The organism is Amycolatopsis tucumanensis (assembly GCF_021654135.1).
Classification (GTDB): Bacteria; Actinomycetota; Actinomycetes; order Mycobacteriales; family Pseudonocardiaceae; genus Amycolatopsis_E; species Amycolatopsis_E tucumanensis.
Window position 1 is genome coordinate 1 of sequence record NZ_JAKGSD010000037.1, and the last position, 56,465, is coordinate 56,465.

General features: G+C 73.4%; 53 protein-coding genes (1 of these 53 running past the window's edge). 23 read left to right on the plus strand and 30 right to left on the minus strand.

Annotated elements, in window-relative coordinates; all coding sequences use genetic code 11:
* A partial coding sequence (locus tag L2C96_RS29555; RefSeq protein ID WP_237338519.1) for a transposase occupies positions 1 to 326 on the plus strand: 326 nt, incomplete at its 5' end.
* Positions 327 to 604: 278 nt separating this feature from the next.
* Here L2C96_RS29555 and L2C96_RS29560 read toward each other — a convergent pair.
* Together L2C96_RS29560 and L2C96_RS29565 are read right to left on the minus strand one after the other, a co-directional pair.
* Positions 605 to 922 (minus strand): nuclear transport factor 2 family protein, encoded by a 318-nt coding sequence (locus tag L2C96_RS29560; RefSeq protein WP_237338520.1) that lies wholly within the window; start codon positions 920 to 922, stop codon positions 605 to 607.
* Between the two features lie 9 nt (positions 923 to 931).
* Entirely contained in the window at positions 932 to 2,488 is a 1,557-nt protein-coding gene (locus L2C96_RS29565; RefSeq protein ID WP_237338521.1) for a PucR family transcriptional regulator, read from the minus strand.
* 96 nt (positions 2,489 to 2,584) lie between these two features.
* Between L2C96_RS29565 and pruA the strand changes: the two genes are divergently transcribed.
* Together pruA and L2C96_RS29575 are read left to right on the plus strand one after the other, a co-directional pair.
* A complete protein-coding gene (gene pruA / locus L2C96_RS29570; protein WP_237338522.1) occupies positions 2,585 to 4,210 on the plus strand; it encodes an L-glutamate gamma-semialdehyde dehydrogenase in 1,626 nt (541 codons plus the stop codon).
* Between the two features lie 11 nt (positions 4,211 to 4,221).
* Positions 4,222 to 5,130, plus strand: a complete 909-nt coding sequence (locus tag L2C96_RS29575; protein ID WP_237338523.1) for a proline dehydrogenase family protein — start codon at positions 4,222 to 4,224, stop codon at positions 5,128 to 5,130.
* On the opposite strand, the gene L2C96_RS29580 is transcribed toward L2C96_RS29575, so the two are convergent.
* From L2C96_RS29580 to L2C96_RS29600, 5 genes are all read right to left on the minus strand, one after another.
* The gene (locus L2C96_RS29580; protein WP_372491276.1) at positions 5,120 to 6,088 is read right to left on the minus strand and encodes a serine hydrolase domain-containing protein; all 969 of its coding nucleotides are present in this window, start codon (positions 6,086 to 6,088) and stop codon (positions 5,120 to 5,122) included. The genes L2C96_RS29575 and L2C96_RS29580 overlap by 11 nt on opposite strands.
* 61 nt (positions 6,089 to 6,149) lie before the next feature.
* Positions 6,150 to 7,307, minus strand: a complete 1,158-nt coding sequence (locus L2C96_RS29585) for an LLM class flavin-dependent oxidoreductase (RefSeq protein ID WP_039791770.1) — start codon at positions 7,305 to 7,307, stop codon at positions 6,150 to 6,152.
* Positions 7,308 to 7,309: 2 nt separating this feature from the next.
* Positions 7,310 to 8,320 carry an ABC transporter substrate-binding protein gene (locus tag L2C96_RS29590; protein WP_237338525.1) on the minus strand — a complete coding sequence of 337 codons (1,011 nt, stop codon included), beginning with the start codon at positions 8,318 to 8,320 and terminating at the stop codon, positions 7,310 to 7,312.
* Positions 8,307 to 9,017 (minus strand): ABC transporter ATP-binding protein, encoded by a 711-nt coding sequence (locus tag L2C96_RS29595; protein ID WP_020420597.1) that lies wholly within the window; start codon positions 9,015 to 9,017, stop codon positions 8,307 to 8,309. Before L2C96_RS29595 ends, L2C96_RS29590 begins: the two co-directional genes overlap by 14 nt.
* Complete coding sequence (locus tag L2C96_RS29600) at positions 9,002 to 9,826, minus strand: ABC transporter permease (protein ID WP_237338526.1); 825 nt, start codon at positions 9,824 to 9,826, stop codon at positions 9,002 to 9,004. Before L2C96_RS29600 ends, L2C96_RS29595 begins: the two co-directional genes overlap by 16 nt.
* A gap of 169 nt (positions 9,827 to 9,995) precedes the next feature.
* Here L2C96_RS29600 and L2C96_RS29605 point away from each other — a divergent pair, with 169 nt between their 5' ends.
* Positions 9,996 to 10,334: a cupin domain-containing protein gene (locus tag L2C96_RS29605; protein ID WP_237338527.1), complete on the plus strand. Its 339-nt coding sequence runs from the start codon at positions 9,996 to 9,998 to the stop codon at positions 10,332 to 10,334.
* Here the strand turns inward: L2C96_RS29605 and L2C96_RS29610 are convergent.
* Positions 10,327 to 10,743, minus strand: coding sequence for a winged helix-turn-helix domain-containing protein (locus L2C96_RS29610; protein WP_237338528.1), 417 nt, complete (start codon positions 10,741 to 10,743; stop codon positions 10,327 to 10,329). The two genes, L2C96_RS29605 and L2C96_RS29610, sit on opposite strands and share 8 nt — an antisense overlap.
* Positions 10,744 to 10,830: 87 nt before the next feature.
* Here L2C96_RS29610 and L2C96_RS45210 point away from each other — a divergent pair, with 87 nt between their 5' ends.
* From L2C96_RS45210 to L2C96_RS29625, 3 genes are all read left to right on the plus strand, one after another.
* Positions 10,831 to 11,592, plus strand: coding sequence for an IclR family transcriptional regulator (locus L2C96_RS45210; protein ID WP_237338529.1), 762 nt, complete (start codon positions 10,831 to 10,833; stop codon positions 11,590 to 11,592).
* An 83-nt stretch (positions 11,593 to 11,675) separates the two neighbouring features.
* Positions 11,676 to 12,605: a PDR/VanB family oxidoreductase gene (locus tag L2C96_RS29620; RefSeq protein ID WP_237338569.1), complete on the plus strand. Its 930-nt coding sequence runs from the start codon at positions 11,676 to 11,678 to the stop codon at positions 12,603 to 12,605.
* Positions 12,606 to 12,619: 14 nt separating this feature from the next.
* Positions 12,620 to 13,807 carry a cytochrome P450 gene (locus L2C96_RS29625; protein WP_237338530.1) on the plus strand — a complete coding sequence of 396 codons (1,188 nt, stop codon included), beginning with the start codon at positions 12,620 to 12,622 and terminating at the stop codon, positions 13,805 to 13,807.
* On the opposite strand, the gene L2C96_RS29630 is transcribed toward L2C96_RS29625, so the two are convergent.
* The 3 genes from L2C96_RS29630 to L2C96_RS29640 all read right to left on the minus strand — a co-directional run bounded on the left by L2C96_RS29630 (position 13,788) and on the right by L2C96_RS29640 (position 17,486).
* Complete coding sequence (locus L2C96_RS29630) at positions 13,788 to 15,632, minus strand: FtsX-like permease family protein (RefSeq protein WP_237338531.1); 1,845 nt, start codon at positions 15,630 to 15,632, stop codon at positions 13,788 to 13,790. The two genes, L2C96_RS29625 and L2C96_RS29630, sit on opposite strands and share 20 nt — an antisense overlap.
* 2 nt (positions 15,633 to 15,634) lie before the next feature.
* Complete coding sequence (locus L2C96_RS29635; RefSeq protein ID WP_237338532.1) at positions 15,635 to 16,405, minus strand: ABC transporter ATP-binding protein; 771 nt, start codon at positions 16,403 to 16,405, stop codon at positions 15,635 to 15,637.
* Between the two features lie 226 nt (positions 16,406 to 16,631).
* Positions 16,632 to 17,486 (minus strand): universal stress protein, encoded by an 855-nt coding sequence (locus L2C96_RS29640; RefSeq protein WP_237338533.1) that lies wholly within the window; start codon positions 17,484 to 17,486, stop codon positions 16,632 to 16,634.
* Positions 17,487 to 17,543: 57 nt separating this feature from the next.
* Here L2C96_RS29640 and L2C96_RS29645 point away from each other — a divergent pair, with 57 nt between their 5' ends.
* Complete coding sequence (locus L2C96_RS29645) at positions 17,544 to 18,482, plus strand: zinc-binding dehydrogenase (protein WP_237338534.1); 939 nt, start codon at positions 17,544 to 17,546, stop codon at positions 18,480 to 18,482.
* Here L2C96_RS29645 and L2C96_RS29650 read toward each other — a convergent pair.
* On the minus strand, positions 18,388 to 19,305 hold the full coding sequence (locus tag L2C96_RS29650; protein ID WP_237338535.1) for a DMT family transporter: 918 nt from the start codon (positions 19,303 to 19,305) through the stop codon (positions 18,388 to 18,390). The two genes, L2C96_RS29645 and L2C96_RS29650, sit on opposite strands and share 95 nt — an antisense overlap.
* Positions 19,306 to 19,357: 52 nt before the next feature.
* On the opposite strand from L2C96_RS29650, the gene L2C96_RS29655 reads away from it, so the two are divergent.
* Positions 19,358 to 20,086, plus strand: coding sequence for a CGNR zinc finger domain-containing protein (locus L2C96_RS29655; RefSeq protein WP_237338536.1), 729 nt, complete (start codon positions 19,358 to 19,360; stop codon positions 20,084 to 20,086).
* A gap of 158 nt (positions 20,087 to 20,244) precedes the next feature.
* Here L2C96_RS29655 and L2C96_RS29660 read toward each other — a convergent pair whose 3' ends face one another.
* Genes L2C96_RS29660 through L2C96_RS29675 form a run of 4 tightly spaced genes read right to left on the minus strand, consistent with a single transcriptional unit; the run spans position 20,245 to position 24,173 of the window.
* A complete protein-coding gene (locus L2C96_RS29660) occupies positions 20,245 to 21,279 on the minus strand; it encodes a DNA polymerase IV (RefSeq protein WP_237338537.1) in 1,035 nt (344 codons plus the stop codon).
* Positions 21,280 to 21,289: 10 nt separating this feature from the next.
* A complete protein-coding gene (locus L2C96_RS29665; protein WP_228685280.1) occupies positions 21,290 to 21,598 on the minus strand; it encodes an AtuA-related protein in 309 nt (102 codons plus the stop codon).
* The gene (locus tag L2C96_RS29670) at positions 21,598 to 22,890 is read right to left on the minus strand and encodes an acyclic terpene utilization AtuA family protein (protein WP_237338538.1); all 1,293 of its coding nucleotides are present in this window, start codon (positions 22,888 to 22,890) and stop codon (positions 21,598 to 21,600) included. The genes L2C96_RS29665 and L2C96_RS29670 overlap by 1 nt, the downstream gene beginning before the upstream one ends.
* An 8-nt stretch (positions 22,891 to 22,898) precedes the next feature.
* Positions 22,899 to 24,173 (minus strand): CitMHS family transporter, encoded by a 1,275-nt coding sequence (locus L2C96_RS29675; protein ID WP_237338539.1) that lies wholly within the window; start codon positions 24,171 to 24,173, stop codon positions 22,899 to 22,901.
* 99 nt (positions 24,174 to 24,272) lie between these two features.
* Here L2C96_RS29675 and L2C96_RS29680 point away from each other — a divergent pair, with 99 nt between their 5' ends.
* The gene (locus L2C96_RS29680) at positions 24,273 to 25,277 is read left to right on the plus strand and encodes a LysR family transcriptional regulator (protein ID WP_020420615.1); all 1,005 of its coding nucleotides are present in this window, start codon (positions 24,273 to 24,275) and stop codon (positions 25,275 to 25,277) included.
* Here L2C96_RS29680 and L2C96_RS29685 read toward each other — a convergent pair.
* The 3 genes from L2C96_RS29685 to L2C96_RS29695 all read right to left on the minus strand — a co-directional run bounded on the left by L2C96_RS29685 (position 25,198) and on the right by L2C96_RS29695 (position 28,986).
* Positions 25,198 to 27,114, minus strand: a complete 1,917-nt coding sequence (locus L2C96_RS29685) for a primary-amine oxidase (RefSeq protein WP_237338540.1) — start codon at positions 27,112 to 27,114, stop codon at positions 25,198 to 25,200. The two genes, L2C96_RS29680 and L2C96_RS29685, sit on opposite strands and share 80 nt — an antisense overlap.
* Before the next feature lie 11 nt (positions 27,115 to 27,125).
* Positions 27,126 to 28,526: an APC family permease gene (locus L2C96_RS29690; RefSeq protein WP_237338541.1), complete on the minus strand. Its 1,401-nt coding sequence runs from the start codon at positions 28,524 to 28,526 to the stop codon at positions 27,126 to 27,128.
* Positions 28,527 to 28,740: 214 nt separating this feature from the next.
* Entirely contained in the window at positions 28,741 to 28,986 is a 246-nt protein-coding gene (locus tag L2C96_RS29695; protein ID WP_237338542.1) for a hypothetical protein, read from the minus strand.
* Between the two features lie 323 nt (positions 28,987 to 29,309).
* Between L2C96_RS29695 and L2C96_RS29700 the strand changes: the two genes are divergently transcribed.
* From L2C96_RS29700 to L2C96_RS29715, 4 genes are all read left to right on the plus strand, one after another.
* Entirely contained in the window at positions 29,310 to 30,206 is an 897-nt protein-coding gene (locus L2C96_RS29700; protein WP_237338543.1) for an APC family permease, read from the plus strand.
* The gene (locus L2C96_RS29705; RefSeq protein WP_027930622.1) at positions 30,203 to 30,949 is read left to right on the plus strand and encodes an IclR family transcriptional regulator; all 747 of its coding nucleotides are present in this window, start codon (positions 30,203 to 30,205) and stop codon (positions 30,947 to 30,949) included. The genes L2C96_RS29700 and L2C96_RS29705 overlap by 4 nt, the downstream gene beginning before the upstream one ends.
* A gap of 69 nt (positions 30,950 to 31,018) precedes the next feature.
* Positions 31,019 to 31,504, plus strand: a complete 486-nt coding sequence (locus L2C96_RS29710; protein ID WP_237338544.1) for a pyridoxamine 5'-phosphate oxidase family protein — start codon at positions 31,019 to 31,021, stop codon at positions 31,502 to 31,504.
* A gap of 9 nt (positions 31,505 to 31,513) precedes the next feature.
* Positions 31,514 to 32,434 carry an ABC transporter substrate-binding protein gene (locus tag L2C96_RS29715; RefSeq protein WP_237338545.1) on the plus strand — a complete coding sequence of 307 codons (921 nt, stop codon included), beginning with the start codon at positions 31,514 to 31,516 and terminating at the stop codon, positions 32,432 to 32,434.
* On the opposite strand, the gene L2C96_RS29720 is transcribed toward L2C96_RS29715, so the two are convergent.
* Complete coding sequence (locus tag L2C96_RS29720) at positions 32,389 to 32,892, minus strand: OsmC family protein (RefSeq protein ID WP_020420622.1); 504 nt, start codon at positions 32,890 to 32,892, stop codon at positions 32,389 to 32,391. The two genes, L2C96_RS29715 and L2C96_RS29720, sit on opposite strands and share 46 nt — an antisense overlap.
* 150 nt (positions 32,893 to 33,042) lie before the next feature.
* Between L2C96_RS29720 and lysA the strand changes: the two genes are divergently transcribed.
* From lysA to L2C96_RS29735, 3 genes are read left to right on the plus strand one after another with little or no spacing between them, the layout of a single operon-like run.
* Positions 33,043 to 34,359, plus strand: a complete 1,317-nt coding sequence (gene lysA, locus L2C96_RS29725) for a diaminopimelate decarboxylase (protein ID WP_237338546.1) — start codon at positions 33,043 to 33,045, stop codon at positions 34,357 to 34,359.
* A 23-nt stretch (positions 34,360 to 34,382) separates the two neighbouring features.
* Positions 34,383 to 34,826, plus strand: coding sequence for a GlcG/HbpS family heme-binding protein (locus L2C96_RS29730; protein ID WP_020420624.1), 444 nt, complete (start codon positions 34,383 to 34,385; stop codon positions 34,824 to 34,826).
* Between the two features lie 17 nt (positions 34,827 to 34,843).
* Positions 34,844 to 35,227: a VOC family protein gene (locus L2C96_RS29735; protein WP_237338547.1), complete on the plus strand. Its 384-nt coding sequence runs from the start codon at positions 34,844 to 34,846 to the stop codon at positions 35,225 to 35,227.
* On the opposite strand, the gene L2C96_RS29740 is transcribed toward L2C96_RS29735, so the two are convergent.
* Positions 35,122 to 36,114, minus strand: a complete 993-nt coding sequence (locus tag L2C96_RS29740) for a LysR family transcriptional regulator (RefSeq protein ID WP_237338548.1) — start codon at positions 36,112 to 36,114, stop codon at positions 35,122 to 35,124. The genes L2C96_RS29735 and L2C96_RS29740 overlap by 106 nt on opposite strands.
* 83 nt (positions 36,115 to 36,197) lie before the next feature.
* On the opposite strand from L2C96_RS29740, the gene L2C96_RS29745 reads away from it, so the two are divergent.
* The 5 genes from L2C96_RS29745 to L2C96_RS29765 all read left to right on the plus strand — a co-directional run bounded on the left by L2C96_RS29745 (position 36,198) and on the right by L2C96_RS29765 (position 43,214).
* A complete protein-coding gene (locus tag L2C96_RS29745; RefSeq protein WP_237338549.1) occupies positions 36,198 to 37,985 on the plus strand; it encodes a gamma-glutamyltransferase family protein in 1,788 nt (595 codons plus the stop codon).
* A 177-nt stretch (positions 37,986 to 38,162) separates the two neighbouring features.
* On the plus strand, positions 38,163 to 39,803 hold the full coding sequence (locus L2C96_RS29750; RefSeq protein ID WP_237338550.1) for an ABC transporter substrate-binding protein: 1,641 nt from the start codon (positions 38,163 to 38,165) through the stop codon (positions 39,801 to 39,803).
* 5 nt (positions 39,804 to 39,808) lie between these two features.
* The gene (locus tag L2C96_RS29755) at positions 39,809 to 40,765 is read left to right on the plus strand and encodes an ABC transporter permease (protein ID WP_237338551.1); all 957 of its coding nucleotides are present in this window, start codon (positions 39,809 to 39,811) and stop codon (positions 40,763 to 40,765) included.
* A complete protein-coding gene (locus tag L2C96_RS29760) occupies positions 40,762 to 41,634 on the plus strand; it encodes an ABC transporter permease (RefSeq protein ID WP_020420630.1) in 873 nt (290 codons plus the stop codon). Before L2C96_RS29755 ends, L2C96_RS29760 begins: the two co-directional genes overlap by 4 nt.
* Positions 41,631 to 43,214, plus strand: coding sequence for an ABC transporter ATP-binding protein (locus tag L2C96_RS29765; RefSeq protein ID WP_237338552.1), 1,584 nt, complete (start codon positions 41,631 to 41,633; stop codon positions 43,212 to 43,214). The genes L2C96_RS29760 and L2C96_RS29765 overlap by 4 nt, the downstream gene beginning before the upstream one ends.
* A gap of 4 nt (positions 43,215 to 43,218) precedes the next feature.
* Here L2C96_RS29765 and L2C96_RS29770 read toward each other — a convergent pair whose 3' ends face one another.
* From L2C96_RS29770 to cmk, 9 genes are all read right to left on the minus strand, one after another.
* Positions 43,219 to 44,394 carry an ROK family transcriptional regulator gene (locus L2C96_RS29770; protein ID WP_237338553.1) on the minus strand — a complete coding sequence of 392 codons (1,176 nt, stop codon included), beginning with the start codon at positions 44,392 to 44,394 and terminating at the stop codon, positions 43,219 to 43,221.
* Between the two features lie 45 nt (positions 44,395 to 44,439).
* Positions 44,440 to 45,870, minus strand: coding sequence for a sugar ABC transporter permease (locus L2C96_RS29775; RefSeq protein WP_020420633.1), 1,431 nt, complete (start codon positions 45,868 to 45,870; stop codon positions 44,440 to 44,442).
* Between the two features lie 14 nt (positions 45,871 to 45,884).
* Entirely contained in the window at positions 45,885 to 46,658 is a 774-nt protein-coding gene (locus tag L2C96_RS29780; RefSeq protein WP_017982028.1) for an ATP-binding cassette domain-containing protein, read from the minus strand.
* Between the two features lie 92 nt (positions 46,659 to 46,750).
* Positions 46,751 to 47,869 (minus strand): sugar ABC transporter substrate-binding protein, encoded by a 1,119-nt coding sequence (locus L2C96_RS29785; RefSeq protein WP_020420634.1) that lies wholly within the window; start codon positions 47,867 to 47,869, stop codon positions 46,751 to 46,753.
* 241 nt (positions 47,870 to 48,110) lie between these two features.
* Entirely contained in the window at positions 48,111 to 49,361 is a 1,251-nt protein-coding gene (locus L2C96_RS29790; protein ID WP_020420635.1) for a M1 family metallopeptidase, read from the minus strand.
* Positions 49,349 to 53,209 (minus strand): Pls/PosA family non-ribosomal peptide synthetase, encoded by a 3,861-nt coding sequence (locus L2C96_RS29795; protein ID WP_237338554.1) that lies wholly within the window; start codon positions 53,207 to 53,209, stop codon positions 49,349 to 49,351. Before L2C96_RS29795 ends, L2C96_RS29790 begins: the two co-directional genes overlap by 13 nt.
* Positions 53,210 to 53,350: 141 nt before the next feature.
* A complete protein-coding gene (gene der, locus L2C96_RS29800) occupies positions 53,351 to 54,775 on the minus strand; it encodes a ribosome biogenesis GTPase Der (RefSeq protein WP_020420640.1) in 1,425 nt (474 codons plus the stop codon).
* On the minus strand, positions 54,772 to 55,449 hold the full coding sequence (locus L2C96_RS29805) for a lysophospholipid acyltransferase family protein (RefSeq protein ID WP_020420641.1): 678 nt from the start codon (positions 55,447 to 55,449) through the stop codon (positions 54,772 to 54,774). The genes der and L2C96_RS29805 overlap by 4 nt, the downstream gene beginning before the upstream one ends.
* Positions 55,446 to 56,147, minus strand: a complete 702-nt coding sequence (gene cmk / locus L2C96_RS29810; protein ID WP_237338570.1) for a (d)CMP kinase — start codon at positions 56,145 to 56,147, stop codon at positions 55,446 to 55,448. Before cmk ends, L2C96_RS29805 begins: the two co-directional genes overlap by 4 nt.
* Positions 56,148 to 56,261: 114 nt before the next feature.
* Here cmk and L2C96_RS29815 point away from each other — a divergent pair, with 114 nt between their 5' ends.
* Positions 56,262 to 56,465, plus strand: partial view of a cation:proton antiporter regulatory subunit gene (locus L2C96_RS29815; protein WP_026153076.1) — the 5' portion only. 279 nt of this gene lie beyond the right edge of the window; only the first 204 of its 483 coding nucleotides appear in the window; its start codon is at positions 56,262 to 56,264; its stop codon lies off the right edge, out of view.

Below are 56,465 nucleotides of genomic sequence, written 5' to 3' on the forward strand. Positions count from 1 at the left end.
CCCGCCCCGACCGGGTGCGCGGGGACAAGGCCTACTCCTCCCGCGCCATCCGCACGCACCTGCGCAGGCGGGGAATCCGGGCGGTCATCCCCGAGCCCGCCGACCAGGCTGGGCACCGGAAACGCCGCGGTTCCCGCGGTGGACGCCCGCCAGCCTTCGACGCCCAGGACTACCGCGGCCGCAACGTCATCGAACGCAGCTTCAACCAGCTCAAACGATGGCGCGGCATCGCCACCCGCTACGACAAGTTGGCCACCGTCTACCGCGCCGCCATCCTCATCCACGACGTCATCACCTGGACAAAGACATTGTCAGACACGGCCTAGGCGCTTCCCGGCCGCAGCGGGCTGTTCCCCATCGCCGAGCCATGAGCGCTGTTCCGGTGCGGGCGCCGGGCGGCGCTGTCGGCTCCGCCGGGCGGCCGGTCTGCTTGAACGGCGCCCGTATAGGCCGTGCGCGGCGGCAGTACTGGAGTACATCGCCGCTGCGCGGCGCTGTCGGCACTCAACCGGGCTGCCGTCCGCTCAGAGCGGCACCGTGTTGGTCGTTATACGCCCGGCGGCAGCGGCCGGGCCGTCCCCCTCGCCCGGGCGGCCCCCCGGAGTCAGCGGATGCGCATGCGCGCCACGTGGTCGTCCCGGAGGACGAACTCGAACGTGCCGGGTCCGTTGAAGCCGTTGCCGCTCACCTGGAGCGTCACCGTCGTCGTGTCGCCGGTCGTCCGGGCCTCCCGCACCTCGAAGTGCGCCTGCACGCCGATGTTCTCGCGGTCGTTCCAGCCCGCGATCTCGGCGCGGCCGGTGAAGGTGCGGCCCCAGTCGTCGACCTGGCCGTCCTCGGTGAAGGCGTCCAGGAACGCTTCGCTGTCACCACGGTTGGTGGCGTCGAACACCTGCTGGACGGCGGGCGGCAGCTCGGTCATCACGCCAGCTTAGACACCCGGCGGCAACCGCAACTGCAACGACGCGAACAACCGCTCCAGCGGGTCCGCCAGGTCGATCCCCGCGACCTCCGCCGCTCGGCGGACCCGGTAGCGCACCGTGTTCGGGTGAACGTGCAGTGCGCGCGCCGCGGAACGGACGTCGCCCAGGGCGTCCAGGTACGCGAGCAACGACGAGGCCAGGTCCGGGTGCTCCGCGCGCAACGCCGTCAGCCTCGGGTCGCGCAGGCGCGGGTTGTCCGCCAGCACCGCGAGCGTTTCGCTGACCAGGACCTGCGACCGGACGTCCGCCAGCGTCGCCACCTCCAGGTCCAAGCCGCGCGCCATCGCGTCCAGCACCCGGTCCGCCTCCTGCCGCGACACCCCCACGTCCGCCACCGCCACCACCCGGCCGACCGCCGCCCGCACCGGCACCTCCGCCGACGCCACCATTTCCCGTGTCAGGTCCAGCAGCGACACCCCCGCGGGCAGATCGGGCAGGAACGCGTACGTCCGGTCGCCCAGCTGGGTCACCATCGCGCTGCGCCGGTACGCCGCGGCGTGCACCGAGATCACCGCCGCCAGCGCGGACCGCCGCAGCTCCAGCTCCGACCGGTCCACCGGCTCGGCCTCCCGCGGCGCGAAGGCGACCACGGCGGCCGGCTTCGCCGGGTCGGCCCCGATCTGCCGCGCCACCGACACCGGATCGCTGCGCCCCTCGAGCATCCCGGCCAGCAGGTTCTCCCGGAACCGCGTGCCCGCCGCGCTGCGCCGCCGGACCAGGTGCAGCGCGGCCACCCGAGCCGCGCCGATCAGGGCCTGCTCCGCCCTGGCGGCCAGCGGCGCGGCGCCCTCCTGCACCCAGATCGACCCGAGCGGCCGTCCGCCCGCGTGCACCCCGATCGCCAGCCGCGTGCGGATGCCCAGATCCGGCCGCTCCTCGATGCGCACGACCTCCTCCGTCGCCCGCAACCGCTGGTAGACGCCCCACTCGTGCAGCATCTTCAGGTACGGCGCCGGCCCCTGCCTGCCCAGGATCGACAGCCGCCGCAGCTCGTCCACCTCGTCGTCGGACCGCGAGTACGCCAGCACCCGGCTCGCGGTGTCCTCGATGCTGACGATCCCGCCTGTCAGCGCGGCGATCGTCTGGGCCAGCGAGAACAGGTCGCCGAGCGTCTCCCCCGCGTCCTCGTCCGCCGCGCCGCGGGCGGCCTCCAGCACCCCGCGCACCAGCGTCGCGAGCTGCTCCCACCGCACGTCGGCCGCGACGGCCAGCAACGCGACCCCGGCGTCGGTGGCCGCGGACCGCAGCAACGGCAACGCCGAATCGGACTCCACCTTGACCGCCACCGCGGCCGCGCCCCGGCGCCCGGCGGCCCGGATCAACGGCACCGCCGCCCGCCCGCGCGCCCCGATCACGAGCGCCAGGTCGCCGCGCCGCAACTCCGGGTCGTCGTCGGGCTCCAGCACCACGACGTCGCCGACCTCGCCGTCCAGGCCCTCCGGCGCGACCTCCACCTCGACCAGCGGATCGCCCAGCGCGATCAGGACCTGCCGCAGTTGTGCCACCGGACAAACAGTAGCGCCGGAACTGGCCGAACTCACAACCTTCGGAGACCTCGGCGTTCCTACCGTTGAGACATCCGACACCGAGGAGGAGCTGCCGTGGATGCCGTGACGACCGTGCCCACCCCGGCCAACGAGCCGGTCCTGCAGTACGCGCCGGGCAGCCCGGAGCGCGCCGAGGTGCAGGCGGCGCTGGCCGAGCTGACGAAGGAGCCGCTGGAGCTGACCGCGACGATCGGCGGCGAGCAGCGGATGGGCGGCGGGCCGCGGATCGACGTCGTCCAGCCGCACAACCACCGCGCCGTGCTGGGCGTCCTCGGTTCCGCGACCCAGCAGGACACCCGCGACGCGCTGGCCGCCGCCCGCGAGGCCGCCCCCGCCTGGCGGAAGCTGTCCTTCGACGACCGCGCCGCGATCCTGCTCCGCGCGGCCGACCTGCTCACCGGCCCGTGGCGCGCGAAGCTGAACGCCGCCACCATGCTCGGCCAGTCCAAGACCGTGCACCAGGCCGAGATCGACGCCGCCTGCGAGCTGGCCGACTTCTGGCGCTTCAACGTGGCCTTCGCCCGCCGCCTGCTGGCCGAGCAGCCCGCCAGCTCCCCCGGCGTCTGGAACCGCACCGACCACCGGCCGCTGGAGGGGTTCGTCTACGCGATCACCCCGTTCAACTTCACTGCGATCGCGGGCAACCTGCCCACCGCGCCCGCGCTGATGGGCAACGTCGTGCTGTGGAAGCCCTCCCCCACCCAGACCTTCGCCGCGCACCTGACGATGCGGCTGCTGGAGGAAGCCGGCCTGCCGCCGGGCGTGATCAACCTGCTGCCCGGTGACGGCCTGGCGGTCTCCGAGGTCGCGCTGGCTTCGCCCGATCTCGCCGGCATCCACTTCACCGGCTCCACCCGGACCTTCCAGCACCTGTGGTCGCAGGTCGGCGCGAACATCGCGAACTACCGCACCTACCCGCGGATCGTCGGCGAGACCGGCGGCAAGGACTTCGTGCTCGCCCACCCGTCGGCCGATACCGACGTGCTGCGCACCGCGCTGGTCCGCGGCGCGTTCGAGTACCAGGGCCAGAAGTGCTCCGCCGCCTCGCGGGCGTACGTCCCGCGGTCGCTGTGGACGCGGATGCGGGACGACTTCCTGTCCGAGGTCGAGTCGCTGCCCATGGGCGACGTCACGGACCTGCGCAACTTCCTCGGCGCGGTGATCGACCGGCGCGCGTTCGACCGGCTGGCCGGGGTGCTGGACCGCGCCCGCGCCGACGACCGGCTGGAGGTCCTCGCCGGTGGCACCGCCGACGACAGCGAGGGCTTCTTCGTGCGCCCGACCGTGCTCGCCTCGGACCACCCGGAGCACGAGGTGTTCACCACCGAGTACTTCGGGCCGGTGCTCGCGGTGCACGTCTACGACGACGCCGCCTACGACACCGTGCTGCGCCAGCTGGAAGGCGTCGCGCCGTACGGGCTGACCGGGTCGATCATCGCGACCGACCGGGCCGCGATCGCCCACGCCACCGAGGAACTGCGGTTCGCCGCGGGCAACTTCTACGTCAACGACAAGCCGACCGGCGCGGTCGTCGGGCAGCAGCCCTTCGGCGGCGGGCGGGCGTCGGGCACCAACGACAAGGCCGGGTCGATCCACAACCTGCTCCGCTGGGTGAGCCCGCGCTCGATCAAGGAGACCTTCGTGCCGCCGACCACCGTCGGCTACCCGCACCAGGGCTGAGGAGGACCGCCGTGCTGCGCACCGCACTGCTCGCCGCGGCCGGGTCGCCGGCCTGCCGGTCCCTCGTCGAGCGGACCCCGCTGACCCGCCCGGTGGTCCACCGGTTCGTCGCGGGGTCCACTGTGGACGACGCACTCGCCGTGACCGCCAACCTGATCGGCAGCGGCCGGGCGGTCACGCTCGACCACCTCGGCGAGGACACCACCGACCCGTCGATGGCCGCCGCCACGGTGAAGGCGTACGCCGAACTGCTGACGCTGCTGGCCGACCACGGTCTCGCACCGGACGCCGAGGTGTCGGTGAAGCTGTCCGCCGTCGGGCTGCGCCTGCCCGACGGCGACCGCGTCGCCCTGGACAACGCGCGCCGCATCTGTGCGGCCGCGGCCGCCGCGGGCACCACGGTCACGCTGGACATGGAGGACCACACCACGACCGACGCCGCCCTCGGCGTGCTGCGGGAGCTGCGTGCGGACTTCCCGTGGGTCGGCGCGGTCCTGCAGGCCTACCTGCGGCGCACCGAGCAGGACTGCCGGGACCTGGCGTACGCGGGCTCGCGGGTCCGGCTGTGCAAGGGCGCGTACGCCGAGCCCGCCTCCGTCGCATATCCAGACAAGTCCGAAGTGGACCGGTCCTACGTGCGCTGCCTGCGGGTGCTGATGGACGGGGCCGGGCACCCGATGGTCGCCACCCACGACCCGCGGATGATCGCGATCGCCGCGGAACTGGGGAAGGACCGCCCGGACTGGGAGTTCCAGATGCTGTACGGCGTCCGGGACGCCGAGCAGCGGCGGCTCGCGCGCGATCACGCGGTGCGCGTCTACCTGCCCTACGGCGACGAGTGGTACGGCTACTTCATGCGCCGCCTGGCGGAGCGTCCGGCGAACCTGGCGTTCTTCCTGCGGGCGCTGGTCACGCGGTGAGCTCGGCGATCCGGCGCGCGACCGGCCACGCGCCGTCGGAGGTGTTGGACAGCACCGTCCAGGTCGTCGCACCACTGTGGACGGTCCGGAACGACACGCCGGCGTCGTAGCCCTCCAGCCGGACCGCGTCGCCGTCGAGCCAGAACCCGAGCCCGTACCGCAGGCCCTCCTCCGGGACGTCGCTGCGGGGATCGGTCAGCCGGCGCACCCGCGACAGCGTCACGATCCGCCCGGCGGACAACGCCGTCCAGAACGCGTGGACGTCGGCGGCGGTGGAGTAGATCCCGCCGTCGCCGCTGCCGAGCACGGGCAGGTGGAACACGTTGGTCCGCCGCTCGCCGACGTAGCCGAGGGCGACCCCGGCCGCGGGCTCGTCGGAGCGGAGGAACGCCGTGTCCGTCATGCCGGCGGGCACGCACACCAGGTCGTGCACCAGGCCGGCGAACGGGCGGCCCGCGGCCCGCTCCGCGAGGAGGGCGAGCACCACGTAACCGCTGTTGCAGTAGGAGAACCGCTGCCCCGGCGGGAACTTCGGCGGATGCCCGTCCAGGACGCGCAGGTAGTCCTCGGTGGCGGCCAGCTCGTGCACCGGCACGGGCAGGATGTGGTCGGTGATCGGCCGGTCGACGTCCTCGTCGCAGTAGTCGCCGATGCCCGAGCGGTGGGCGAGGAGGTGTTCGACGGTGACCTCGTCGCCGATCAACGGCAGGTCGTCGCCGAGCAGCGACCGGGCCGTGGTGTCCAGGCCGAGCACACCGCGCTCGGCCAGCGCGGCGACGGTGAGCGCGGTGAGGCCCTTGGTGCCGCTGGCCAGGGCGAACCGGGTGCCGACCGTGTTGGGCACGCGTAGCCCGCGGTGGGCGAAGCCGTAGGCCTTGGCGAACGTGCGGCCACCGGAGTCCACCCGGACGACGCCGGAGAATCCGGTCTCGTCAGCGAGCGCGTCGATCCCCTCCACCCGGGCCATCCTGCCGGGTGGAGGGGATCGGCTCACCTGGTTTTACCGAGCGGCCCTGAATTCACTGAGCTGCGACGTGCCGCTCCTCCCGCAGGGTGCTCCGCTGGTCGCGGGTGCCGCGCAGCAGGCCGCGGTGCGCCAGCTCGGGCAGCACGCCCTCGGCGAACCAGTACGCCTCCTCCAGGTGCGGGTACCCGGACAACACGAACTCCTCGATGCCGAGCGAGTGGTACTCCTCGATGAGGTCGGCGACCTCGCCGTGGCTGCCCACCAGCGCCGTGCCCGCGCCGCCGCGGACCAGGCCGATGCCGGCCCACAGGTTCGGGTGGATCTCCAGCCCGCGCACGCCGCGGTCCAGGCCGCCGCCGTGCAGGGCGACCATCCGCCGCTGCCCCTCGGACTCGCTGGCGGCCAGCTGCGCCTGCGCCTTCGCCACCTGCTCCGGGCTCAGCGCGTCCAGCAGCTTCTGTGCCTCCGCCCACGCCTCGGCCGAGCTGTCCCGGGACAGGGTGTGCAGCCGGATGCCGAACCGGATCGTCCGCCCCTGCGCCTCGGCCAGCTCCCGCACGCGCCGGATCTTGTCCGCGACCTGGGCGGGCGGCTCGCCCCAGGTCAGGTAGACGTCGGCGTGCCGGGCCGCGACCGGCAGCGCGGCCGGGGACGAGCCGCCGAAGTACAGCGGCGGCACCGGGTCCGGCGGGGCGAGCACCGTCGCGCCCTCGACCGAGAGGTGCTCGCCGGTGAAGTCGAACGGCTCGCCGCTCCACACCCCGCGGGCGATCGTGAGGAACTCGTCGGTGCGGGCGTAGCGCTGGTCGTGGTCGTGGAAGTCGCCGAACCGCTTCTGCTCGATCGAATCGCCGCCGGTGACGATGTTGAGCAGCAGCCGCCCCCCGGAGATCCGCTGGTAGGTGGCGGCCATCTGGGCGGCAAGGGTCGGCGAGATGACGCCGGGGCGGAACGCGACGAGGTACTTGAGCCGCTTGGTCTCGCGGATCAGCGCCGCCGTGGTCAGCCAGGCGTCCTCGCACCAGGTGCCGGTCGGGGTGAGGACGCCCTCGAAGCCGAGCTGCTCGGCGGCGCGGGCGACCTGCGCCAGGTAGTCGATGGTGGGTTCGCGCTGCGCGACCGGCCCGAGGGACCGGTTGGCGTGGAACCGTTCCACGATGGTCCGGCCGTCGCCGGTGGTGGGCAGGAACCAGTGCGGTGTGATCGTCATCGTCATCCCCTCGCTGCGGCCAGGTCGGCGGCGAACCGGGTATCGGTGAACCCCGCGAAGTCGATCTTGCCGGGCAGCACCTTGTCGTCGGCGAACGCGTCGGCGAGCTCCTGCTCGGAGGCGATCACCTTGTCGTCCAGCGGCACGGGCAGGTCCGGGCCGTTCTCCACGGCGGCGAGCGTGACCTCCGGCTTCAGCCCGGTCTCCGCGGACCAGGCCTGGGCCCACTGCTCGCGGTGGGTGTCGGCCCACTGCTGCGCCTTGGCGATCCGCACGACGTAGTCGCGGATCGCGGCGTTCTTGCCCGCGTCGGACAGCGCGTTGTGCCCGGCGACCTGGAAGGTGTAGCCGTTGGCGACCCCGGTGCCGTCGGCCAGCACCCGGGCGTTCGCCTCCAGCTTGGCCTGCGAGGTGTAGGGGTCCCACACCGCCCACGCGTCGATCTGGCGCTGGGTGAACGCGCCGTAGGCGTCGGCGGGCTGCAGGAAGGACAGCTTGACGTCCTTCGTGGACAGTCCGTTCCTGGCCAGGGTCAGCAGGATCTGGCCGTGCGCCGAGCTGCCCTTGGCCACGCCGATGGTCTTGCCCTTGAGGTCGGCGACGGTTCGCAGGGGCGAATCGGCGGTCACCAGCAGGGCGTCGCTGGCGACGTTGCCCTGCGCGGAGCTGACGATCGAGATCTTGGCCTTCGCGGCCGCGGCGAAGATCGGCGGCGTGTTGCCGACGCCGCCGATGTCGATGGCGCCGGCGGAGGCGGCCTCCAGCAGCGGCGGGCCGGAGGTGAAGGTGGACCACTCGATCTTGTACGGCAGGTCGTTCAGCAGGCCGGCAGCCTTGAGCTGGGCCTGCGAACCACCCTTCTGGTCGCCCACCTTCAACGTCACCTTCGCCAGGTCGGCCGCGCTCACCGGCGGCGGCACGGACGGGCTCGACGACGGCTCGCTCGCCCCGCCGCAGGCGGTCAGCGTCAACGCGAGTGCGGTGACGGCGGCGAGGACTCTAGGCAATCGCATGGTCGGTCACTCCCAGATCGGCCAGCACCCTGGCGCGAACGTCGATGTGGTCGGACACGGCGCGGGGCCGCGGGTGGTCCAGGACGTGCTCGGCGATGATCCGCCCCTCCCCCAGCACGAGGACGCGGTCGGCGAGCAGCAACGCCTCGTCCACGTCGTGGGTCACGAGCAGCACGCCCGGCCGGTGCTCGCGCCACAGGTCCTCGACGAGCCGGTGCATCGCCAGCCGGGTCAGCGCGTCCAGCGCGCCGAACGGCTCGTCGAGCAGCAGCAGGTCCGGTTCCCGCACCAGCGCCCTGGCGAGCGAGACCCGTTGCGCCTCACCGCCGGACAGGGTGCGCGGCCAGGCGTCGGCGTGGTCGGCGAGGCGCACCTCGGCCAGCGCGCGCTCGGCGAGCGCCCGGTCGCGGCCGCGGTCGCGCAGGCCGAGGACGACGTTGCGCCACACCCGCCGCCACGGCAGCAGCCGCGGTTGCTGGAACGCCACGGACACCGCGCCCTCGACCCTGGCCTCGCCCTCGATGGCGGTGTCCAGCCCGGCGAGGATCCGCAGCAGCGTCGACTTGCCCGAGCCGCTGCGGCCGAGCAGGGCGACGAACTCGCCGCGCCCGATCTCGAGGTCCACATCGGACAGCACGGCGCGCTCGCCGAAGCGCTTGGTCAGGCCGTGCACCCTGGCGATCAGTTCCCGCGCCACCGCAGCGCCCTCCGTTCGATCAGGCGGACCAGCGCGTCGGTGATCAGGCCTAGCGCCGCGTAGACGATCAGGCCGACCACGATCACGTCGGTGCGCAGGAACTCGCGCGCGTTGTTGATGAGGTAGCCCAGGCCCGCGTCGGCGTTCACGGTCTCGCCGACGATCAGCGCGAGCCACGCGACGCCCAGCGCCTGCCGCAACCCCACCAGTGTCTGCGGCACCGCGGACGGCAGCACCACGTGGACCAGCCGCTCCCAGCGGGTGTAGCCGAGCGCGGTGGTGGCCTCGACGAGGTGGTCGTCGACGTTGCGGATGCCGGAGTAGATGTTGAGGTAGAGCGGGAACGCGACACCCAGCGCGACCAGGACGATCTTCGGTTCCTCGCCGATGCCGAACCACAGGATGAACAGCGGGATCAGGCCCAGGAACGGCAGGGTGCGCAGCATCTGCACGGGCGGGTCGATGAGCACCCCGCCCCAGCGGGACAGGCCGGCGACCACGCCCAGCACCAGCGCGACGCCGGCGCCGATCGCGAAGCCGAGGCCGACGCGCACGATCGACACGGCGAACGCCTCGCCCAGCTCGCCGGACCGCGCGGTCTCGACACCGGCCTGCAGGACCGTCCACGGTGAACTCAGTTTGTCCGGGGACAGCACGCCCGTCGAGGACGCGAGCTGCCACAGGGCGAGCAGCGCGAGTGGACTGATCCAGCGGCGCAGGTCGGGCAGGCGGCGTCTCCGGGCCGGACGCGGCCGCGTCCCGGTTGCCTCCTCCGGGCGCGCGAGAACGTCCGTTGCGGAAAGCGACACGGATCTTCTCCCATTTTTTCGGGGGTTTCACCGAAAATGCTTCCTCCCACGATCGGGTGGGTCAACGTGCTCCCGGATCGCGGAACCGGTTCCGCTGAGCAGGCCGGAGTTTCTTTCACCACTTGGGGAAACGTTGACAGGACAGCCGATCGGCGGTCAGGCTGCCCCGGTGACCGACTTCCAGCCACTGACCTCCGTCGAGGGACTCCCGCTCCTCGGCGGTTCCGGCCGCTTCCGCGTCCTGCAGAACACCGAGCGCGGGCTGCTGCTCGAACTGGAATACCCCGCCGGGGTGGCTTCGCCCGAGCACTTCCACGACCACGACAGCTTCATCTACGTGCTGTCCGGTGAGCTGACCGGCTCGGTGGACGGGCGGGAGGCGCGGCTCGGCGCCGGGGACACGCTGGTGCACCCCCGCGGGGTGCGGCACACGGTCGCCGCGGTGACGGACAGCCGGTGGCTGGAGTTCAAGGCGCCGTCGCCGGAGGTGGGGCGCGTCCTCAGGTGATGTCGGCGCGGCCGTCGAACCGGTAGCCGACGCCGCGCACGGTGGTGATCGAAAACCGGTCGATCTTGCTGCGCAGCTTGCGCACGTGCACGTCGATCGTGCGGCCGCGGCTCGGTCCGGGCAGGCGCCACACGTGCTCGGTGAGGGCCGCGCGGTCGAAGACCCGGCCGGGGTGGCGCGCCAGGAACAGCAGCAGCTCGTATTCGAGCCGGGTGAACTCGATCTCGGCGCCGTCCGAGCGGACCCGGCGCGACGTGGTGTCGATGCGCAGTGCCGGTTCCGGCGCGGGTTCCAGCGCGCCGAGCGCTTCGCCGATCACCGCGCCGATGCGGTCCGGATCGCCGTGGACCACGATGTGCAGCTCGACCGCGCCGTCCGGCCGGTCGACCCGGGTGAGGGACTGCGTCATGATCCCAGCAAGCCACGACGGCCCTGGCCGGTCAATCGCGTCCCGGCAGGTGGGCCGGGACGCGCGGATCCGTGACACACTCGGGCCGTGCCCAGGCAGCCGACCGGTGAATCCGTCCTCTCCCGCGCGGTGCGGATCTTCGAGGCGTTCACGCCGGAGGAGCCGGTCCTGCAGGTCTCCGAAATCGCCCGGCGGACCGGGCTGCACCTGGCGACCGCGTCCCGCCTGGTCGCCGAGCTCACCGGCCACGGCCTGCTCACGCGCGACGACGACCGGCGGGTGCGGATCGGCGTGCGGATGTGGGAGCTGGCCCTGCGCGCCTCCCCCACGGCCACGCTGCGCGACGCGGCCATGCCGTTCATGGAGGACGTCCACGCGGTCGTCGGGCACCACGTGCAGCTCGGGGTCCGCGACGGCGACGAAGTGATCTTCCTGGAGCGCCTCTCCGCCCCGAAGGCGGTCATCAACTACACCCGCATCGCCGGGCGGCTGCCGATGCACGCGTCCTCCTCCGGGCTCGTCCTGCTCGCCCACGGGCCCGCCGACCTGCGCGACCGCGTGCTCGCCGGGCCGATGCGGGCCTACACCGCGAACACGATCACCACCGCGGACCGCCTGCGGAGCACGCTCGCCGACATCCGCAAGCAGGGTTTCGCCTGGTGCCCGGGCCACATCCACGAGGAAGCGCTCGGCGTCGCGGTGCCGGTCAAGGACGCGCGCGGCGCCGTCGTCGCGGCGCTGTCGGTCATCGTGCCCAACACGGCCGAGAGCAGGGCGGTCACCGGCATCCTGATGGCCGCCGCGCGCGGCATCACCCGCTCGCTGCCGCCCTCGCCTCTCATTCATTGAGAACCCGGTCGCCGCCCGTCGTCGCGAAATCGCATCCTGCGTGCCAGCAACCCAGCGCAAGGAGGCGTCCGGTGAGCCAAGTCGTGACCCTGGAGGTCACCGCCCGCGAAGAACGCGCCGAGGGGGTGCTGGCGCTGACCCTGTCCCGCCCGGACGGCGGACGGCTGCCGGACTGGACCCCCGGCGCGCACATCGACCTCGTGCTGCCGAACGGGCTGACCCGGCAGTACTCGCTGTGCGGCGACCGGTGGGACGCGCACCGCTACCGCATCGGCGTGCTGCGCGAACCGCGGGGACGCGGCGGCTCGGCCTACGTGCACGACCGGCTGCGCGTCGGCGACCGCGTCGGGGTGGGCGGGCCACGCAACAACTTCCCGCTCGTGCCCAGCGACGGCTACCTGTTCGTCGCGGGCGGCATCGGGATCACCCCGCTGCTGCCGATGATCCACCAGACGGACCTGCTCGGCGCCGAGTGGACCCTGCTCTACGGCGGCCGGCGTAGAGCGTCGATGGCCTTCACCGACGAGCTCGCCTCCTACGACGACCGCGTCCACCTGGTGCCCGAGGACGAACACGGCCTGCTCGACCTGGCGTCCTGGCTCGGCACCCCGCGCCCGGGCACAAAGGTCTACTGCTGCGGGCCCGCTCCCCTGCTGGCCGCCGTCGAATCCACGTGCCGCGACTGGCCGCCGTTCTCGCTGCACGTCGAGCGCTTCACGGCACGCGAGCAGGCGCCGGCGCGGGACGAGCCGTTCGAGGTCGAGCTGCGGCGGACCGGGGCGACCGTCACCGTCACGCCGGGGACCTCGGTGCTGGAAGCGGTGCGCGGCGCGGGCGTGGACGTGCTGTCCTCGTGCCGGCAGGGCACCTGCGGCACGTGCGAAACCGGTGTCCTGGCCGGAGTTCCGGACCACCGCGACTCGATCCTCGCCGACCACGAGCGCGCCGCGGGCGAGGTCATGTTCGTGTGCGTGTCCCGCTCGTGCACCGACCGCCTCGTCCTCGACCTGTGACTTGAGGAGAATTCGTGATCATCGACGACACCGACCCGTTCGCGCCCGAGGTCCTGGCCGAACCGGAACCCCTGCACGCCAAGCTGCGTGACGCCGGCCCGGTCGTGCGCCTGAGCCGCTACGACGTCTACGCCCTCGCCCGCTACGAGCACGTGCACGCCGCGCTGACGAACTGGCAGGACTTCTCCTCCGCCGCGGGGGTCGGGCTGGCCAACTTCCACGTCGAGGAGCCGTGGCGGCCGCCGAGCCTGCTGCTCGAGGCGGACCCGCCGCGCCACGACGCCCCGCGCCGGGTGCTGTCCGGCATCCTCGGCCCGCGTGCGCTGCGCAAGCTGCGGGAGGACTGGTTCGCCGCGGCCGAGGACCTGGTCGAGCACGCGCTGGACACCGAACTGGACGTCGTCCCCGCGCTCGCCGAGGCGTTCCCGCTGCGGGTGTTCCCGGACGCGGTCGGAATCGGCCGCGCGGGGCGCGAGAACTTGTTGCCCTACGGCAATTTCGCCTTCAACGCGTTCGGCCCGCGCAACGAGCTGGTCACTTCGCAGGCCGCGGAGATGCCGCGGTGGTCGGGGTGGGTGAACGAGCAGTGCGCCCGCGACCGGCTCACCGGCGACGGGTTCGGCGCGGCGATCTGGGCGGCCGCCGACCGCGGCGAGATCACCCACGAGCAGGCGCCGCTGGTGGTCCGGTCGCTGCTCACGGCCGGGGTGGACACGACGGTGCACGGGCTGGCCGCCGTGCTCTACGCGTTCGCCACGCACCCGGGCCAGTGGGACCGGCTGCGCGCGGAACCCCGGCTGGCCCGCGCCGCCTTCGACGAGGCGGTGCGCTGGCAGTCGCCGGTGCAGACGTTCTTCCGCACGGCCACCAGGGACACCCCGGTCGCGGACGTGACGATCCCGGCCGGGCACAAGATCCTGATGTTCCTCGGCGCGGCGAACCGGGATCCACGCCGCTGGGCCGAGCCGGACGTCTTCGACCTCGGCCGCGACCCGTCCGGCCACGTCGGGTTCGGGATGGGCCTGCACCAGTGCGTCGGCCAGCACGTCGCCCGGCTGGAGGCCGAGGCGCTGCTGACCGCGCTGGCGAAGCGGGTACGCCGGTTCGAACTGCTCGGCCCGGGCACCCGCCACCTGAACAACACGTTGCGTGCCTGGCGGTCGCTGCCGATGCGGCTGCACCTCACTCCGCCGCACCGGTGAGCGACACCGGGTTGGGCCGGGTCGCGGACAGCGCCGTCCACGCGCTGGTCGCGCCGACCACCGCGAACGCCCCCAGCACCACGACCGCGATCAGCGCCCACGGCACCACCAGGACGCTCTGCCCGGCGATCCGTCCCGCCGCGGCGGAGATCCCGATCAGGGTCGTGGTCGCGGCGAGGCCGCCCAGCACCAGTCCGATGCCGGTGACCGCGCCGGACTCCAGCACCGCGGACCGCACCACCTGCGCGCGGGTCAGGCCGGTCACCCTGGCCACGGCGAACTCGCGGCGCCGGTCGGCGGCGGCGATGACCACGGCGTTGACCACCGCGATCAGCGCGTACAGCCCGGACAGGCCCATGATCACGGTCATGATGCCCGTGCTGGTGTCCTGCTGCTCCGCGCTGTTGGCGGCGATCCAGTCGTCCACTGTGGTCACTTCGCCGCGGCCGGCGAGCGCGCTCGCGTCCGCGCCGGGCGCCAGCCGCACGATGGATTCGGTGGGCGCGGCGGCCAGCACCGCGGCGGGCACGATCTCGCGCGGCAGCAGGAAGTCCGCGCCGCCGCCGAGGGTCGCCGGCAACACGGCCACGACCCGCAGGTCCAGCTCGCTGTCGCCGATCCGGGCGGTGACGGTGCTGCCGACCGGCTGGAACCCGGAGGCGACGGCGATGGTCGGCCCCGTCAGGTCGGCGAGCGATCCCTGTTCCGGGCCGCGCACGTGGGTCGCGGCGTAGGCGGCGGGGTCGATCGCGGCGGCGTAGCCCTGTTCGGTGTCGGTGTCGTCGTCGCTGTAGGTGACGACCGAAACCGGCACCCGGGTCTGCGGGGACACCGCGGCGACGCCGGGACCGTCCAGATCGGACGGTCCGGTGGTGGTCACCACGAGGTCGCCGCGGATGTCGGCGCGCTGCTCGATTTCGGCGCCCTTGCCGATGGTGGCGAGCGTGCCCGCCTGGGCGACCAGCAGCGCGACGAGCACGATCAGCGGCGCGGCGGTGGAGGCGCTGCGGCGGACGCCGTCGCGCAGGTTGGCCTCGGCGAGCCGTCCCAGCGGCCCGCGCAGGACCAGCCCGGCGATGCGCCCCGCCGCGGGCACGACCAGCGGGCTCAGCGCGGTCAGGGCGACCGCGGCGGCGAGTGCGGTGTTGATCGACAACGCGATGGCGCCCTCGGGCGGGGCGAACGCGGACACGATCGCCATGGCGACCGCCCCGGCCAGGAACAGCACGCCGAAGAACCAGCGGGCACCAGTCATGACTCGGGCCGCCGCGCCGGTCTCGCGCAGGGCTTCCAACGGGCGCACCTTCGCGGCGCGGCGGGACGCGGCGAGCACCCCGGCGACCGCGACACCGAGCCCGATGCCGGCGGACACGCCGAGGATCCAGTCCTGCCAGCGCGGGGTGAACGCGGACGGGACGAAGCCGAGTTCGCGCAGCAGCCAGGTCTGGATCCGCATCACCAGCAGGCCGAGCGGGACGCCGAAGGCGGTGCCGAGCACGCCCAGCAGCACGGCCTCGGACAGCAGCAGGCGGCGGACCTGGCCGCGCCCGCCGCCGACGAGCCGCAGCAGCGCCAGGTCGCGGCGGCGCTGGGCGACGGTGAAGGCGAAGGTGGAGCTGACGATGAACACCGCGAGGAACGCCGAGATGCCCAGGGTCAGGCCGAGCAGGGTGACCGCCTCGACGACCTCGCCGCCCGCGGTCGCCGCGGAGACGAGGATCAGCAGGGACGACTGGACGAGCGCGACGCCGAGGCAGACGGTGAGGATGGCGCCGAGGAACAGCGTCCAGCGGTCGGTGAAGGTGTTCCAGGACAGTCGCAACACGGTCAGGCCTCCAGCCTGGCGAGGCGGTCGGCGACCTCACGGGCGGTCGGGGTGACGGCGTGGTCGACGACGCGGCCGTCGCGGAGGAACACCACGGAGTCGGCGCTGGCCGCGGCGGCCGGGTCGTGGGTCACCATGACGATGCTCTGGCCCGCGGTGACGAGGTCGCGCAGCAGGCCGAGGACCTTGCGGGCCGCGGCGGAGTCGAGGGCGCCGGTGGGTTCGTCGGCGAAGAGGACGCGCGGGCGGGTGACCATGGCCCTGGCGATCGCGACGCGCTGCTGCTGGCCGCCGGACAGTTCGCGGGGCCGGTGACGGCGGCGGTCGTCGAGCCCGACGGCGGCGAGCACGGCGCGAACGTCCTTCGTGGACGGCCGGGTGCCGGCGAGCTTGAGCGGGAGCGCGACGTTCTGCTCGGCGGTGAGCGAGCCGATGAGGTTGAAGCTCTGGAAGACGAAGCCGATCTCGCTGCGGCGGAGCGCGGTGAGGTGGGCGTCGTCGGCGGTGGTGATGTCCTCGCCGCCGAGGAGGACCTGCCCGGTGGTGACGCGTTCCAGGCCGGCGGCGCAGTGCAGGAGGGTCGACTTGCCGGAGCCGGAGGGCCCCATGACGGCGGTCCAGGACCCGGCGGGGAAGGCGACGCTGACCCCGTCGAGCGCGCGGACCTCGTGCTGGCCGGCGGCGTAGGTGCGGGAAACGGCCCGAAGCTCGACGGCCGGCTCCCCGTGCGGCCGATGCCTGCCGGCGACGGCGGTTTCCAGAGGCGTTGTCATGGGTTAGATCCCATCGCGGATCGGGGCGCCGGTCAGCGGTGCCGGCCACCGAATCCCCGGTGGGGCTGGCCCTACCCCCGGCTCCCTGCGCGGTCTGCGGGGGCGCACCGGCCGCCCGGCCGCACCGCCTCCCGAACTCGGCCCCCGCAGCGGGGCCTGAGTGTGCAGCCCGCCCAGTTGCGCGACCGAGCGACCCGGCTATCCGCTCCTCGCGCGACCTGCGCGCTCAGCCGGCCTGCGGCCGCACGACCAGCACGGGACAGTCGGCGTGGTGGATGAGCGCCTGGCTCGTCGACCCGAGCACCAGTCCCCGGAACCCGCCGCGGCCGCGGCTGCCCACGACGACCAGCTGAGCGTCCCGGCTGCGGGCCAGCAGCTCGTCCCGCGGGCGGTCCCGCACCACGACCCGCTCCACGCGCACGTCCGGGTAGCGCTCCTGCCTTCCCGCCAGGCGTTCGGCCAGCAGCCGCTGCTGTTCGCGCTCCACCTCGGCCCAGTCGAGGTCCGGGGCGGGCAGCGGGACACCGTAGTCGGCGTCGCTCCAGGCGTGGATCGCCACCAGCGGCACCTCCCGCCACGCGGCCTCGTCGAACGCCACCTTCAGCGCTTCCTCGCTGGTCGGGCTGCCGTCGACGCCCACGACCACCGGGCCGGCGGCGTCCGGGCGGCCCCGGACCACCGCGACCGGGCACGACGCGTGCGCGCTGACCGACACGGCCGTCGACCCGGCCAGCATCCCGGTAAACCCGCCCCGCCCGGACGAGCCGAGCACGACCATCCGGGCCGTGCGGGAGCACTCCAGCAGCAGGGGCACCGCCGGCTCCAGCGGCATCTCCGTCGACACTGGCACCTCGCCCGCCACGGCCGCCGCGTCCGCCAGCAGCTGCTGCCCGGCGCGCTGCAGCTCGTCGAAGAAGCTCTGCGGCACCGGCAGCCCGCCGTCGAACCGGCCGCCCGTGACGTCGGCCGCGTAGACCAGGCGCAGCGCCAGCTTCCGCAACGCGGCCTCGCCCGCCGCCCACCGGACGGCGTCCAGCGCCGCCGCCGAACCGTCCACCCCGACCACGATCTCGTCCGCCATGCCGCCCACGCTACTCACGCTTGACCTCCAGCGTGGTGGAGGTTGCAGCCTGGCCCCATGCGCGTGATCGAGGCGGTGCGGTTCGGCGGCCCCGAAGTGCTGCGGGTGAAGCGGGTGCCCGACCCGCACCCGGGGCCCGGGCAGGTCGTGGTCGAGGTGAAGGTGGCCGGCGTGCTGTGGATCGACACGGTGATCCGCCGCGGCGAGGCCGGGCACCTGTTCCCGGTGACGCCGCCGTACGTGCCCGGCGCGGGCGCCGCCGGACAGGTCACGGAGATCGGCGCGGGGACGGACCCGTCGTGGTGCGGCGAGTGGGTGCTGGCCGACGTCCACGGCGCGTACGCCGAACAGGTGCCGGCCACGCCCGGGCAGCTGATCCGCGTCCCGCCCGGCGTGGGGTTGCGGGAGGCGGTGGCGTTGCTGCACGACGGATCCACCGCGCTGGCGGTGTTCGAGCGGGCCGCGGTGCGGCGCGGTGAGCGGGTGCTGGTGCAGCCGGCCGCGGGCGGGCTGGGCACCCTGCTGGTGCAGCTCGCGCACGCGGCGGGGGCGTACGTGATCGGCGTGGCGCGGGGCGCGGAGAAGCTGGAGATGGTGCGCGCGCTGGGCGCGGACGCGGTGGCCGACTACAGCGAGCCCGGCTGGACCGACGAGGTGGGGCCGGTGGACGTGGCGTTCGACGGGGTGGGCGGCGACCTGGGCCGGGCGGCGGCCAAGCTGGTCGTGACGGGCGGGCGGTACTCGAACTACGGGTGGGCCGGCGGCGCGCCGGTCGCGGTGGACGAGGTGCGGCCGGACGTGACGGCCTACGGCCTGGAGCAGTTGCGGGAGTACGAGCCCGGCCGCCGCGCCCGCACCGAACGGATGCTGCGCCTGGCCGCCCGTGGCGCGGTGCGCACGGTCATCGGGCAGACCTTCCCGCTGAGTCGCGCCGCGGACGCGCACCGCGCGCTGGAGTCCCGCTGCGGCAAGGGGAAGACGCTGCTGGTGATCTAGTGGCCAGTACCGCGCCGGCCAGCACCAGGGCGCAGCCGAGCAGCTGCGGTGGCGACAGCCGTTCCCCCAGCACCAGTGCGCCCAGCACGACCGCGCCCACCGGGGTGAGCAGGAGCAGCACCGCCCCGACCGCGCTGGGCAGCCGCGGCGTGTTGGTCGCGACCAGGAGCCAGCCGACGACCTGCCCGCACACCGCGACGACCACCAGCCAGCCGATCGCGGCCCACCCCGGCGTCAGGTCGAGCCCGTAGCCGAGGAACCCGGCGGCCAGCGACACGACCGCGGCGGAGGCGGTGACGACGAGGTAGGCCCGCCGGGTCCGCCCGTCCTGCCCGCCGCGGCGCAGCAGGTACAGGAAGCCCGAGTAGCACAGGGCGGCCAGTGACGCGTGGATCGTCCCGGCCACCGACGCCGGGCCGCCGGTCACGCCCGCGGCGAGCACCACTCCCGGCAGCACCAGCGCGACCACCGCGAAGTAGCGGCGGGACACCGGCTCCCGGTCGGCTGCCCAGGCGATCACCGGCACGAGCACGACCTGCAGGTTGACCAGCACGGTGGACAGCCCGGCCCCGATCTCGCCGATCGCCTGCGTCCACAGCAGACTGTCCCCGGCGAACAACGCGCCCGCCAGGACCGCGCGCACCCGTTCGGATCGGTCGAGCGCGCCGCCGTGTTCGGCGCGGGCGAGCACCGCCAGCGGGGCCAGCGCGAACAGGCACCGGTAGAACGAGGCGGTGCCCGGCGCCGTCCCGGACAGCTCGATCAGCACGGCCGACGCGGAGACGGCGAGCGCCCCCGTCGCGACACCCCAGGCAGGTCGCATACCCGTCGGCTACCCGTGGACCTAACAGCCAAACACCGGTTATGCTCGTTAGATGTTCGTCGGCGGTCACGTGGCGCTCGACCTGGTCAACACGGTCGCGTGGCGCCTGGACCCGGCACGCCGCGAGGAGCGGCTACCGGACGACGACGCGCTGCGGCGCTGGGCCGAGGCGGCGGGGTTCACGGTGGCTCCGGACGGTGGCGTGGCGGAGGTGCGGGAGGCGGCCCACCAGGTGCCGGAGCCGCCCAGCACGGTCCCGGACGGTGACGTGGCCGAGGTGCGCGAGCTCCGGGAAGCGGCCCACCAGGCGCCGGAGCCGCCCAGCACGGTCCGGGACGGTTGCGTCGCCGAGGTGCGCGAACTCCGGGAAGCGGCCCACCGGGTGCTGGAGCCGGGCGGTGGCGTGGCTGAGGTGCGCGAGCTCCGGGAGGCAGCCCACCGGGTGCTGGAGCCGCTGGCGACCGGCGCGGAGCCCGGGGACGTCGAACCGTTGCGGCGGCTGATCGTGGGTGCGCTGGCGCGGGCGGAGGTCGTGTCGGTGGTGCCGCTCGAGTGGCGGATCCCGCTCCACGGCACGCGGGACCTGCGCGACGCGCTCGCGCTGGAGACGTGGCGGCTGCTGCAGTTCGAGGACCTGACCCGGCTGCGCCGCTGCGCCGACGAGGGCTGCGGATGGCTCTTCCTGGACCGCAGCCGCAACGGCTCCCGCCGCTGGTGCAGCTCCGCCGACTGCGGCAACCGGGAGCGGGCCCGGCGCCACTACCACCGCGCCCGGCACTGACACACCCCGCCTACCGGCACGGCATGTGCGAGATGTGCGGCGCACAGCGCCGGCAGGGTCAGACCGTCGCCCCGGGGCAGTGGCCTCGCTCGTCGCGGGCTCGCCGCCACTACCACCGCGCCCGGCCGTCCCCCGAAACCACACAACCGGGGCGGGCATCACTCGTCGCGGTTGAACTCGGCTCGTACGCCCAGCAGGCGCACCGGCCGGGTCCACTCGAAACGGTCCAACAACGACAGTGCCGCGCGCTCGATCTCCACCGGATCGCTCGTCGGCGCGGGCAGGGTCAGGCTGCGCGTGTAGGTGAGGAACGGCTTGAACCGCACCTTCACCCCGATCCGCACCGCGGGGCGCCCCTCCCCCACGACGTCCTCCGCGACCCGCGCCGCCAGTGCCGACACCTGCGCGTCCACCGCGGCGCGGTCGTCCAGATCCGTCTGGAACGTCGTCTCCCGGCTCCGCGACCTCGCCAGGTACGGCGTCGCGGTCACCTCGGTGTCCCCGGCCCCCTGGGCGAGCAGCCGGTACCACGGCCCCATCGTCGGCCCGAACCGCGCCGCCAGCTCGTCCGGGTCGGCCGTGCCGAGGTCCCGCACCGTGGTCAGCCCGGCCTCCGCCAGCTTCTTCGCCGTCTTGCGCCCGATCCCCCACAGCGCGTCGGTCGGCCGGTCAGCCATCACCGCGACCCAGTTCGCCCGCGTCAGCCGGTAGATCCCGCCCGGCTTGGCGAACCCGGTCGCGATCTTGGCCCGCACCTTGTTGTCCCCGATCCCGACCGCGCACGACATCCCGGTCTCCGCGGCCACCCGCGCCCGGATGTCCGCCGCCAGCGCCTCCGGGTCCGCCACCCGGGCGCCGACGAACGCCTCGTCCCACCCGATCACCTCGACGACCACCGGGAAGCCCCGCAGCGTCGCCATCACCCGCTCCGAGACCTCTTCGTAGGCCTCCTTGTCGACCGGCAGGAAGACCGCGTCCGGGCACCGCTTCGCCGCCGTCCGCAACGGCATGCCGGACTGGATCCCGAACTCGCGCGCCTCGTACGACGCGGTCGCCACGACCGCCCGCTCGGAGGGGTCCCCGTTCCCGCCGACCACCACCGGTTTCCCGCGCAGCTCGGGGTGCCGGGCGACCTCGACCGCCGCGATGAACTGGTCCAGGTCCACGTGCAGGACCCAGTCGTCCGCAGACACGCCACCCAGGCTAGCCGGACAGCTCGATCTCCATCGCCAGCAGACGCGAACTCAGCCCCTTGCCGTGGGTGTCCAGCGCGAGCGACGTCGTCACCCCGCCGTCGAGCGCCTGACGGCACCGGAATTGCAGCGCACACAGCTTCGGCAGCACGTAACGCACCACCTCGCCGCGCACCTGACCAGCGAGGTGTTCGCGCACCCGCTCCGCCGTCACCTCGCGCTCCAGGTCCGCGAAATGCCGGTCGTCGAAGGGGAACAGCGACAGGATCGACGTGTCGCCCTTGTCGCCGGCCCGGCAGTGCGCGACCTCGTGCAACATCACCCGCACGATGGAACTCCGATCACGGTCACCGCGGGCTCGACCCGGTCCCGGTCGATCAGCGTGGACACGATCCCGATCACCTCCGTCACGGCCGTCCGGACGCCACCGCCCCCGGCCGGCCCGTTCGTGTAGAGCGCCTCCACCTCGTGGCACACGACCTCGGCCGACGCCCGGTCCGCGGCCGACGCGGCGATCCGCAACCGGCACTCCGGCGACCCCTCCGCCCCCAGCACGTCGGCCCGCACGCGGGTGCCCGCGAGCCGCCGCAGGACCACCTCACCGGCCAGCTCGGCGCGCGCCCGGGCGCCCGGTCCGGCGTAGGAAATCCCGGCTTCGGCCCGCCACCCGGCGCGGTAGCCGACGCTGACCTTGAACTTCTCCGGCCGCGCCCGCCCGACCGCGCCGCACACCGCCACCCGGTCCGGCCCGGTCTCGGCAACGGTCACCTCGCGCAGGTCGAGCGTGACGTCCGGGGTGAGGTAGGCCGTCGGGTCGGTGACCTCGTACAGCAATTGCTCCCGCACCGTCGCGCGGGACACCAGACCGCCGGTGCCGGGCAGTTTCGACACCTCCACGTCGCCGTCGGCGGTCACGTCGGCGTACGGGAACCCCAGCTCGGCCAGCCCGGGCACGTCCTTGCGACCGGGGTCGGCGAAGTACCCGCCGGTGAGCTGCCCGGCGCACTCCAGCAGGTGCCCGGCCACGGTCCCGGCGGCCATCGCCGCGGGATCGCGCAGGTCCCACCCGAGCCGCTGGGCCAGTGGCGCGGCGAACAACGAGGGATCGGCGACGCGGCCGGTGAGCACCACGTCCGCACCGGTCTCCAGCGCCGGCATGATCTGCTCGGCGCCGAGGTAGGCGTTGGCGGACACCAGTTCCCCGTGCTCGGCCAGCGGGCGGCCGGTTTCCAGCGCCGGGGCGGACGGGTCGATCCGGTCGAGCACGTCGTCCCCGGTCACCACCGCGACGGACAGGCCGAGGCCGAGCCGCTCGACCAGCTCCGCCGTCACCCGGCCGGCGGCAAGGGGGTTCGCCGCGCCCATGTTCGTGATCACCCGCACGCCCCGCGCGGCGCAGAGGGGCAGCAGCCGTTCGAACCGGGCGAGCAGCCGCGGATCGTACCCCGTCGCGGAGTCGGCCAGCCTGCGCTGCTGGCCGAGCGCGATCGTGCGCTCCGCCAGGCATTCCAGCACGAGGTCGTCGAGCTCCCCGTCGCGGGCGAGCGCTTCCGCGGGCTCGAACCGGTCCCCCGCGAAGCCGGCTCCCCCGCCGATCCGTACGCAGTTCATGCTCTCCCTCAGATCGCGCCCACGGCCAGGGCGACGGCGGTCATCACGACGGTGGTCCCGAACGCCCACTTGAAGGCGAACCGCTGGTGCTCGCCCAGGTCCACGCCCGCCATGCCGACGAGGATGAACGTGGACGCGGTCAGCGGGCTGAGCGGGAACCCGGTGGTCATCTGCCCGAGCAGCGCGGCGCGGGCGATCTCGGCCGGGTCGCCGCCGAGCGCGGCGCTGGTCTCGGCGAGCACCGGCATCACCCCGAAGTAGTAGGCGTCGGGGGTGAACACGAGGCTCAGCGGCATCCCGGTCAACGCGGTCAGCGCCGGCAGCGCGCCGCCGGCCCAGTCCGGCACGACGCTCACCAGCGCCCGCGCCATCGCCTCGATCATCCCGGTGCCGGACAGGATCCCGGTGAACACCCCGGCGGCGAAGATCATCGTGGTCACCAGCACCACGTTGTGCCCGTGCTTTTCGAACAGCTCCTGCTGCTGGCTCCACTTCGGACGGTTGATCAGCAGTGCGAGCACGAACGCGCCGACGAACAGCACCTCCAGCTTCGCCACCTGGGCCAGCAGGGCGGCCACCAGCGCGAGGGTGAGCACGACGTTGGCCCAGTACCGGACGCGCTCGGCCCGGGTGCGTTCCACGGCGGCGGCCGGGCCGTCCAGGTCGAGCACCCCGATCCGCTTGCGCTCGGCGCGGCCGATCAGCCACGCGGCGACGAGCACCCACGCGATCCCGGCCAGCATCGCGGGCAGCAGCGGCAGGAAGATGCGGCCGCTGTCGGCGTCCAGCGCGGCCATCGCCCGCGCGGTCGGGCCGCCCCACGGCACCAGGTTCATCACCCCGGCGCCGAGTGCGACGACCCCGGCGAGCACCAGCCGGCGCATCCCCATCCGCTGGTAGATCGGCAGCAGCGCGGACACCGTGATCAGGAACGTCGAGGCGCCGTCGCCGTCGAGGGCGACCAGCACGGTGAGCGCCGCGGTCCCGACCGTGATCTTCAGCGGGTCGCCGCCCGCCCACCGCAGGATCCGCCGCACGGCCGGGTCGAACAGGCCGGCGTCGATCATCAGGCAGAAGTAGAGGACCGCGAAGGTGATCATGATCGCGACCGGGGCGACGGTGGTGAGCCCCTTGCCGATCAGCTCGCCCAGCCGCGGGGCCGCGCCCACGGCGAGCGCGGCGACGACCGGGACGACGGTCAGCGCCAGCAGGACCGAGACGCGGCGCGAGAGCACCCCGGCGAGGAACACGCCGATCGTCAGAAAGCCCGCCAGGGCAAGCATCTCGGGGACCTCCAGTGCGCTGTCGACGGTGACGTCTGCCGACTCTGCGGCATCACAGCTATCGAGGTCAAACAAGAATTCGGCATAGACTCATGCACCATGCGCATGGATCTGACGGTGCAGCAGCTCCGGGCCGTGGTCGAGGTGGCCGACGCGGGCGGGTTCACCACGGCCGCCCAGCGGTTGCACCTGGCCCAGTCGTCGCTGAGCCGCACGGTCGCCGAGGTGGAGCGCAAGGTGGGCGTGGCGTTGTTCGAGCGGACCACCCGGCGGCTCGTGCCGACCGCGGAGGGCGTGGAGTTCACCCGGATCGCGCGCGAGGTGCTGGCCTCGTTCGACGCCGGGCTGCGGCACTTCACCGGATTCCTCGCCGGCACCCGCGGGCACGTCCGGGTGGCGACCCTGCCGTCGCTGGCGGCGATCCTGCTGCCCCCGGTCATCGCCCGCTACCGCCACGAATGGCCCGGCGTGGAACTGTCCATCGAGGACTGCCTGTCGGACGAGGTGCTCGCCCGGGTGCGGTCGGGCGCGGTGGACCTCGCGGTCACCGTCGTCGGCGAGGCCCCGGACGACCTGGAGGTGCAGCCGCTGGCCGCCGACGAGTGCTGCTGCGTCTTTCCGCCCGGCCACCCCTTCGCGGACGCGGAAACCCTGTCCTGGCAACGGATCCAGGGCGAGCCGTTCATCGCCTTCTCCCCCGGCAGCAGCATCCGCCCGCTGGTCGACCACGCGCTCGCCGAGGCCGGGGTCGCGCCCGGCCACACGATCGAAGCACGCAACATCGCCGCGGTCGCCGGGCTCGCCGCCGCCGGACTGGGCGTCTCCGCGATCCCCGGCCTGGTGCTGCCACTGGTCGCCTTCGCCGGGCTGCGCAGCCTGCCGCTGGACGGGCCGCGCGCCGAACGAACGGTCGCGCTGGTCCGAGACCCGTCCCGGCCGCGCCCGCGGGCCGTCGCCGCGTTCACCGAGGCCCTCCTCCAGGCCCGGGACCGCGGCGACGGCCTGCCGGCTCACACGCGCTGGCTCACCCGCCGTGGCAGTGACCGCCCGTCGACGGCGGCACGTCCAGCGTCGGGTTCCGGTCGAAGAACCCCACCGGCTTGAGCTTGAACCCGGTGTAGTCCACCGGCATCACCGGCCAGTCCTCCGGGCGCGGGAAGTGCGTCAGCCCGAAGGTGTGCCACAGCACGATGTCCTCGCCGTCGATGTCCCGGTCGGCCGCGGTCCACGCGGGCAGCCCGGCGCCGCCGGGGTTCTGGTTCACCAGGTCGCCGGCCGGGTAGCGCTCGGCGTCGGAGTAGCGGGTCACCCACAGGTGCTTCGTGGCGAAGGTGGCCCGCGCGTGCACCGACGAGGACTCGTCCGCCAGCAACGTCGGCTGGCCCTCCGGGTAGAGCACGTAGGCCGGGTTGCGGCCGAAGCGGTTCTGCCGGTCCGGGTTGACGATGTGCCACACCCGGCCGCGGGTGTTGTCGGCCGCCCGCGCCGCTTCGGACTCACGGGTCAACCGCGTGCGGGCCTCGCGGAAGGCGTTGCCGTACGGGTTGGCCTCGCTCACCGGCACCCGCACCGCGTCGACCTCGTCCACGGCGTTGCGGTCGCCGTCGACGCTGACGTCCAGCCGCGCGCAGAACAGGTGCTGGTGGTAGGGCGCGCCGAGGCCGGGCGCCATTTCGGTGGCGTACTCGTGCCCCTCCGCGGGGTAGGCCGAGGTGAACGTGATGCCGGTGGCCTTGGCCTCCAGCTCGATCGTGCCGTCGAGGTAGAAGTACCAGTAGAAGCCGTAGTCGTAGTTGCCGATCGTGGTGAAGAACGACACCACCAGCCGCCGCTGCCGCCGCGTCTCGTGCGAGCCGGCGAACATGTCGCTGTGCTTCCACAGCACGCCGAAGTCCTCTTCGTGCATGCAGATCGCGTTGCGGATGGTGCGCGGCTCGCCCAGGTCGTCGGCCACCACCGCGTCGAAGTAGCGGATCTCGCCGAGGCAGTCGCAGCCCAGCTCCAGCGAGTTGGTGTAGCGGGCGAACATGTACTCGCCGCAGTCGAAGTAGTTCTGCCAGAACCGCACCGGCGACGGGTCGGCGTAGGGCACCACCATCTCGGCCACCGACGCCCGGTACAGCACCGGCCGCTCGTGGAACGAGATCTCGTGCAGGGTGAGGCCTTCCCGCTCGTTGAAGCCGATCCGCAGGTCCCAGTTCTCCCACCGCACCCGGCTGCCCTCGACCGCGTAGCTCGGGCCGTCCGGCTGGGTGATCTCGATCGGCTTGAGCGTGGTGCGGTGCGGCCCGGTCTGCGCCGGGTCGTCGAAGTTGCCCGGCTCCTGCGGCACCGGCAGCTCCCGGTGGTCGATCACGGTCGTCACCGCGCGGGCGGTGAGGTCGACGTAGGCGACCAGCCCGTCCACCGGGTGCGCCCATGGGTGGTCCTTCTCGTGGAGCTGCTGGAAGCCCAGCGCCCGCACCACGCGGCGGCCGGTCTCCCCGGGGTGGTCGTAGGAACCGGCGGACAGCGGCACCGCGCGCACGGTGGCCGGGTCCAGGCCGCGCTTGCGCAGGGCATCGGTCCACCGCGGCTCGGCGTTGAGGATGTCCTCGATCAGCTCGAACTCGGTGTCGATGATCGGCGGCTGACCGTCGGCGACCGGGTCGACCTCCCGCAGTTCGTCCACAGTGGACCGGGTGGCCGACACGACGACGTCCTTCGACGAGCCGTCGGCCAGGTCGAGCAGGATCGCCCGGAACCGGCGGTCCACCTCGTCGCCCGGCCGGTGCGCGCGCACCACGGCCTTGCCCGGCTCCTCCAGCGCCAGGAAGGCGAACCGGACGGACTCTCCCAGCAGCCCGGCGGCGCTGAGCACCTCCCGGACCGCGCGGACCTCGTCCTCGGTCATCGGGTCGAGCGGGTGCGTCGTGGTGGTGCGTTCTTCGGCGAGTGTCATCGGCGATCCTTTCAGGCGAGGGCGGGTTCGGTGGCGGGCGAGCGCAGGACGGCCGAGAGCACGGCCCCGAGGGCGAACGCTCCGGCGAGCACGGCGAAGATGACGGCGGCCAGGCCGAACGAGCCGCCGATGAGCGTCGGGAAGTTGAGCACGGTCAGCACCAGGCACGTGCCCAGCCCGGCCAGGCCGAGCACCGGCGCGGCGAACGTGTGCCAGGCGCGCCGGTCCACCCGCGTGCGGCGGAAGAACACCACCACAGCCGAGCACGTGAGCGTCATGAGCACGAGCACGCCGAGGGTCGCGGTGCCGGCCATCCACGAGAACACCTGGGTGACCGGGTCCATCCCGGCCAGGGCGAACACCGCGATCAGCACGACCGCGCTGACCGACTGCGCGAGCGAGGAGACGTGCGGCGAACCGTGCCGGTGGTGGCTGCGGCCGCAGGCGGCGGGCAGCGCGCCGGAGTTGCCGAGCGAGAACGCGTACCGGGCGATGACGTTGTGGAACGACAGCAGCGCGGCGAACAGGCTGGTGATCAGCAGGACCTGCACGACGTCGGCGCCCGCGGTGCCCAGGTAGCGGCCGACCGTGGTGATCAGCATGTTGCCCGGGTCCGCGCCGGCCTGCTCGACCGCGCCCGCGTCGCCCCACGCGGAGACGACCGCCCAGCTGGACAGCGTGTAGAACCCGGCGATGAGCAGCAGCGACAGGTAGGTGGCGCGCGGGATGGTGCGGGCCGGGTCGCGGGCCTCGTCGCGGAACACCGCGGTGGCCTCGAACCCGATGAAGCTGGCGATGGCGAACATGATCGCGATGCCCACCGAGCCGGAACCGATCTGCGCCGGCTGCAGGAACGCCGTCGACAGGCCGCCATCGCCGCCGCGCGCGGTGACGACCGCGTCGAAGACCAGCACGATCCCGGCCTCGCACAGCAGCAGCACGCCGAGCACCTTGCTGCTCAGCTCGATGTGCCGGTAGCCGAGCAGGCCGACCACGGCGAGCGCGGCCAGCGACCACACCCACCACGGCAGCGCGGGGCCGCCGTAGTGCTGCACCAGCCCGTCGAGGGCGGCGCCGAGGTAGCCGTAGACGGCCAGCTGCACCGCGGTGTAGGTGACCAGGGCGAGGAACGCCGCGCCGAGGCCGGGCGCGCGGCCGAGACCCTCGCGGACGTAGGCGTAGAAGGCGCCCGCGTTGGGCACGTGGCGGCTCATCGCGCAGAACCCGACCGCGAACAGCAGGAGGACCACGCAGCACAGCACGAAGGTGGCGGGGAAGGCGGCGCCGTTGCCGAGCGCGACGCCCAGCGGCACGCTGCCGGCGACCACCGTGAGCGGCGCGGCGGCCGCGACGACCATGAAGACGATGGAGCCGGCGCCCAGTGAACCGGTCAGCGACCGTGGCGTATCCATGAGACCTCCGGGGACTCAGCGGGGATTTCCGGTGACGGCTGCACAGCGTTGAGCAGCAACGTTGCGCCGCCGTCAGCCGCCGGTCAAACCCCGGTCTCCGCCGCCGGGAAGTCCTGCGGTGGCGTTCTCCCAACGCGGGAACGGCTCCGGTGTTTTTCTCATTTGACGCTCGCGGCCATGTCCTCGGACGTAACCCCGGAGTTACAGTGCCGGGTTACCGTCCACAGAGGAGGAAATGCCGGATGTCCGTGCCACCCCGGGTGCTGCCGCCGTTGCGGCGCGAGTCCCCGATGTCCGGGCTCGACCGCCGCAACCTCGGTCCGCTGCAGGTGTTCGCGCAGTCGATCTCGGCCGCGGCGCCGTCGGCGGCCATGGCGGCCGCGCCCGCGGTCGCCGCGGCAGGGGCCGGGACCGGGGTGCTGTGGTCGTTCGTCGTCGCGACCGTGCTCGCGCTGCTCATCGGGCTGGGAATCGCCCAGTTCACCCGCCGTATGGCGGCGGCCGGGTCGCTGTACAGCCTGACGGCGAAGGGTCTCGGCCCGGCCGCGGCGTTCGCGTGCGGCTGCGCGTTGCTGATCGGCTACGGCCTGCTGACGATGGCCGCGCTCACCGGGTCCGGCGTCTACCTGCAGGACCTGCTGCGGCGCGCCGGGCTGGACCTGGGCTGGGGCCTGGTCGCGGTGCTCGTGCTGGTGCTGGGCGGGCTGGCGACGGCGTGCGTGCTGCGGGGCGTGCGGTTGTCGGCGACGGTGGTGCTCGTCGCCGAGGCCGTCGATCTCGCTGATGCTGGTGGTGTTCGGGTTGCTGCTGGCCAGGGTCGGCCCCGGGCTGGCGCCTGCCGCGCCGGACCGGGGCGTCGGCGGGATCGCGGCCGGGGTGCTGCCCGCGCTCGGCGCGTTCATCGGGTTCGAGGCGGCGGCGTCGTACGGGGTCGAGGCCCGGCGGCCGTTCCGGACCGTGCCGCGGGCGGTGCAGGGCACGGCCGCGTTGTGCGGCGTGCTGTACCTGGTGGCGGCGTACACGCAGGTCATCGGCCTGGGCGCGCTGCCGGGCGGGCTCGCCGGGCAGGCCGAGCCGGTCAGCACGCTGGCCGCGCTGCAGCAGCTGCCGTGGCTGTCCTACCTGCTCGACCTCGGCATCGCGGCGTCGTTCCTGGCGTGCACGCTGGCGACCGGCAACGCGCTGGTGCGGGTGCTGCTGTCCATGGGGCGCGAAGGGGTGGCGCCGGCCGCGCTGGGCCGGACGCACCCGCGGTACCGGACGCCGCACGTCGCGATCCTGGCCGTGCTGCCGCCGGTCGCGGTCGTGCCGGTCGTGCTGATGGCCGCCGGGATGAGCACCACGTCGGTGTTCGTCACGCTGCTCAACGTCGCGGTGTTCGGCTACCTGGTGGCCTACCTGCTGGTGTGTGTGGCGGCGCCGGTGTTCCTGCACCGGATCGGCGAGCTGACCCGGGGGGCGCTGGTGGTCGGCGCGATCACCGCGCCCGCGCTGCTGGCGGCGCTGGTCGTGTTCACGGCCGACAACCTGGGCGGCCCGTACCCGGCGGTGTTCGGGCTGTGCGCGCTCGCCGGCCTGGCCTGGTTCGCCTGGCTGCGCCGGCGGCGGCCGCGGGACCTGGCGCGGGTCGGGATCTACGACGAGACGTCCGAGGCCGACCTGCTTGGCGGCGAGCGGTGAGCCCGGAGACGCCGCTGTCCGGCCGCCAGCCGAAGGCGGTCCGCAGCGCGCTGGCGGTGCTGGAGGAGGTCGTGGCGGCCGGGCCGGGGGTCACGGCGAAGGAGATCTCGGCCGCGTTGAAACTGCCCCCGGCGACGACCTACCGGCTGCTGAACCTGCTCGTCGGCGAGGAGTACCTGGTGCGGTTGCCGGACCTGCGGGGGTTCGCGCTGGGCCGGCGCGCCGGGCGGCTGGCGACCCCGGTGGCGGTGCGCCCGCCCGCCGCGGCGAGGGCGATCGTGGAGCACCTGCGGCAGCGGGTGCGGTGGGGTGTGCACCTGGCGTCCTACCGGACCGGGCGGCTCACGCTCGTCGACCCGGATCCGGACCACCCGCCGTCGGACGGGGCGCTGCTCGCCCGCTACCCGCACGTGTCCGCGCTGGGCAAGCTGCTGCTCGCCGAGCAGGCCGACTGGCGCGCGGTGGTGCGGGAGCTGCGGTCGTTCACCGAGCGGACGATCGTCGACGCCGACCGCCTGGACGCCGAACTCGCCGCGGTCGCGCGCGACGGGCTGGCCCGGCAGTGCGGTGAGCTGCTGGAACGCAAGGGCTGCCTGGCGGTGGCGATCCGGGACGTGGTCACCGGCGAGCTGGTCGCCGGGCTCGCGGTGAGCGGGCCGGCGGAACGGGTCGCCGAGCCGAACGCCGAGCTCGTGGCGCTGGTGCGCGACCACGCCGGGCAATTGGCGCCACTTCTCGCGTGAGCGATGTCGAGAACGCGGAAGCGGCTCCGTCCCCGGCGTGACACACCCCGGAAACCGGAGGAGACGGACATGGATGTCACCGCTGAACTGGCCAAGCCGATCGCGCGGGAGCTGCTGCAGTCGAACATCCCCGCGCGGCTGGCGTACGACGGACTGGACGGCGAGCCCCGGGTGATCCCGATCGGGTTCTGGTGGGACGGCGAGCACCTGGTCATGGCCACCGTGCCGAAGTCGGCGAAGGTCGCGGCCCTGCGCCGCAACCCGCGCGTGGCGATCACCATCGACCGCATGGACCCGTGGCCCCCGCGCGTGCTGCTGATCCGCGGCACCGCACGCCTGGAACTGGTCGACGGCGTCCCCGACGCCTACATCGAGGCGTCCCGGAAGGTGACGCCCGCCGAGGTGTTCGAGTCCTGGGAGCAGGGCGTGCGGGCGCTGTACGAGCAGATGGTGGTCATCACGATCTCGCCGGACTGGGCCAAGCTGCTCGACTTCGAGACGACGCTGCCCAAGGCGGTGGAGGACCTGCTCGCGGAGCACCAGGCGAGGGCCTAGGCTCGCAGCGTGCGGATCGTCTCCTTGTTGCCCGCCGCCACCGATCTGGTGGCCGAGCTGGGGCTGGCCGGGCAGCTGGTCGGGCGGACGCACGAGTGTGACTGGCCGCCCGGTGTCGAGGACGTGCCCGTCGTCACCGGCAGCGGCCTGCACACCGCCATGAGCAGCCGCGAGATCTCGCAGGCCGTCGGGGGCGCCCACGCCGGCTCCGCGCTCTACGCCCTCGACGCGGCGAAACTCGCCGCACTCCGGCCCGACGTCGTGCTCACCCAGGACCTCTGCGAGGTCTGCGCGGTGTCCTACCGCCGGGTCACCGACGCAGTCCGCATGATGGACGCCGGGCCGCGGGTGCTGAGCCTCGAACCCCGCACGCTCGCCGAGGTGCTGGACTGCCTGCTGCTGCTCGGCGACGTCCTCGGCGTGCCGGACGTCGCCCACGCGAAACACGCGGAACTACTCACCCGCCTCGCGGACCTGCGGGAGCGGACCCGGGACCTGCCCCGGCCCCGGGTCGCCGCGATCGAATGGCTCGACCCGGTCTGGCCTGCCGGGCACTGGGTGCCCGAACAGATCGCCGCCGCCGGTGGGGAGCCCCTGCTGGCCCGGCCGGGCGAGCACACGAAGGCCATCGACTGGGCCGCGGTGGCCGCCGCCGAACCCGACGTCCTCCTCCTGCTCCCCTGCGGCCTGCCGCCGGAGCGCACCGAGGCCGAACTCGGCCTGCTCACGAGCCGGCCGGGCTGGGCGGACCTGCCCGCCGTGCGCGCCGGGCAGGTGTGGATCCTCGACGGCCCGTCCTACTTCAACCGCCCCGGCCCGCGCGTCGTGCGCGGCGCGGAGATCCTCGCCCACGTGCTGCACGGCATCGGGACCGTCGAGCCGGGTCAGGCGAGGCGCACCTCGATCTCCGGCGGCGTCCGCAACGTCTGATACACCACGCAGTACCGCTCGGTCAGCTTCCGCAGCGTCGCGAGCTGCTCCTCGGACGCGTCGGTGTCGAGGTCGAACGACAACCGGATCGCCTGGAAGCCCACCGGCGCGGACTTGTCGACGCCGAGCGTGCCGCGGAAGTCCAGGTCGCCCTCGGCCCGCACGGTCCCGCCGCGGATCTCCAGCCCCAGCGACGTCGCCACCGCCCGCAGCGTCACCCCGGAGCACGCGACCAGCGCCTCCAGCAGCATGTCGCCGGAGCACGCGAGGCTGCCGTCGCCACCGGTGGCCGGGTGCAGGCCGGCCTCGACCACCGCCCGCCCGGTCTCCACCTTGCACGAGATGCCCAGCCCGTCGAGCTCCGCGTTGGCGCGCAAGGTGATCAGCGCCTGAGCCGGGTCCTCCCGGTAGCGCTCCTTGAGCGGCGCCTGCAGTTCCCTGAGTTCGCCTGCGTCCATGCCCGCCAGTATGACCGCGTGAACGGGCTCACGCCGGTGTCAAGGCCGGATCAAGACCGGGCCCGCGCGTGTCATCGCCGCGTCAGCCCGGGGTCCGCGCGGCCCGCCGCGGAGATTTCCTTCGGTGCAGGGAAACCGAAGGAGGACGTCATGACACTCGCCGAGGTGCTGCCCAGTGTGGGGCTCGCCGGAGAACCGCCGCTGGAACCCGGCCTGTGGCCGCGCACCACCCGCCTCACCGAGGGCGGCGACCTGACCTGCGGCGGCGTGCGCCTGACCCGGCTCGCCGCGCGGTTCGGCACGCCGGTGCAGGTCTTCGACGAAACCGAGATCCGCGGCCGCGCCGAATCGCTGCGCGCCGCGTTCCCCGGTGCCGAGATCGCCTTCGCCACCAAGGCCCTGCCGGTGCGCGGTGTGCTCCGGGTGCTGGGTTTCGGCGCGGACGTGTGCTCGGCGGGCGAGATCGCGATGGCGCGCTCGGCGGGCGTGCCGGGCGAGCGGATCCTGGTGCACGGCAACGTGAAGACCCCGGAGGACCTCAAGGCCGCGTTCACCGCGCACGCCGGCCGGATCGTCGCCGACTCCGCCGACGAGATCGACCAGCTCGCCGCGCTCGCCCCCGCCGGGCAGCGGGTCCTCGTGCGGGTCACCCCCGGCGTCGACGCGCACACGCACCGCGCGCTGGCCACCGCCGTCGAAGGCCAGAAGTTCGGGTTCTCCCTCGCCTCCGGCGCCGCGTTGGAAGCCGTCGGGCAGGTCCTGGCCCAGCCGGGCCTGCGCGCCGCCGGGTTGCACTGCCACCTCGGCTCGCAGGTGCGCGACACGGGCGCCTACGCCGAAGCCGTGCGCCGCATGGTGGGGCTGCTGGCCGAGGTCCGCGAGCGGCACGGGGTGACGCTGGACCAGATCGACCTCGGCGGCGGCTTCGCGGTCCCCTACCGCGCCGGCGAGCAGGCGTTCGACCTGACCGGCGCCGCCCGCCGGATCCTGGGCACGCTGCGCCTGGAGTGCGAGCGTCACCGGCTCCCGGTGCCGCGGCTGGTGCTGGAACCCGGCCGCTGGCTCGTCGCGACGGCCGGGATCACGCTGTACCGGGTGGCCGCGGTCAAGAACGGGTTCGTCGCCGTCGACGGCGGCATGAGCGACAACCCGCGCCCGGCGCTGTACGGCGCGCGCTACACCGCCCGGCTCGTCGGGCGGCACACCAAGGCGCCGCGCCGCCCGTGGATTATCGCGGGCAGGCACTGCGAGGCCGGCGACGTCCTGGCCGAGGACGTGCCGCTGCCCGCCGACATCCGCCCCGGCGACCTGCTGGCGGTGCCGGTGAGCGGCGCCTACCACCACGCGCTGGCCTCGAACTACAACCTGGTGGGCCGTCCGCCGCTGGTCGCCGTGGCCGACGGCGCACCGCGCGTGCTGGTGCGCCGCGAAACCGAGGAGGACCTGCTGCGCCGCGACCTCGGCTGACCGGGCGGGCTACGTTGAAGATCATGAACGACACCCCTCGCCTCCCCGGACTCCGGCTCGCCGACGCCGATGCGCTGGTGAACAGCGCGCTGGGCGTCGCCGCGGAGCGGGGCTTCCCGCCACTCGCGGTGGCCGTCCTCGACGTCGCCGGGGAGGTGATCGCGCTGCGGCGGGCGGACGGCGGCATGCCCATGACCAGCCGCATCGCGGTGGCCAAGGCGCGCACCGCGTTGCTCACGCTGCGGCCGTCCGGGGCGCTCGAGCTGCCCGGCGCGATCGTCGGCAGCATCCAGCACCTCTACGACGGCGACTACGTCCCGTTCGCGGGCGGGGTCCTGGTCACCGACGGGGATGTGGTCCTCGGCGCCGCGGGCGCCTCCGGCGGTCACGCCCGCGAGGACGACGAGGCCGTGCGCACCGCCGTGCAGCGCTGGCAGGAGGACCTGCTGCGCCGCGACCCCGGCTGATCGGGGAAGCTCGGCGCATGGTCTCGGTATTGCAGAACGTCGCGATCGACTGCGCGGACGCCTACGAGCTGGCCCGGTTCTGGAGCGCGGTGACCGGCCGTCCGCTGCACCCGGACGACCGGCCGGGCGAGCCGGAGACGCAGGTGCTGCTCGCCGAGGGTCCGGTGCTGCACTTCAACCAGGTGCCGGAGCCCAAGACGATCAAGAACCGGATCCACCTGTGCCTGCGCCCGGAGACCTCGCGCGACGAGGAGGTGGCGCGGTTGCTGGGCCTCGGCGCCACGTTCGTCGCCGATCACCGGAACCCGGACGGGTCCGGCTGGGCCGTCCTCGCCGACCCCGAGGGCAACGAGTTCTGCGTGCTCCGCAGCGACTCCGACCGGGCCGCCATGGAGTCCTGACCCGCCTGGGCAGTCCCGAGCGTGGTGTCGATGAACGCGCGGGTCGCCGCGGTCACCGGGCCGCCGCGGTGCACCAGCCACTGCGGCAGCCGCTCCGGCGGGTCGAACCGGTAGACGTCCGCGCCCGCCCGTACCGCGAGGTCGGACCAGCCGTCCGGCATCAGCCCGGCGCCGATGCCCTTGAGCACCATCGGCAGCACCACGCCCCGGTCCCCGGCCTCGGCCGCGATCGTCATGTCGCCGACGGTCGCGGCCAGCCGGTCGAACAGGGCCCGCACCGCGGTGGCCGGCTTGGTGACCACGAACCGCATGCCGCGCAGCACCTCCGGGCTCACCGACGGCCCCGGCACGTCCAGCGCGCCGGGCGGCACGACCAGCAGGAACTCCTCGTCCCGCAGGTGGTGCGTCACGAGCCCCTGCCCGGACGGGCGCTCCGCGCTGCCGCACACCCCGACCTCGCACCGGCCCTGCAGGACCATCGCGACCACCTCGGCCGCCGACATCGCCGACGAGGTGCTGACGGTGACCCCCGGGTGCCGCCGGGCAAGCTCGGCGATCACGCTGGTCACCGGTTCCAGCCCGGACGACGAGGTCGCGGCGACGTCCACCCGCCCGGCCGCGCCGTCCCCGATCGCCCCCGCCGCGGCCCGCAACGCGTCCAGGTCGCGCAGCACCAGCCGGGCCCGGTCGGCCAGCGCCTCCCCGGCGGTGCTCAGCACGGCGTGCCGCCCGACCCGGTGGAACAGCGTGACGCCCAGCTCGTGCTCGAGCTTGCCGATCGAGCGGGACAGCGAGGGCTGCGCGACGTGCAGCGCCTTGGCCGCCGCGGTGAACCCGCCGTGCTCGACGATCGCGATGAAGTACTCCAGCTGGCGGCGTTCCACCACACTCCCATCGATAGCGAACGGCTATGGCGATGGTGTCACAGATGTCTTGGACGTTCACCCGGTCGAGGGTGTCTACTCGAACCGTGTTCACCACCCGCCCGACGCTGCAAGGCACCCATGGCATGGTGTCGTCGACCCACTGGCTCGCCTCCGCCACCGCGATGGCGGTGCTGGAGGACGACGGCAACGCCTTCGACGCGGCCGTGGCCGCCGGGTTCGTGCTGCACGTCGTCGAACCGCACCTGAACGGCCCGGCCGGTGAGGTGCCGATCATCCTCGCGCCCGCCGGGCAGGCGCCGCGCGTGCTGTGCGGGCAGGGCCCGGCCCCGGCCGGGGCGACGGTCGCGCACTACACCTCGCTCGGCCTGGACCTGGTGCCCGGCACCGGCCCGCTGGCCGCAGCCGTGCCCGGCGCGTTCGACGCGTGGATGCTGCTGCTGCGCGACCACGGCACGAAGACGCTGGCCGAGGTGCTGAAGTACGCGATCGCCTACGCCGAGAACGGGCACCCGGCGGTGGAGCGGATCGGCTCGACCGTCGCCAGCGTGCGGGAGCTGTTCGAGACCGAGTGGACCAGCTCGGCGGAGGTGTACCTGCGCGACGGGCGCCCGCCGGCGCCCGGCGAGATGCTGCGCAACCCGGCGCTGGCCGCGACCTGGCGGCGCGTGATCGCCGAGGCCGAGGCCGCCGGCCCGGGCCGGGAGACGCAGATCGACGCCGCCCGCCGGATCTGGCGCGAGGGCTTCATCGCCGAGGCGATCGCCGAGGCCGCCGCCCGGCCGACCATGGACACCTCCGGCGAGCGGCACGCCGGCACCCTGACCGCCGACGACCTCGCCGCGTTCGAGGCGGGCTACGAGGACCCGGTCACCTACGACTGGCAGGGCTGGACGGTCGCGAAGTGCGGACTGTGGAGCCAGGGGCCGTCGTTCCTGCAGCAGCTCGCCCTGCTGCCGGACGGCCTCGAGTACGGCACCCCGGACTACCTGCACACGCTGATCGAGGGCACCAAGCTCGCCATGGCCGACCGCGAGGCGTGGTACGGCGACAGCGCGGACGTCTCCCTGGACACCCTGCTTTCCGTGTCCTACAACGAATCCCGCCGCGCCCTGATCGGCGAGCGGGCGTCGGCGGAGCTGCGGCCGGGTTCGCCGGACGGACGCCGGCCGCGGCTGAGCAAGCAGGCCGAACTGTCCGTCGGTGGCGCGGTCCCGCCGCCACCGGCCGCGGGCGCGGGTGAGCCGACCGTCGCCAAGGACGGCGCGACGCGCGGCGACACCTGCCACCTCGACGTGGCCGACCGGTGGGGCAACATGATCGCCGCCACCCCGAGCGGCGGCTGGCTGCAGTCCAATCCGGTCATCCCGGCGCTCGGTTTCCCGCTGGGCACCCGGCTGCAGATGTCCTGGCTGGACGAGGGGCTGCCCAACTCGCTGGTGCCGGGCCGCCGCCCACGCACGACGCTGTCCCCGTCGATGGCGCTGCGCGACGGTGTGCCGGTGCTCGCGTTCGGCACGCCCGGCGGGGACCAGCAGGACCAGTGGAGCGTGCATTTCTTCCTCGCCGTCGCGTTGCGGCAAAAGGTGCGCGGAAGTCTCGATCTGCAGGGCGCGATCGACGCCCCGAACTGGCACACCGACAGTTTCCCGAGTTCGTTCTACCCGCGCGCGATGCGTCCCGGAAGTGTCACCGTGGAATCGCGGATCGGCGATTCCACGATCGCCGAACTGCGGCGGCGCGGGCACGACGTCGAAATCGCCGGCCCGTGGTCGGAAGGCCGCCTCTGCGCGGTCGCCCGCGACCCGGAAACCGGTGTCCTGTCAGCGGGTTCGAACCCGCGCGGCATGCAGGGCTACGCCGCCGGACGGTAGTCGGCGGCAATCCGGAAAACGGAAGACAGCGGTTCGGACCATCCCCCCGGACCGCTGTTTCTTCCTGCCCGCACCGCAGCGGAAAATCGTTACCCGAATTAACCCGCCGGAAATCGATGACAAACAACGGGAAACTACCGTAAGCTGCGCACACGTTCGATCGCGCGGGAGTTTTCCATGGCCCTCAAGAATTCGCGGTGGCGCATTCTCGCGCCCTGCGTGGCGCTCACCGCGGCACTGGCGGCGTGCGTGCCGGTGCAGCACGTGGCGAGCACCGCCGAGCACACCGACGACTACGGGACGCCCGTCGGCGCCCAGCCGGTCCGCTCCGGGGGCGAGCTCGTGATGGGCCTGTCGTCCGAACCGGACCGGCTCGACCCGACCACGTCCAGCTCGCTCTACACCCGGTACGTGATGAGCACGATCTGCGAGAAGCTCTACGACCTCGACGCGAGCGGGCAGATCGTGCCGCAACTGGCCACCGGCCTGCCCACGACGTCGCCGGACGGGCTGACCGTGACGATCCCGGTCCGCACCGGGATCACCTTCGCCGACGGCACCCCGTTCGACGCCACGGCCGTGCGCACCAGCCTGCAGCGCCACCTCACGCTCAAGGGTTCCCAGCGCACCAGCGAGATGGGCCCGGTGCGCGCCGTCGAGGCGCCGGACCCCGGCCACGTCGTGCTGACGTTCAGCAGGCCGTTCGCGCCCATCACCGCCGCGCTGGCCGACCGCGCCGGGATGATCCTGTCTCCCGCGGCGCTGGCCGCGCAGGGCACGAACTTCGGCGATCACCCGGTGTGCGTGGGGCCGTTCAAGTTCGTCAAGCGGGTTCCGCAGACCTCGATCGAGGTCGAGCGCGACCCGCTGTACTACGACGCGGCGCAGGTCCACCTCGACCGCATCGTCTACCGGATCATGCCCGACGCCAACATCCGCGCGGCGAACCTGCGCTCCGGCGACATCCAGGTGGCCGACACGATCTCGCCGCAGGACGTGGACGCACTGGCCAAGGATCCGGACCTGAAGGTGCTGCAGTCGTCGTCGCTGGGCTACCAGGGCGTCACGATCAACACCGGCAACGTCGACGGCGCGGGCACCCCGGTCAAGCCGATCGACACCCCGCTGGCCCGCGATCCGCGGGTGCGCCAGGCGTTCGCGTCGGCTGTGGACCGGCAGACGCTCGTCGACACGGTCTTCAACAACTGGTTCGACGTCGCCTGCTCCCCCATCGCGCCGCAGTCGCCCTACGCCACCCCGGCCAGCGACGCCTGCCCGGCCTACGACCCGGCCCGCTCGCGGCAGCTGCTCGCCGAAGCCGGTGTGCCCACGCCTTTCACCGTGACACTGCAGGTGTCCAACACCCAGGACCAGCTGCGTTACGCCCAAGCGCTGCAGGCCAGCGTCGCCGAGGGCGGGTTCGACCTCAAGATCGTGCCGGTCGAGTACTCGACCCTGCTGGACGTGCAGAAGCGCGGGGACTTCGAGCTGCTGCAGCTGGGCTGGTCGGGCCGCATCGACCCGGACGGCAACACCGCGCGGTTCCTGTCCACCGGCTCCGGCGGCAACTACGGCGGGTTCTCCTCGGCCGAGCTGGACGACCTGCTCACCCGCGCCGCCCGCGCCGCCACCACCGCCGAACGCGCTGATCTCTACGGCCAGGCGACGAGCGTGATCCAGCGGGAGAACCCGATCGTCTACACCTACCGGCTGCGCAACCTGACCGTCCACTCGGCACGGATCGCCGGCGTGGAGGTCTACTCCGACGGCGTGGTCCGGCTCGGCAGGGCCGCCTTCCGCGCGGACCAGGAGGGCTGACACCGATGCTGCGTCACCTTCTGCACCGGCTCTGGCAGTCCGCGCTGACCCTGGTGCTCGCCTCGATCGTGGTGTTCGCCGGCGTGCGGGCGCTGCCCGGCGACCCGGCGCTGGCGATGGCCGGTGAGGAGGCCGATCCGGAGACGCTCGCCGCGGTGCGTGCCCAGCTCGGCCTCGACGACCCGCTGCCGGTGCAGTACCTCAAGTTCCTCGGCCACGCGCTCACCGGCGACTTCGGCCGGTCGACCCGCACCGGCACCCCGGTGTCGGAGATGATCGGCACGACCCTGCCGGTCACCGTGGAGCTCGCGGTGTACGCGATGCTGATCGCGGTGCTGGCCGGGCTGTTGCTCGGCGTGCTCGCCGCGGTGTTCCGCGGGCGCTGGCCGGAGTGGGCGGCCAACGGGTTCTCGCTGTTCGCGCTGTCGGTGCCGACGTTCTGGCTCGGCATCCTCGCGGTGGTGTACCTGTCCGTCCAACTGGGATGGTTCCCGGCGTCGGGTTACGTGTCGCCACTGAAGGATCCGGTGCGCGGCCTGTACTACCTCACGCTGCCCGCGGTGATCCTCGGCCTGTCGCACGCCGCGGTCGTGCAACGGCAGACCCGGTCGTCGATGGTCGGCACGCTCACCGCCGACTACGTGCGCACCGCCCGCGCGAAGGGGCTGGGGCGCGGCGCGGTGGTCTTCCGCTACGGGCTGCGCAACAGCCTGATCGTGGTGACCACGATCGTCGGACTCCAGCTCGGCGGGCTGATCGCCGGTGCCGTGGTCACCGAGCGGATCTTCAGCCTGCCCGGCATCGGCAAGCTCACGCTCGACTCGGTGTTCAGCCGCGACTACCCGGTGATCCAGGCCGTCGTGCTGGTGATCACCTTCGCCTACATCGTCATCAACCTGCTGGTCGACGTCCTCTACACGGTCATCGACCCGCGGGTCCGGGTCTCCGGGAGGGCCACATGACCGCGATCGCCGAACCGCCTGCCCCCGTGGGCCGGGTGCGCGGCCGGGTGCTGGGAAACCTGCTGCGCAACCCGATGGGCGTCACCGGCGGCGTGCTGCTGCTGATCGTGCTCGTCGCCGGGGTGTTCGCCCCTTGGCTCGCCCCCTACGCACCGTCCGAAGTGCACTTCACGACCCCGTTCCAGCAACCGGGAACCGTCGGGTTCGCGCTGGGCACCGACGACCTGGGCCGCGACGTGCTGTCCCGCGTGCTGTACGGCACCCGCACCTCGCTCGAGGTCGGGCTGTTGTCGGTGGCGCTCGCGATCGTGGTCGGGGTCCCGCTGGGACTGCTGTCCGGGTACTGGCGGTGGCTGGACGCGATCGTGTCCCGGCTGACCGACCTGATGCTCGCGTTCCCGTTCCTGCTGCTGGCGGTCGGGCTCGCCGCGATCAACGGCGGCGGCCTGGTCAACGCCGCGGTCGCGCTCGGCATCGGCAACATCCCGGCGATGATCCGCGTGGTGCGGGCCGAGACGCTGCGGATGAAGGACAGCGACTTCGTGCTCGCGGCGCACACGATGCACGCCGGGCCGTGGCGGATCCTCGGTCAGCACGTGCTGCCCAACGCGGCGTCGGCGATCATCGTGCAGGCCACGGTGATCATGCCGCAGGCCGTGCTCGGCGAGGCGATCCTGTCCTTCCTCGGGCTCGGCATCCAGCCGCCAGAGCCGAGCCTGGGGATCATGCTCTCCGACGCGCAGCAGTACCTGTTCCGCACCGTGTGGCCCGGGGTGTTCCCGGGCATCGCGCTGGCCCTGATCTGCCTGGGCTTCAACCTGTCCGGCGACGCGCTGCGCGACGCACTCGACCCGAGGAGCTCCCGATGACGGAACCGTTGCTGCGGGTCGAGGATCTGCGGGTGTCCTTCGGCGGCACCGAGGTGGTGCACGGCGCCGACCTGACGATCATGCCCGGCGAGCGGGTCGCCGTGGTCGGCGAGTCCGGGTCCGGCAAGTCCACGACGGCGCACGCGGTGCTGGGCCTGCTGCCCGGCGCCGGGCGGGTCACAGGCGGGCGGATCGTGGTGCGCGGCGAGGACGTCACCCACGCCGGCGAGAAGCGGATGCGGCGGCTGCGCGGCCGGGAGATCGGGCTGGTGCCGCAGGACCCGATGACCAACCTCAACCCGGTGGCGCGCGTCGGCAGGCAGGTCGCGGAAACGCTGGTGACGCACGGACTGGCGACCCGGCGGGAGGCGATGGCGCGGGCGGTGGAGATCCTCGGTGAGGCCGGGTTGCCCGAGCCGGCGCGGCGAGCGCGGCAGTACCCGCACGAGTTCTCCGGCGGCATGCGGCAGCGGGTGCTGATCGCCATCGGGCTGGCCTACCGCCCGGACCTGCTGATCGCCGACGAGCCGACCTCGGCGCTGGACGTGACCGTGCAGCGGCAGATCCTCGACCACCTCGACGGGCTGACCCGCGAGCTGGGCACGGCCTTGCTGCTGGTGACCCACGACCTCGGCCTGGCCGCCGAACGCGCGGACCGCGTGGTGGTCATGTCGCAGGGCCGGGTCGTGGAGTCCGGGCCGGCCCGGCGGGTCCTGACGGCGCCGGAGCACGAGTACACGCGGCGGCTGATCGCGGCCGCGCCCTCGCTCAAGGACCCGATGCCCGCCGTGGACCCGGCGCCACCGGTGCTGGAGGTTTCGGGGGTGTCGAAGGAGTTCCGGATCCGCGGCGGCGGGGGCGTGTTCACGGCGGTGGCGGACGTGTCGTTCACCGTCGAACGCGGCCGCACCACCGCGATCGTCGGCGAGTCCGGCTCCGGCAAGACGACGACGGCCCGGATGGTGCTCGGGCTGGTCCCGGTGTCCGGCGGCACGATCCGCCTCGACGGCGAGGACGTGCTCGGCCTGCGCGGCGCCCGGCTGAAGGCGGCGCGCCGGGCGATGCAGCCGGTGTTCCAGGACCCCTACGCCTCGCTCGACCCGCTGTTCACCGTCGAGCGGCTGATCACCGAGCCGCTGCGGATCTTCCGCGTCGGTGACAAGGCGAGCCGGGCGGCGAAGGCGCGGGAGTTGCTCGACCAGGTGGCCCTGCCCGCGTCGACGGCGCACCGCTACCCCAATGAACTGTCCGGCGGCCAGCGTCAGCGGGTGGCGATCGCCCGCGCACTGGCACTGGGCCCGCGGCTGGTGGTGTGCGACGAGGCGGTGTCCGCGCTGGACGTCCTGGTGCAGGACCAGATCCTCACCCTGCTGCGCACCCTGCAGGAGGAACTGGGGCTGAGCTACCTGTTCATCTCGCACGACCTGGCCGTGGTGAAGGCCATCGCGCACGACGTGGTCGTGATGCGCGCCGGACGGGTCGTGGAACAGGGCCCGGTCGCGAAGGTGCTCGAAGCCCCCGAGGAGCCCTACACGCGGCAACTGCTGGACTCGATCCCCGGCGCGGGTGTGCTCGCCTGAGGCCTCAGCCGTCCGCGAGCACCGTCTCGAAGGCCAGCTCCGCGGCGCCCAGGAGCTTCGCGTCCGTGCCCAGCGCGGACGTCGCCACCCGCGTTCCGGCGAGGGCCCTGCTCACCAGGCTCCGCTCCCGCACGGTTCGCTCCACGTGCTCGACCAGCGCCGGGGGCAATGCGGTGAACAGGTCGCCCAGCACGACCAGCTGCGGGCACAGCAGGTTGACCACGTTGCCGAGCCCGAGCACGAGCCACTCGGTGAACTCGGCGAGCACGTCCGGCGCCTCGCCGTCGGCGGAGAGCAGCCGCAGCTCGTGCACGATCGCGCCGACCGGGCTGTCCTCGTCCAGCCCCAGCGCCCGCGCCAGCGCCCGCTCCCCCACCTCGGTTTCCCAGCAGCCGTGCGACCCGCAGTAGCACTGCCGCCCCTGCGGCCGCACCACCATGTGCCCGACCTCGCCCACGTGGTGGCCACCGGCGCCGCGCATGGACACCCCGTTGGAGATCACACCGCCGCCGACGCCGACCTCGGCGCCGATGTAGACGAGGTCGTCGTAGCCGCGCGCCACCCCGCGCAGGTGCTCGGCGAGCGCGCCCAGCTCGGCGTCGTTGCCCATGTGCACCGGCAGCTGCAGGGCCCGCGACAGCCACGCGCCGAGCGGGATGTCGGTCCAGTGCAGGTTCGGCGCCTCGTGCACGAACCCGTCCTGGTGCCGCACCACGCCCGGCACCGACACGCCCGCCGCGACCGGGTGGACGCCCAGCTCGTCGATCAGCGGGCCGGCCGTGTCGACGATCTTGGTGAACACCTCGCGCGGGTCGTTGGTGGTGGAGCGGATGTTCCACCCGCCCCGCCCGAGGATCTCGCCGCCGATGCCGACCAGCGCCATCCCGGCCCGCTCCACCCGGATGTCGATCGCCAGCACCACCGCGGCCTGCGGCTGCGGCAGCACCAGCAGGGACGGGCGGCCCGCCCCGCTGCGCTGAGCGGGCACCCGCTCCTCGACGAGCCCGTCCTCGGCCAGCCCGTCCACCAGCGCCTTGATCGTGCTGCGGTTCAGCCCGAGGTCGGTGGCGAGACTGGCCCGTGTGGACGGGCCGTGGACGTGCAGCCGGCGCAACAGGGCGGCCCTGTTGTGCCGGCGCACGTCGTCGGGGCGGGTGCCCGCGGTCGGTGTGGTCGTCACCTGCGCTTCCCTGCTGGCCGGTGGTCGGCGGTCCTCACCCGTGCCTCAGCGCGCGACCGCGGCACGCTTGCGGGACAGCGCGTCGACGGCTGCCGCCACCAGAAGGACCAGGCAGGTGATGATGTTAACCGTAGCCGCCTGGAACCCGAGCAGGCCGAGGCCGTTCTGGACGGTCGCCAGCACCAGACCACCGATCACCGCGTCGCGCAGCCGCCCGCGGCCGCCGAACAGCGACGTGCCACCGATGACCGCCGCGCCGACGGCGAACAGCAGCGTGTTGCCGCCACCGGAGTTGCCGTCCACCGCGCCGACCTTCGAGCTGTAGACGATGCCGCCGATCGCCGCGACCGCCGAGCAGATCAGGAACACGCTCATCCGGATCTTGTCGACCTTGATGCCGGCGCGCCGCGCGGCCTCCTTGTTGCCGCCGACCGCGTAGATGTGCCGCCCGTAGCGGGTGCGGTCCAGCACGAACGTGCCCGCCACCAGCAGCACCAGCACGATCGGGACGACGTAGGGCACGCCGGCGATCGTGGTCAGGTTCGGGTTGGGCGAGCGGTTGGTGTTGAGCAGGTAGGTCGCGACCGCGCCGAGCACCAGCACCGCGCCGGCCTTGACGACCACGATCGTCGTCGGCTGCGCCACCAGTCCGCGCCGCAACCGTCCGAAGTGGCGGGTCAGGACCACCGCGGCGTAGCCGCCGGCGGCGACCACGAACATGATCCAGCCGCCCAGGATGGACAGGTTGCCGTTGGCGACCTGGTAGAGCACGTCGCTCTGCCGGATGGAGATCGTGCCGCCCTCGCCGACCAGCTGCAGCAGCAGCCCGTACCAGCCGATGAACAGCGCCAGGGTCACCACGAACGACGGGATGCCGATCTTGGCCACGATGGTGCCGGTCAGCGCGCCGATGACGACGCCGACGCAGATCGCCAGCACGATCTCGATCCACGGGTTCGCGGCGAACCCGGCGAGCATGAACACCGGCACGACGAGCGAGAGCACCGCGCCGATCCAGACGCGCATCCACACGCACAGCGCGGCCGCCACGATCGAACCGACGATGAAGCCGTAGAACACGGTGCTGCCGAAGTTGCCGAGCAGGTTGCCGTCCTGGGTGAAGTGCAACGCCATCACCGACGCGGCCAGGCCGGACGCGGTGCCCGCGGACAGGTCGATCTCGCCGAGCAGCAGCACCGGGACGATGCCCATCGCGATGATGGTCTGCCCGGCGCCCTGCGCGAACAGGTTCGCGATGTTGTTCAGCGACAGGAAGGTGTCCGACAGCCCGGTGAACACCAGCACCAACACCAGCAGGCCGAGCAGCGCGGGCAGGGCGCCCAACTCGCCGCCGCGCAGGCGCCCGAAGTAGTCGCCGATGGCTTCGCGGGTGGACCGCGAGGTGGTGTCGATGCCGAAGTCCGAGATCGCCGCCGGGGGCTGGCCCGAGCCGGGCTTCGTGGGGGTTTCAGTCATGGCCACTTCTTTCCTCACACGGCCGCGGTCTCGGGGCGGGCCAGGCCGAGGTCGCCGGACCGGCCCGCGGTGATCAGTTCGACGACCTGGCTGTTCGTGACGTCCTTGGTGGCGACGTCGGCGGCCAGCCGGCCGAGGTAGAGGGTGGCGATCCGGTCGGCCACCTCGAACACGTCGTTCATGTTGTGGCTGATCAGCACCACGCCGAGGCCCTGCTCGGCCAGGCGCCGCACCAGGTCGAGCACCTGCCGGGTCTGCGCGACACCGAGCGCGGCGGTCGGCTCGTCGAGGAGCACGACCTTGCTGTTCCACAGCACCGCCTTGGCGATCGCGACGGTCTGCCGCTGCCCGCCGGACAGCGACGACACCGGCGTGCGGACCGACTTGACGGTGCGCACCGACAGCGACGCCAGCGTCTTGCGCGCGGCCAGCTCCATCGCCGCCTCGTCGAGCAGACCGCGCTGGTTGCGCTCGCGGCCGAGGAACATGTTCTGGACGATGTCGAGGTTGTCGCACAGCGCGAGGTCCTGGTAGACGACCTCGATGCCGAGGGCGGCCGCCTCGCGCGGGTTGTGGATGTGGACCGGCTTGCCCTCGAAGAGGACCTCGCCGCTGTCGATCGGGTGGATGCCCGCGATGCACTTGACGAGCGTGGACTTCCCGGCGCCGTTGTCGCCGACCAGCGCGGTGACCTCCCCCGCGCGCACCTGGAAGTCCACGTCGTGCAGGACGTGCACCGGCCCGAAGCTCTTGTTGACGCCTCGCAGCGCGAGGACGGGCTCGTTCATGGAAGAACCTCCGCTATCCGTGGGAGACACGCGTGGGGGGGACGCGCGGTCCGGGGTTTCCGGGCCACGCGCCCCCCAGGCGACGCGTGCCGTCAGGAGATGCCCAGCTGCTGGCAGACCGGGGCGGTGTCGCCGCCGCAGATCTCGCTCGCCTTGACGTAACCCTGGTCGACCACCATCTTCACGTTCTCCTTGGTGATGGAGAACGGCTGCAGCAGCACCGACTTGACCGTGCGGTTGCCGGTCGGGTCGGTGGAGGTCTGCTTGGCGATGGCGTCGGCGCCCGCGGTGTCGCCCTTGACCAGCGCGGCGGCCAGCTGCGCGGTGGCGTCGGCCTCCTGCTGGATCGGCTTGAACACCGTCGAGTACTGCTGGCCCTGCAGGATCGACTTCAGGCCGGCGGCGCTGGCGTCCTGGCCGGTGACCGGGACCGAGCCGGCGAGGCCGTTCTTCTGCAGCACGGTGATCACGGCGCCGGCCATGCCGTCGTTGGCGGCCAGCACACCGTCGACCTTGCCGCCGTTGGCGGACAGGAACTGCTCGAAGGTCGCGCCGCCGACCGCGTTGTCCCACTTGTCGATGCGCTGGCTGGCGACCTTCTTCAGCGCGCCCGAGCTGTAGAGCGGGCCGAGGATCTCCTGCTGCCCGTTGTAGAACAGGGTCGCGTTGTTGTCCGTCGGCGAGCCCTCGATCTCGATGACCTGGGCGCCCGGCTTGTTCTTCAGCGCGTCCGCGAGCGCCTGGCCCTGCAGGCGGCCGACCTGGACGTTGTCGAAGCTGACGTAGTAGTCGGCGCTGCCACCGAGGTTGAGGCGGTCGTAGTTGATGACCGGCACGCCCTGCTGCTTGGCCTTCTGCTCGACCGTGGCGCCGACGTCACCGCTGGGCGCGGCGATGATCAGGACCTTCACGCCCTGGCTGAGCATGCTGTCGGCCTGCTGCGCGAACCGCTGGTTGTCGCCCTGGGCGTTCTCGATGATCGGGCTGAGCCCGGCCTTCGTGAGGGCCGACTGGAGCATCGGCTGGTCGAACCCGGCCCAGCGGGCCGAGGTCGCGGTCTCGGGCAGGATCACGCCGACCTTCGGGCCGCCGTTGTCCGACCCGCCGCTCCCACCGCTGTCGTTGTTGGCGCTGTTCGCTCCACACGCGGTCAGCGCCAGGACGAGCCCGGTGCCCGCGGCGGCCAGCGCGAGGGTCTTTCTCCGCTTCATTGCGTCCCCTTGGCAGGAATGTTGTGACTCACAACATTTGAATGTTGTGGCCGACAACATACGTCGTGACCGCGTGTGAGGGGAAGCCCGATCCGACACGTTCCGGTAACAAAAGGGCCGCGATCCTCAAGTCGCGACGGAAGCGGGACGAACGGCGGCGGCACGTTGCCCGAAAGGGACGTCCTCGCTGCTCAGACGGCCAGGAGCGGGCGCAACTCCGCCCGGGTGAGAACGGGGTGGCTCAGCCGAGCCAGGAGGCGAACTCGTCACGGAGCGGCACACCGGCGGCGCGCTCCGCGTGCGCGATGAAGTCCTCGGTGGTGACGGTGCCGTGTGCGTGCCCGGCCACCCAGGTCCGCAGCAGGCCGAAGAACACCTCGTCGCCGACCCGGCCGCGCAGCTCGTGCAGGACCAGGCCGCCGCGCTTGTAGACCTGCTCGTCGAACAGGCGCGCCACGCCCGGGTCGCCGATCGCGACGTCGGTGCCGACGCGGGACCGCCAGTCGCGCGCCAGCGCCTCCGCGGACGGGCCGCCGGAGGCCTCCGACCACAGCCATTCCGCGTAGGTCGCGAAGCCCTCGTTGAGCCAGATGTGGCGCCAGCCTGCGACGGTGAGGCTGTTGCCGAACCACTGGTGCGCCAGCTCGTGCACCACCAGCCGCTCGAACGTGCGCCGGCCGTCGACGTGGTTGGCGCCGAAGATCGCCATGCCCTGCGCCTCGATCGGGTCGTCCAGGTCGTCGTCGGTGACCACCACGACGTACTCGCCGAACGGGTACGGCCCGAACCACTCCGTGAGCCCGCGCATCATCTCCGGCTGGCGGCCGAAGTCGTGCGCGGCCGCGGCACGCAGCCGCCGCGGCACCGCGATCCGTTGCACCCCATCGAGAACCAGCTCGTCGTACCGTCCGATCTGGACACTCATCAGGTACGGCGCGGTCGGCTCGCGCCGCTCGAACACCCACGTCGTCGCGCTGCCCCCGGCCCGCCGGGTGACGAGGTCGCCGGTCACCAGCACGGTGTAGGCAGACGCGGTGGTCAGCGACACCCGGTAGGTCGCCTTGTCGCCGGGCCGGTCGTTGCACGGGAACCAGGACGGCGCCCCGGTCGGCTGGCTCGCCACGAGCGCGCCGTCGGTCAGCTCGTCCCAGCCGATCTCGCCCCACCGGCTCGCCACCGGCCGCGGGTTGCCGGAGTAGCGCACCTCGACGGTGAACTCGCCGCGCACCGGCCGCACCGGGCGCACCACCAGCTTGCCGCCGCGGTGGGTGAACTTCGCGGTCCGCCCGTCCACGCGCACACCCTTGACCGTGAAACCGGCCAGGTCGAGCGGGATCCGGCTCAGCTCGCCCGCGGCGACCGCGGACAGGGCCGCCCGCGCGCTCAGCCGGTTCGGCCCGATCTTGTAGTCCAGCTCCAGGTCGTAGTGCGTGACCCGGTAGTCGTCGCTGCCGTGGCCGAGCGTGTAGTCGGCGCGGCTCACGCCCGCCACGCCGCGATCGGGTTGCCCAGCCAGCGGCTGTCGGCCGGGACGGCGTCACCGCGGGTCACCAGCGAACCCGGGCCCACGGTGGTGCGCGCGCCGACGCTCGCGCCGGGCAGCACGATCCCGTGCGGGCCGACGGTCGCGCCCTCGGCCACGGTCACCTCGCTCATGCGCATGATCCGATCATGGAACAGGTGGGTCTGCACGACACACCCCCGGTTCACGGTCGCGCCGTCGCCCAGCCGCACCAGGTCGGTCTCCGGCAGCCAGTACGTCTCCAGCCACACCCCGCGGCCGATCTTCGCGCCCATCGTGCGCAGCCAGCACGGCAGCAGCGGCGTGCCCGCGCTCCAGCTCACCAGCCACGGCACCGCGAGCGTCTCGACGAACGTGTCGGCCAGCTCGGTGCGCCACACGAACGAACTCCACAGCGGGTGGTCCACCGCCCGGAACCGCCCGGTCAGCGCCCACTTCACCGCGGTGGTGACCGCCCCGGCCACCAGACCGGCGACGACCAGCACCACCGGCGCGGCCACCGCGGCCACGAGCAGGCCCGCCGCCGACCACACCGCCGCGAGCGCGGCCAGCACGAGCACCGCGAGCGCGACCGCGCACATCACCGGCACGATCCGGCACAGCTCGACCGCGGCACGCGCGGCCTTCAGCCGCGGCGGCGGCGCGAACGTGCGGCTGGAGTCGGCCGCCTCCACCGCGCGGCGCAGCGGCATCGGCGGCATGCCCAGGTACGACGAGCCCTTCTTCGCCTTGCGCGGCGCCGAGGACAGCACCCCGACCAGACCGCGCTTGGGCACCGCGCGCCCGGCCGCGGCCATGCCGGAGTTGCCGAGGAACGCCTGCTTGCCGATGCGCGTCGGCGCGACGTGCAGCCAGCCGTGGCCCAGCTCGTAGGTGGCGACCATGGTGTCGTCGGCGAGGAACGCGCCGTCGTCGACCTGCGTCATCCGCGGGACCGCCAGCACCGTCGAGACCTCCGCGCCGCGGCCGACCTTCGCGCCCAGCAGCCGCAGCCACACCGGCGTGAAGAGGCTGGCGTAGAGCGGGAACAGCACCTGGCGGGCCAGGTCCATCAGCCGCTCGGTGGCCCACACCTGCCAGGCGATCCGGCCGTGCACCGGGTGGTAGCCCTCGTGCAGGCCCAGCCCGAGCAGCCGCACGGACACCAGCACCAGCAACGCGTAGGTGCCGAACGCGGCCACCGTCGCCACCGGCACGGCGAGCAGCGCGGCACGCAGCGCGGCGCCGATCGTCGTGGTGCCCGCGACCGCGGCGCCCAGGACCAGCAGGCCGGGCACGGCGGCGAGCACCGGGAACAAGCCGAGCACGAACGAGGCGGCCCCGTAGGCGAAGGCCCAGAACCGCGACCGCGGCGGGCGGCTGGACGGCCAGCGCAGCGCGCCCTTGCCGTCGCGGCGCGCGGGCGAACCCGCCCAGCGCTGGCCCGCGGGCACCGCGCCCAGCACGGTCGACCCGGCGGCGATCTCCGCGCCCTTGCCGATCCGCGCGCCGGGCAGCAGCACGCTGCGCGCGCCGACGCGGGCGCCGGCGCCGATCCGGATCTTGCCGATGTGCACGACGTCGCCGTCCACCCAGTGCCCGGACAGGTCGACCTCGGGCTCCACCGCCGCCGCGCGGCCCAGCTTGAGCAGGCCGGTCACCGGCGGAGGGGTGTGCAGGTCGACGTCCTTGCCGACCTTCGCGCCCAGCGCGCGGGCGTACAGCGTCATCCAGCTCGCGCCCGAGATGCCGGCGGCGCCGGTGGCCTCGGCGAGCCGCTCGGCCGCCCATAGTCGCAAGTGGACCCGGCCGCCGCGGGGGTGCGCGCCGGGGCGCACGCCACGCAGGAGCAGCCGCGCGCCGCCGGCCGCGATGGCGATGCGGCCGGGCGGGCTGAACAGAACCAGCCAGGCCAGCGCGAGCGACCACCACGGCACGGACGGCGCCCACGCGACGCCGGCCGTCGAGAGCACAGTGGACAGTGCGGCGAGCGCGGTCAGCCAGCGCAGGCCGGTCAGGGCGAGCACCGGCAGGCCCAGCACGGCCTGCGCGGCCCCGGCCCGCCGCGGAACCGGGCGGACGTCGCGCCGCCGCTCGGTTTCCCCGTCGAGGCCGTCGAGCAGCGCGGCGAGCTGGCCGAGCTTCGGGTGGCGGTAGAGGTCGGCGACCGACACCCGCGGGTGGCGGGTGCGGATGCGCGCCACCAGTTGCGCGGCGGTGAGGCTGCCGCCGCCGGAGGTGAAGAAGTCGGCGCCCGGATCGGTCACCGGCACGCCCAGGATCTCCGCCCAGCCCTCGGCGAGCCACGACTCGGTCGCCGTCAGCGCGGCGGCACTGTCCACAGTGGCCAGCGGCCAGGGCAGCGCGGCGCGGTCGACCTTGCCCGAGGTGCGGGTCGGCAGGTCGTCGACCACCGCGAGCAGCGGCACCAGCGCGGCGGGCAGTTTTTCGCGCAGCTGAGCCGAAGCGCCGTCGGTGTCGAACTCGCCCTGCGGCACCACGTACCCGACGAGAACCTGGTTGCCCGCCTTGGTGGTGCGGATCGCCGCGGCGGCTCCGGCGACCCCGGGCAGCGCCTGCAGCGCGGCGTCCACCTCGCCCAGCTCGATGCGGCGGCCGCCGAGCTTGATCTGCTCGTCGGCGCGGCCGAGGAACACCAGGCCCGCGGGCTCGGCGCGCACCAGGTCGCCGCTGCGGTAGGCGCGTTCCCAGCCCAGCGCGGGCAGCGGCGCGAACTTCTCCGCGTCCTTCACCGGATCGAGGTAGCGGGCCAGGCCGGCGCCGCCGATCACCAGCTCACCGGACTCCCCCATCGCCACCGGCTCACCGGCGGCGTCCACGACCACGAGGTCCCAGCCGGCCAGCGGCAGCCCGATCCGCACCGGGCCCTCACCGGTCAGCGGGGCGGCGCAGGCGACCACGGTCGCCTCGGTCGGCCCGTAGGTGTTCCACACCTCGCGGCCCTCGACGGCGACCCGTTCGGCCAGCTCCGGCGGGCACGCCTCGCCGCCGAAGATGAGCAGCCGCACGTCCTCCAGTGCCTCGGCCGGCCACAACGCGGCCAGGGTCGGCACGGTGGACACGATCGTGATGCGCTGCGCGACCAGCCACGGCCCGAGGTCGACGCCGGTGCGCACGAGCGCACGCGGCGCGGGCACCAGGCACGCGCCGTGCCGCCAGGCCAGCCACATCTCCTCGCACGAGGCGTCGAAGGCGACCGACAGCCCGGCCAGCACGCGGTCACCGGGGCCGATGGGCTCCTCGGTGAGGAACAGCCGGGCCTCGGCGTCGACGAAGGCGGCCGCGGAACCGTGGCTGACCGCCACGCCCTTGGGCTTGCCCGTCGAACCGGAGGTGAAGATGATCCACGCGTCGTCGTCCGGCGCGGGCACGCCGGTTCGGCGGCCGGGCTCGGCGAGCATCGTCAGCCCGTCGTCCATCAGCACCGCGCACACGCCGGCCTCGCCGAACACCAGCTCGGCCCGCTCGTCCGGGTCGTCGGCGTCCACCGGCACGTAGGCCGCGCCCGCGGCGAGCACGCCCAGGATCGCGACGTAGAGGTCGGCGGTGCCGGAGGAGATCCGGACGCCGACGCGGTCGCCGCGGCCGACGCCCTCGGCGGCGAGCCGCCTGCCCAGCGCCTGCGCCTCCTCGGACAGCCTGCGGTAGCTCAGCACCCGCTCGCCGTCGTCGAGCGCCGCCGCGTTCGGGTGACGCACGGCGGTGTCCGCCAGCACGTCCAGCAGCGTGCGCCGCGCCGCGGCCGGACCGCCGGGGAACAGGGCCCGCTCCGGGGTCAGCACCCCGGGCAGCGTCGGATCGAGAACGGGCGCGCCCATGGAGTTCACCTTCCGCCAGCGTTCGGGCCGGAACTCGCGAAAAGTGTGAGGCGCCCGCGCGGGACGATCACTCTACCCGAGGTGAACGGCAGGTGGCCGGGCGGTCTCACCGGGGTGTCGCCGCCGTCACACCTCGTTGCGTCACTTGCCCTTCTTGCCGGGCCGCGGCTTCTTTTCCCGCACCCGCACGTTGATGCGCACCGGGCTGCCCGCGAAACCGAAGCGCTCGCGGAACTTCCGCTCGATGAAGCGGCGGTACCCGGCCTCGAGGAACCCGGTGGTGAACAGCACCAGCGTCGGCGGGCGGATGCCGGCCTGGGTCGCGAACAGCACCTTGGGCTGCTTGCCGCCGCGCACCGGCGGCGGGGTGGCCGCGATCAGCTCGGACAGCCACGAGTTCAGCTGCCCGGTCGGGACCCGCTGGTCCCACGAGGCGAGCGCGGTCCGCAGCGCCGGCGCGAGCTTGCGCACCGAACGCCCGGTGAGCGCGGAGATGTTGACCCGCTCGGCCCAGGTGACGCGCACCAGGCCGCGGTCGAGCTCCTTCTCCAGCTGGTGGCGGCGGTCCTCGTCGACGAGGTCCCACTTGTTCAGCGCCAGCACGCACGCGCGGCCGGACTCCACGACCGACGTCAGCACGCGCAGGTCCTGTTCGGACAGCGGCTCGCTGGCGTCCAGCAGGACGATGACGACCTCGGAGGAGTCGATGGCGGCCTTGGTGCGCAGCGACGCGTAGTACTCGGTGCCGCTCGCGGTGTGCACCCGCTTGCGCAGGCCCGCGGTGTCGACGAACCGCCACACCTGGCCGTCCAGCTCCACCAGCGAGTCGACCGGGTCGACCGTGGTGCCCGCGACCGAGTCCACGACGGACCGCTGCTCGCCGGTGAGCTTGTTGAGCAGGCTGGACTTGCCCACGTTCGGCTTGCCCACCAGCGCGACGCGGCGCGGCCCGGCGACGGCCTCGCGCTCGCGCGGGGCCTCGGGCAGCACCTTGATGATCGCGTCGAGCAGGTCGCCCGAGCTGCGGCCGTGCAGGGCGCTCACCGCGTGCGGCTCGCCGAGGCCGAGCGACCACAGCGAGGCCACGTCGGCCAGCAACCGCTCGTCGTCGACCTTGTTGGCCGCCAGCAACACCGGCCGCTTCGACCGGCGCAGCACCTTCGCCACGGCCTCGTCGGTCGCGGTCGCGCCGACCGAGGCGTCCACCACGACCAGCACCGCGTCCGCGGTGTTCATCGCCAGCTCGGCCTGCGCCGCGACCGCGGCCTGCAGCCCGGTCGCGCTCGGCTCCCAGCCGCCCGTGTCGACCACCGTGAACCGGCGGCCGGACCACTGCGCGTCGTAGGCCACCCTGTCCCGGGTCACGCCGGGCGTGTCCTGCACGACCGCCTCGCGGCGGCCGAGGATCCGGTTCACCAGGGTGGACTTGCCCACGTTCGGGCGCCCGACGACGGCCAGCACGGGCTGGCTCAGCTCGGCTTCCTCCTCGGACGCCGCGTCGTCGGCCTGGCTGTCGAGCGCGGTGAACTCCGCCTCGTCCGACCAGGTCCCGTCAAGCTCCGTCATAACTCCGCTTTCTTCCCGCGCACGGGCTCGCCCTGCGCTGCACGCCATTCGTCGAGGGTGCGGACCAGGCCCGCGAGTTCGTCCCGCAGCCGCCCGGTCGCCTCGTCCAGCCCGGCCCGGCCGCGGCCGACCTCGAGCGTGAACGGCTCACCCACCAGGATGTCGACCCGGGGCCGGAACCGCCGCCCGCTGCCCGCGGGACGCCGCGTCCCGCGCACCGCGATCGGCAGGACCACCGCGCCGGAGGCCCGGACCAGCCAGGCCGCGCCGCGCTCGGCGCTGGTGACATCGCCCTCGCCGCGGGTCCCCTCCGGGAACACCGCGACGACTCCGCCGCCCTTGAGCACGTTCGCCGTGGTCAGCAGGGGCGCCCGGTCGGGCTCACCCCGGCGCACCGGCACCTGGCCGATGCGCCGGAGGAACCACCCGACCGCCCCGGTGAACATCTCCTCCTTGACGAGGAACACCGAACGGCGCGGCAACATTCCGAAGATGATCTGCGGCTCGACCATCGAGCTGTGGTTGGCCACCACCAGCACCGGCCCGGTCTTGGGCACCCGCTCCAGCCCGCGGATCCGCAGCCGGTAGGCCGGCTTGAACAGGTGCGTCCCGACGAACCGGGCGGCGTCGTGCAGCCGGGCCGACGCGCCGTCCGGCAGACCGGCAGGGCTCACCGCGTGACCTGCGCGCACGTGCCCAGCAGCCCGCGCTGGCCGGCCAGCTCGGACAGGGCGACGAGCACCTGGTCGATGGACAGCTCGGTGGTGTCCAGGTGCACCGCGTCGTCGGCGGCCTTCAGCGGCGCGACCGCGCGCGTCGAGTCGAGCCGGTCCCGCCGGTCGACCGACGCCAGCGCCTCGGCCTGGCTGCTCTGCCGCCCGGCGGCGGTGTCCTGGGCGCTGCGGCGCGCGGCCCGCACCGCCGGGTCCGCGGTCAGGTAGACCTTGAGCGGGGCGTCCGGCGTGACGACGGTGCCGATGTCGCGGCCCTCGACGACGATGCCGCCGATCTCGTCCAGCACCTCGCCGATGATCCGCCGCTGCCGCGCGACCAGCAGCTCACGCACCTCGGGCACCGCCGAGACCGGCGACACCGCGTGGTTGACCTCGGCGCCGCGGATCTCGGCCGCCACGTCCTCGCCCGCCAGGTGGACGCTCGGCGCCGAGGGGTCGGTGCCGAGCGCGAAGTCGGTGGTCCGGGCCAGTTCGGCGACCGCGAGGCCGTCGGCCGGGTCGACGCCCGCGCGCAGCACGGCCAGCGTCACCACCCGGTACATCGCGCCGGTGTCGAGGTAGCCGGCCGACAGGCGCCCGGCGAGCTTGCGCGCCACCGTGGTCTTCCCGGTTCCCGAGGGTCCGTCCAGAGCGACCACGCCGCGTAGGGCTCCCGCCACCGATGCTCTCCTCGCCGTCTCGATCGGTCCGTACCTGCGGTTCTCCATTGTGCCTGGCCCACCCGGTGACGGCCGCACCGGTACCGTGGCGGTGTGAACGTGGAAGTAACGCCCCTACCGGGCATCGGTGTGCGGAAGGACTTCGCGACCCGGAACGGACGCCGCATCGGCGTGGTCACGCACCGGGACGGGCAGATCGAGCTGATCGTGTCCAAGTCCGACGACCCCGACGCGTGCCTGGCGTCCCTGCCCCTGACCGCCGACGAGGCCGGCGCGCTGGCCAACCTGCTCGGCGCC

Coding starts and splice junctions, on each gene's coding strand:
- L2C96_RS29635 (WP_237338532.1), bottom strand. CDS start 16,405: ATGACAACGCCTCTGGAAACCGCCGTCGCCGGCAGGCATCGGCCGCAC.
- L2C96_RS29735 (WP_237338547.1), top strand. CDS start 34,844: ATGGTCTCGGTATTGCAGAACGTCGCGATCGACTGCGCGGACGCCTAC.
- L2C96_RS29685 (WP_237338540.1), bottom strand. CDS start 27,114: ATGACACTCGCCGAAGAACGCACCACCACGACGCACCCGCTCGACCCG.
- L2C96_RS29695 (WP_237338542.1), bottom strand. CDS start 28,986: ATGAGCAGCGCGAGCACGGTCGCGACGACGAACGACCACAGCACCCCG.
- L2C96_RS29755 (WP_237338551.1), top strand. CDS start 39,809: ATGCTGCGTCACCTTCTGCACCGGCTCTGGCAGTCCGCGCTGACCCTG.
- L2C96_RS29665 (WP_228685280.1), bottom strand. CDS start 21,598: ATGTTGCACGAGGTCGCGCACTGCCGGGCCGGCGACAAGGGCGACACG.
- L2C96_RS29590 (WP_237338525.1), bottom strand. CDS start 8,320: ATGCGATTGCCTAGAGTCCTCGCCGCCGTCACCGCACTCGCGTTGACG.
- L2C96_RS29650 (WP_237338535.1), bottom strand. CDS start 19,305: ATGCGACCTGCCTGGGGTGTCGCGACGGGGGCGCTCGCCGTCTCCGCG.
- der (WP_020420640.1), bottom strand. CDS start 54,775: ATGACGGAGCTTGACGGGACCTGGTCGGACGAGGCGGAGTTCACCGCG.
- L2C96_RS29645 (WP_237338534.1), top strand. CDS start 17,544: ATGCGCGTGATCGAGGCGGTGCGGTTCGGCGGCCCCGAAGTGCTGCGG.
- L2C96_RS29680 (WP_020420615.1), top strand. CDS start 24,273: ATGCGCATGGATCTGACGGTGCAGCAGCTCCGGGCCGTGGTCGAGGTG.
- L2C96_RS29775 (WP_020420633.1), bottom strand. CDS start 45,870: ATGACTGAAACCCCCACGAAGCCCGGCTCGGGCCAGCCCCCGGCGGCG.
- L2C96_RS29640 (WP_237338533.1), bottom strand. CDS start 17,486: ATGGCGGACGAGATCGTGGTCGGGGTGGACGGTTCGGCGGCGGCGCTG.
- lysA (WP_237338546.1), top strand. CDS start 33,043: ATGACACTCGCCGAGGTGCTGCCCAGTGTGGGGCTCGCCGGAGAACCG.
- L2C96_RS29785 (WP_020420634.1), bottom strand. CDS start 47,869: ATGAAGCGGAGAAAGACCCTCGCGCTGGCCGCCGCGGGCACCGGGCTC.
- L2C96_RS29655 (WP_237338536.1), top strand. CDS start 19,358: ATGTTCGTCGGCGGTCACGTGGCGCTCGACCTGGTCAACACGGTCGCG.
- L2C96_RS29795 (WP_237338554.1), bottom strand. CDS start 53,209: ATGGGCGCGCCCGTTCTCGATCCGACGCTGCCCGGGGTGCTGACCCCG.
- L2C96_RS29690 (WP_237338541.1), bottom strand. CDS start 28,526: ATGGATACGCCACGGTCGCTGACCGGTTCACTGGGCGCCGGCTCCATC.
- L2C96_RS29760 (WP_020420630.1), top strand. CDS start 40,762: ATGACCGCGATCGCCGAACCGCCTGCCCCCGTGGGCCGGGTGCGCGGC.
- L2C96_RS29720 (WP_020420622.1), bottom strand. CDS start 32,892: ATGGACGCAGGCGAACTCAGGGAACTGCAGGCGCCGCTCAAGGAGCGC.
- L2C96_RS29780 (WP_017982028.1), bottom strand. CDS start 46,658: ATGAACGAGCCCGTCCTCGCGCTGCGAGGCGTCAACAAGAGCTTCGGG.
- L2C96_RS29730 (WP_020420624.1), top strand. CDS start 34,383: ATGAACGACACCCCTCGCCTCCCCGGACTCCGGCTCGCCGACGCCGAT.
- L2C96_RS29700 (WP_237338543.1), top strand. CDS start 29,310: ATGCTGGTGGTGTTCGGGTTGCTGCTGGCCAGGGTCGGCCCCGGGCTG.
- L2C96_RS29560 (WP_237338520.1), bottom strand. CDS start 922: ATGACCGAGCTGCCGCCCGCCGTCCAGCAGGTGTTCGACGCCACCAAC.
- L2C96_RS29675 (WP_237338539.1), bottom strand. CDS start 24,173: ATGCTTGCCCTGGCGGGCTTTCTGACGATCGGCGTGTTCCTCGCCGGG.
- L2C96_RS29610 (WP_237338528.1), bottom strand. CDS start 10,743: ATGACGCAGTCCCTCACCCGGGTCGACCGGCCGGACGGCGCGGTCGAG.
- L2C96_RS29765 (WP_237338552.1), top strand. CDS start 41,631: ATGACGGAACCGTTGCTGCGGGTCGAGGATCTGCGGGTGTCCTTCGGC.
- L2C96_RS29670 (WP_237338538.1), bottom strand. CDS start 22,890: ATGAACTGCGTACGGATCGGCGGGGGAGCCGGCTTCGCGGGGGACCGG.
- L2C96_RS29710 (WP_237338544.1), top strand. CDS start 31,019: ATGGATGTCACCGCTGAACTGGCCAAGCCGATCGCGCGGGAGCTGCTG.
- L2C96_RS29750 (WP_237338550.1), top strand. CDS start 38,163: ATGGCCCTCAAGAATTCGCGGTGGCGCATTCTCGCGCCCTGCGTGGCG.
- L2C96_RS29585 (WP_039791770.1), bottom strand. CDS start 7,307: ATGACGATCACACCGCACTGGTTCCTGCCCACCACCGGCGACGGCCGG.